The sequence below is a fragment of the Undibacterium sp. TC4M20W genome (assembly GCF_049340245.1).
In the GTDB taxonomy this organism is placed as follows: domain Bacteria; phylum Pseudomonadota; class Gammaproteobacteria; order Burkholderiales; family Burkholderiaceae_D; genus Undibacterium.
Genome location: NZ_JBMPPI010000042.1, coordinates 1 through 43,733, shown reverse-complemented (window position 1 = coordinate 43,733; position 43,733 = coordinate 1). Strand labels below are relative to the sequence as shown.

The window sequence follows — 43,733 nt, the reverse complement described above, 5'->3', positions numbered from 1 at the left end:
TGGTCATCTATCAGTTCTTTTGGCATCGCTCTCCACCCTGACAAAACAAGATAGAAAGTTAACACTACTCATGAAAAGTTAACAGCACTTTTTTTCAGTCGTTTTAATTTCGCAACAGCCTCTAAGTAATCTGACGGGGGCAGGCGCAGGGATAATGAGCCGGAGCCGCAAGCTGGCGCATTTGTTACCTTGGGTAAAAACACTGGCAATGCCAGGGCTGCTCGTATAATTTGGCGGGTCCTGTCATTGCTTGTGTTTGCCGGTATGAATCAATCCCAATTGCGTTTTATTTTCATCGCTGCCGCGCTCATGGTGGCGGTATTTGCCTGGCTGTTCTGGCATCAGGATGGGCCTGTGGCCGGTGCTAATGCTAATGCGAGTGCCAGCGCAAGTGCTGATGCAATCGCCAGCGCCGCAGCTTCTGCCCCTGCGCAGTCAGCAGCCAGTGCACCGCTTGTGACAAAACTGCCAGGCGTCAGGGATGAACCCGGCATGCTGCCCGCCCCCACAGCCGAAAAGTTTGATATAGCCGTACTCGAAGACCGTGCCCTGCTCTCGCAATACCTGAACCCGGCCCAGCGCCAGCAAGCTCTGGCCCAGCTGAAAAACCAGCATTGCGAGAGTCAAAAAATAAGCGTGTATTTCAAGAAGGATGTTGCCGAAAAGCTGCTGGTCAGCGATTGCTATTACCTGGTATCGCCCGGCCAAGACGGTAACCCAGGCTGGTACGACACCGACTACGGCATCATGCTGGCCGTCGATAAGACCGGCGTCGTGGAATTGAAAGACATCACACAGTTCAAGTTCATGTATGAAAGCAGCAAGCTCAGTGCCGTCACCAGCCTCAACAAAAATGGTCGTCTGCAACTGTGGCTGGATGGGCTCATCTGTGAGAACGATGGCGCAGATGATAATGATGATGAGGGGGATGCTGCTGCCAGCAATGCCGCAAGTACTCCAGCCAGCGCAGCAAGTCAGCATAAGAGTTCACTGGCAGGCTGCTGGTCCACTACCGTCGTAGAAGTTAATGGTGACAAGCTCGAAATGTTCAGGCACTGAGCAAGTGCTTCACCGTCCAGCGATCATTACACGTCTGCGTGTCAAAAGTGCCTTTATCAGCACAGACAATGAAATATACCAGCCTAGAAAAAACGGATTAAGGAGCAGCGTGCCCACTACGACATGCCACCCGCCCTGCTTCTGAAAACCATGCTTCTTGAGGGCAACTTGAATCTTGTAGGCCCTCGTCGTCAGGAAAATGAAATTAAACGAAGCAAAGAGCATGAAAAACAAGCTCACTAGCGGATTGACTGGCCTACCTGTCACTACCGAATACCAAAAAATACCGAGGGTAAGCAAATAAATCACAAGGCAGACACCAAGCTGTTTGATATACTTGTCCAGGCCAATTTCGCCCCAAATCTGCGCATGTGCAGCGGTGAACGTTACTGCTTCACTTTTCCTGCTATCCCTGTATTCAGTCTTGATGTCGAATACCGGCCCCATAGTTTCCATAATTATCCTGATGTTGTCATGTTTGGGAAAACACCCTGCTCAGGGCGCATTGCATTGCACCGCGTAGTGTATCCGAGCGGCTGCCAGATTGTCACTGGGCTTTTCTTCTTTTTAAGGACAGGAGACAGAAATTGCATACGTCCCGGTTCCATACATGAATGCAGATGCGAAGGGCAAGTTGGCTCGGGTTCCCTTTGATTTTAAGCATATAATTCTTCACTGACCAATATCAGGTACAAGCAGAACCATGTTTGAAAAAATTTTATCCAGACTGTGGAAGAAAAACATTACGCCAGCCAAGAAAGAAAGTGATGCTGCCCCCAGGGACTTAAGCCCCCAGCAGCCGGACAATACGTCTTTCGCACCTCGATGGATGGATGCGACAGACCCGGGAAATCCATTTGGCATTGCAGGCTGCGACTGCTTTGCCTACACACAATCACTGAGATCGACCACCAGTCAGCAAAACGTAGAATCCTACTTCAATCTGCGGGGTGATTTTGGTAACAGGCTGATAGGACTCCTTCCTGACAACTGCATGGAAATACCATGCTCGCTTGAATACGCGTATGCCGGGGAAATTGCTGATGGTGCCTGATTCAAGTCACAGGCTATGGAAGAAAAATGGGATATTTACCTTTACCAATCCAGGATTTATTTCTGCCGTAGCTGGACTGGCGTCCTGGCGTATGTAGGTGAAATCGAATTTAATGATGGTAAAGTACGTATCCATAAAATTTATGCTCCCCGTGAAATTGCTGAAGACGACACTGAATACGCTATCAGGCAAGTTGACTATCTCAACAAAGACCATCTCTTCAAATCAGTCGAACCACATCCATTACCCAAAAATTTTCCTTTGGATTTGGACAAAATCGCAGCCTTTTCATTTAGCCAGTATGGAAGCAAATGCTGCTTCGCGACTTATGAAGACACGATCAATTTTAAATGCCCGCCACGAAAACCAGTCTGACTCAGAGGCAAAGGCGGCAAAAATTCTCCTTAACACAAGGGTAGCGCAGCCTTGTACTACAATGACATTCATCATCTTTTCTTAGCATCCCATGCCTGACACCCCCATCAACGCCCTCTTCGTCTGCAGCCGCAACCAGTGGCGCAGCCCGACTGCCGAGCAGGTCTGGCGCAAGCACCCCATGGTGCGCGCCCGCTCTGGCGGCACCAGCCCGAATGCCCGCCACCCGGTCTCTGCCGCTGACATAGAATGGGCAGAAGTCATTTTTGTGATGGAAGAAAAGCACAAGTCCCGCCTGATGGCCAGCTACCGCAACCTCATAGGACACAAGCCTGTGCATGTGCTGGATATTCCTGACGAATACAAGTACATGGATGCAGAACTGGTGGAACAATTACAACAAGCTATAGGCGACATCCTGGGTTTAAACTGATTTTTAAAATATTTAAAAAAACCTGAACCCTTTTAAGCACCTGAACACTCTTGGTCTATGTCATTCATTACAAAGAGGAGTTCACCATGTTTCATTTCAAACGTAATCTGCCCCATTGGGAACGCGCCCTGCGCATCATCAGCGGCCTGTTGCTGTTCTGGCTCGCATACAGTGGTCAAGTTGGCGGCATGCTGAACTGGGTTATCATCGCCAGCGCTGTTACCATGATCATGACCGCCTTTGTCGGTTTTTGCCCCGCCTGCGCAATACTGGCGAACTACAACAGTAGGAAATAGAGTGCCTTCCACTTGCGCGACGATCATGACTGTGTTGCAAATGCTCGTGATAGCTTGCTATCACTGTGCTTTGCGCCTTGTCCTGATCGCCGGGCAAGCGTCTTTCACTTCTATCTCCTACTGTTATAGTCCGCCAGGGCGCAAATACCTGGATAACTGAGATGAGCCTGTCCCGCCCTCAATTACTGGAAGCCGCCCGGCAAGGTGATGGTAAAGCCATTGCCACATTGCTGGAAGTCTGCCAGCCCGATCTCAAGCGCTTTGCCCGCCGCACCTGCTCAAATGCCGAGGATGCCGAAGACGCGGTGCAAATGGCCTTGTGGTCGCTGTACCGCAAGGTAGGCGCGCTGCGCTGTGCGGCGACCTTTGCCACCTGGATGTTCCGCATCGTTGAACGTGAGTGTTACCGCCTGTTCCGCGTCAAGAAATACCATGAAGCCCTGGATGAGCTCAATGAACACGACATGCCCATGGCCAATATGGTACCGACTGACTTGCGCATGGACCTGGTACGCGCGATGGAAAGGCTGTCACCCCCTTACCGCGAAGTGCTGATACTGCGTGACGTGCATGAACTGACCGCCCCCGAAGTCGCCGCCCAACTGGGCCTGAGCCTCGAAGCCGTCAAAAGCCGCCTGCACCGCGCCCGTGCACAGGTGCGCGAGCAATTGCTGAACAGCGGTTACTGGCTCAAGGATGGTGCACCAGAGGTTGCCAACGCTGCCGGAGTTACCGGAGTTGCTGAACCTGATGGAGGTAATCATGTTTTGTAGCACATCTGTGAGGGTGCATTTGCTGCGCGGTCTTGGTGCGTTGGCCCTGGTGGTCGCCGCTTTCTCGCTTGAACCTTTTGGCATGATCTGGTCAGGCCTGGCCCTGATTGCTGCATTCTTACTGATGCGCGGCTGCCCCATGTGCTGGATGATGGGTTTGATTGAGACGATTTATGAGAGGCGGAAGAAGAGCTAACCGTAGGTTGGATTTCCTGTAGGTTGGGCTTCTCGTAGGTTGGGCTATGGGGTATCAGCCCAACACTGGGCCTCAACAAACATATACATTATTTAACCCCCTACTCTATTTCTGTGCTTCTATAGATGCGATAAAGGTCGTAGAACCATCGCCCTCCCAGTCTGAACTGGTTTGCACATAATTGGTGAGCTCCTGAAGATATTCGAATCTGAAGAACGCAGAAATATCTTCAAGGACTCTCCTATCTATTCCACGCGATATTTTGTGCGCAAGAAGTCTGGCAATCAACTGCTGATAAGATCGTCCTAAAATTTCAAATTCAGATTCCAACGGCCCGTCTTCCACATGCCAGCGCACATAAATTTTCTGCGCTCTCAGGTAAGCAGTAATGGAATCGCCATTTGTCTGCCACAGTATCAGGAATTCATCTGCACACGGAAATGCGTCGGGATACTTAACGAAAGCACTGAACAGAGTATCAGGTGATTGACATATATGTTTAATTTCATCGGGCAAAATCTCGTCCCAAATAGCAAAAATATCCAAAGGAATATTTTCCTTCCTGATTGCGTCAAATAGTTCTTGTTGCCTTTGGACGACTTGCATTGAGTGATCCTTTATAAACTCAAAATCATCGAATTGAAATTGCCAGTGCAGCGCATGGCATGTTATCCGATGAGCTAACCATGTGCAATTGCCTCAGTCCAACTGTCAGCATTTCAATAGCCTTAACGTCTGTTGAGGCCGAGTGTTGGGCTGGTGAAGCGTAGACAAACCTACGAAGTCTGCATTCTTACTGATGCGCGGGTGTCCCATGTGCTGGCTGATGGGTTTGATTGAGACGATTTATGAGCGGAGGAAGAAGAGCTAACCGTAAGTTGGATTTCCTGTAGGTTGGGCTTCTCGTAGGTTGGGCTACGGGGTATCAGCCCAACACTCGGCCTCAACAGACGTATACGTTATTTAAATGTCGAGTGTTGGGCTGGTAAAGCCTAGCCCAACCTACACATTGAGTGCAAGTGTTACAGTGAATGAGCAGGAAAGTATTCAGAAGCAATCACACATCTACTAATTTCAATTTCTCTTTAAGCTGTTCACAAGAAAATAGCTGTTCAACAGGATTTTCAAAGATCGCATGCCATTTACGGCAAAAATCATAAGCCAGTTCATAATAAGATTGTGGAATTGTATCTCGGCCAAAATCAAAAAATATGCTTGCTTTTGGCTTTGTGCCTAATTTTTCTTGAATTTTTTGTAGATAAACTATACAACTATCATCCCATATCTCTTCCTTGTAGATCAAATCCATGAAAGCGTGAGCATCTCCTTCTGGAAATGGCAAAAAGAACTCTACCTCATCTTTTGAATTCGACTGGGCCTCCCAGCCCCCACGTTCAAGAATGAAGTCACGCAAATTTGCATAGGAAAATGCCTCTGCTATATATAGATGTCCATTCGAACTCATGACGGGGCCTCGTTTTTTTGTGATAGCTAATAATTGCAATATAAGTTGAGCGTAACAATAACTTGTCTTGGTACACAGAATATACGAATTAGAACCTCCCTTCCAACCTAATTCTGGCACTTGTGATAACTCCCTGAATCATGGATACTTGACTCACTCCTACCCCACAGTGAGGCTATCCATGACCCCAGATCAGGCAAGCTCCGGCACGACTGCGCAGTTGAAACCTACGCTGGGTAGTTTACAGTTGTGGGGCATTGCGGTGGGGCTGGTCATCTCTGGTGAATATTTTGGCTGGAGTTATGGCTGGGCTTCTGCCGGGACCTTGGGTTTTACGGTGACGGCGCTGTTCATTGCGGCGATGTACACCAGCTTTATCTTCAGCTTCACTGAAATGACTACGGCGATACCGCATGCGGGTGGGCCGTTTGCGTATAGCAGGCGGGCTTTTGGCCCTCTCGGTGGCTTCTTTGCCGGGGCTGCGACTCTCATCGAATTTGTATTTGCACCGCCGGCCATTGCGCTGGCAATAGGTGCCTACCTGAATGTGCAATTTCCTGAAATCAATCCCAAGACGGCGGCGGTGGGGGCTTATCTGGTGTTCATGACACTGAATATTCTGGGCATACAGATCGCCGCAAATTTTGAGCTGGCCGTCACGCTGCTGGCGATCTTTGAATTGCTGGTGTTCATGGGCGTGGTGTCTCCGGGTTTTAGCATGAGCAATTTCACCAAGGGTGGCTGGGCCGGACAAGATCATTTCAGCATCGCATCGCTGCCCGGCATGTTTGCGGCTATTCCGTTTGCGATCTGGTTTTTTCTGGCGATAGAGGGTGTGGCGATGGCGGCAGAAGAATCGCGCAACCCGCAACGCTCGATACCCATTGCCTACATAGGTGGCATCATCACCCTGGTGGTGCTGGCGATAGGTGTCATGGTGTTTGCCGGTGGCGTGGGTGACTGGACCAAGCTGTCGAATATCAATGACCCATTGCCGCAAGCGATGAAGCTGATAGTCGGCAATAACAGCAACTGGCTGCATATGCTGGTGTGGCTGGGCCTGTTTGGTTTGATCGCATCTTTCCACGGCATCATACTTGGTTATTCAAGGCAGATTTTTGCACTGGCGCGTGAGAATTATCTGCCGCATTTTTTTGCCAAAATCCACCCGCGTTTCAAGACACCGCATCGCGCAATTCTGGCAGGTGGTGCCATTGGAATCGCTGCAATTTATAGTGATGAACTGATCAAGATAGGTGGTCAAAGCCTGACGGCGAATATACTGACCATGAGTGTGTTTGGCGCGCTGTTGATGTATATCGTCAGCATGCTGGCCCTGTTCAAACTGCGTCGCACAGAGCCGGATATCGTGCGGCCATTCCGTGCGCCGTTTTATCCATACTCACCAGCGTTTGCGCTGATCAGTGCCTGCATCTGCATGGCAACCATGATCTATTACAATCTGCTGATATTCGGGATTTTTTGCCTGTTCATGCTGCTGGCTTATATCTATCATGCGATGACAGTGGGCAAGCGTTTACCCTTACAGGATGAAGCAGACAGTAATCCCATGACCACGGAAACCGCAACAAGATGAGCATAAGGCCTGCCCAATTCAGCCATATCGTCGGCACGCGCACTTACCAGTTCCGCGACCTTAAAGACTTGCTGGCCAAGGCCACACCGCTACGTTCTGGCGATTTGCTGGCAGGTGTCGCCGCAAGCACTGCGGAAGAACGCGTGGTGGCGCAAATGTGTCTGGCAGAACTGCCGCTGAAAACCTTTCTCAATGAAGCACTGGTACCTTACGAGAACGATGAAGTCACCCGCCTCATCATCGATGAACATGATGCCACTGCCTTTGCCAGCATCAATCACTTGAGCGTGGGAGATTTTCGTAACTGGTTATTGTCTGATGCAGCAGATACTGCAACGCTGACGGCGCTGGCACCTGGCATAACACCAGAAATGGCGGCCGCCGTCAGCAAGCTCATGCGCGTGCAGGATTTGATTTTGGTGGCCAAGAAATGTCGCGTGGTCACCTCATTTCGCAATACCCTGGGTCTGGAAAATCGCATCGCCACGCGCCTGCAACCTAACCACCCTACGGACGATACGACAGGCATCGCCGCCAGCATACTCGACGGCTTATTGTATGGCAGCGGTGATGCTGTAATAGGCATCAACCCCGCAAGTGACAATGTGCCACAAGTCATCAAGCTGCTGCACATGCTGGACGCCATCATAGAACAATATGCGATACCTACTCAATCTTGCGCGCTCACACATGTGACCAATACCATGGCGGCAATCGAACGTGGTGCGCCGGTCGATCTGGTGTTCCAGTCCATCGCAGGCACAGAGGCAGCCAATAGCAGCTTTGGCATCAACCTCGCCTTGCTGGCTGAAGCACGCAGTGCCGCCCTGTCACTGGGGCGAGGCACTGTGGGCCAGAATGTCATGTACTTTGAAACCGGCCAGGGCAGTGCCTTGTCAGCCAATGCCCATCATGGCATGGACCAGCAAACCTGCGAGGCACGTGCCTATGCAGTCGCACGCAAATTCCAACCGCTGCTGGTAAATTCTGTCGTCGGCTTCATCGGGCCTGAATATCTTTACGATGGTAAGCAAATCATACGCGCAGGTCTCGAAGACCATTTCTGCGCCAAGCTGCTGGGCCTGCCCATGGGTTGCGATGTCTGCTACACCAATCATGCCGAGGCAGACCAGGACGACATGGATATCCTGCTGACTTCCCTCGCCACCGCAGGCTGCAATTTCATCATGGGCGTGCCGGGGTCGGACGACATCATGCTCAATTACCAGAGCACGTCTTTTCACGATGCACTGTATTTGCGGCGTGTGCTGGGCTTGCGTGCAGCACCTGAATTTGAAGCCTGGCTCAAGCAGATGGAGATATACAAGCACGACAATAAGCGCGACAATAAGCACGATGAGCAATTACAATTACATGATGCCCTGCCGCAGGGTTTTGCACCTGCACTCAAAAGACTGACATGAGCACCAAGCCTCCTGTCCATGCCAACCCATGGCAAGCCCTGCGCCAGTTCACCCAGGCGCGCATTGCCCTGGGCCGTGCTGGCGTCAGCGTACCGACCGGTGCGCAACTGGCCTTCCAGCTCGCCCATGCACAGGCTCGTGATGCCGTGCATCAGGCGCTGGATGTCGCTGCACTGGCGCAGGCTTTGCAAGCTGCTGGATATGCGAGCATGCATGTCAACAGCGCGGCGCATGACCGTCATACCTATCTCCAGCGGCCAGACCTGGGCCGCCGATTGAATGAAGCAGGACGCCAGCATCTGGGCCAATTGTCATCCCCGGTTAGCGATCTCGCCATCGTCATTGCCGATGGTTTATCAGCCCCTGCCGTCGCACAAAATGCCCTGCCCTTGCTGGCAAGTTTGCAGGCCAGACTCACGCCCGACAACTGGAGCCTGACACCCATCGTCATCGCCACCCAGGCCAGGGTTGCGATAGGAGATGAAACAGGTGCGCTGCTGAATGCGCGTGCGGTACTCGTCTTGATAGGAGAAAGACCTGGCCTGAGTTCTCCCGACAGTATGGGAGCCTACCTGAGCTGGGCACCGCAACCAGGTTTGACTGATGCTGCGCGCAACTGCATCTCCAACATACGGCCCGATGGACTTAGCTACGATACAGCAGCGTACAAGCTGCATTATTTGCTGACTGAGGCACGCAAGCGCGGCTTGACAGGTGTGGCGTTGAAGGATGAAACAGACACGCCAGTTCAGCTTGGCAGCCAAAGCGTGTCGAATTTTTTGCTGGAAAAGTAGGGTGCGCCATGCGCATCGTTTCTCGCTTATTTAGCTTATATAATTTGTATGTGAAAATTAAGCGGTGCGCACGGCGCACCCTACCCGCTGTTTAACATCCATTGCAACTGCCGTAATGTAGGGCGCATTATAATGCGCCGCATGTGATTTCCGCATCCACAGGTAATTGACATTGCCGTACACTACCCGCACATACGGTGCATTGAAATGCACCCTACATCAAGGCTACGCTTGAGTTTAGTAGGGTGCGTTACAACGCACCACTCAAGCGACCGGATAAGCTAATTGGCTTTGCATATGTGAGGGCAAGAATGCCCCATATCTCATACCACTAGCAAGCCCGGTTTTTTAAAACCTTGCTTTGACATACAGCGACGGCCCATTCAGGCGCAGGTTCAATTGTGCACTGTCATCACGGCCAAGGTCACGTGTGAGGCTGATTCTGGATATGCCGTAGTCTGCCACGATACCGATATTCTCTACCGGGAACCACTCTGCACCTATCGTCGCCGTATAGATATGGCCATTGATGCTGCCGCCATTTTTCTTCACGCCAGAAGCCTCAACGAACATGCGTGTTGCTGGTGTGAACGCATGGCGCCAGCCCAGCTCCAGCAAGGGTGCAAAAGTGCTACGCTCAAAACTATCTGCGCCACCATTGCTTATGCCAGCTACCGAGCCTGTCACCGTGCCGCCCACAGTCGCCCGGTAATAGGCTGCCCCAAGTCCCAAACCCACCACATCAGATCCCTGCCCCATCCACCAACGGTAAGCCACCTGGCCTATCTCCAGCCGCGCATCCGCCGCCAGTGCAGCAGTGCCGTTCAATGGCTGACCATTCAGGGTCGTGCTGCCGTTGAGACTGGAGGAATAAGATTTATCGTAGCGATAATAATCAAAAGAAATACCCTGGCTGTGGCCCAGCAAAAAATCTGCCTTGATCCTGGGTATGGTCACTCTTTCACCATCATAAGACGGGGTTTCGTAACGGCCCGATGTGGTGTTGACGCCAAGTTGAAAGCTGGTATCGGCATTAATGGCGCCAAACGACACGCTGGCACGGTCAAGCGCAGGCGATACCGTGGTATCTGCCGCAGATGCTGTAGATACGGCTGCTGCCATGCAACTCATGAGCAGCATTGCGCGGGCAGGTTTTGCAAGCTGCGTACGCAAATTAAATTGTTTGAATTGTGAAATAAATTCTAGTGTAAATCCAGCCATGGAATGCTCCTGATGATCAATTGTTCTTCAAAAATTGTGCGTGCACTTTTATATTTTTTTGTGCATCGCGAATAAGAGAAGGATAACAATCCGGCACAGCAAATTAAATGGCGGAATTCTCAAAATTGGGTCGGCGGTGTCCTACATGCAAGATAATGTCAGGTATAGAAACCGATTGTTGATACGTGGGACTACCACACTTCGCTGACACGACTATCAATGACGATGCACAGTCGTATCTACGCTCAATCAGGGATATTTTCAGGAACGTTTACCAGAACTCATGTCATCAACGGGATGATATGCATTCTTTAAAATTCACCAGACCCACACAGTCTCAGTGCAGGCCCGGCAAAAAATCACTCAGGCAAAAACCGCATTCAGACTAGCAATGATCGCCGTCTGGCTGCCATCCGCCAGGGGAACCGTTACAGTGCTGCCTTTGAAAGCGACCACGCTTTGTCCGGACGAGGCCGATTGCGTGAAAGGAGTGCGGGAACTGGCGTGGGCCATGCTGCCGTAGGGGCCATAAGTGGTGCCGCTTTTTCCGGTCAGGGTCAGTTGCAGGACGCACTGCCAGCCAAACCATGTACCTGTATAGCCAGAGACGGACACTATCGGATCGTTATACGGGATGTTGGCAACCTGGCTGGTTCCACTATTGCCACCGTGCTGCAAAGTGGTGAAGATGCCGGTTTCCTTGTTCTGAGTACCGATGTTGTAAGGGCCGGTGCCGGTATTGACGGACTGTATGGCGTTGAGCACATCGCCGGAGCGCACTGTTACTTGCGTGATATTCGGGTTGCCCGCTGCTGCGATAATCGCGGTGTCGTCAAAGGCATTGCCAACAGGCGGATTAGCGAGCTGATCAAGGATCATGAATTGTGCCTGCTCGAACTGGAAGTTGCCAGAGTTCAGGCGCCACATGAACACATCCTGATAATTGTACTGCTTGCCACCGCTGTTAAAGCCTGTGGAAACAGCATTCCATACCTGTTGTGCGCTGGCGTTAGGTGCTGAATTACCTGGTTCAAACTGCGCGCCATAACCGATCACGGACGGCGAAATACCGGCATTGATGAAGCTGGATAAAGGAGTGCCGTCGTAGAATTGCGGCGAGACAAAATCGAAGGCGCTGTTAACCGTGGGATAGTCGATGGAATCAGTCGGCCAAGCAGGTGTAAATGACAGGAAATATTTGACAGGTTGCTCATCAAACACCTGGCGTATCTTGGAAAACAGTATATTGAACTGGTCCTGGGTCATGTCGTCAGAGACATCGCCTTCCCAGTCTATATCAAGGCCATTCATGCCATTGCCTTGCAGATAGCTGACAAGATTATTGGCAAATTGTGTTGCCTGCGTTTGCGGATCACCTGTCTTGGAAAAAATCGCAGCCAGGGTATTGGCGCCTGAATACACCATCGTCGCCAAAAACTTGATGCCGGGGTTGACCTGGCGCGCATCATGCAGCACAGAATTCAGATAATCCTGATTGCTGAGCCCGCCTTCATGCGTTGAACTGCCAATTTCTATGGTGTCACCATTTACGGCCGGGGTGACGGCAAAAAAAGCGATGCCGAGAAAGTTGGCGCTGTTATAGGTTTTATTGCTGATGAGTGTTTGAAAGCAACTGTTTGTGCTGTTGTAGTTGGTGCCGGGTGGTTCATCTTCGTTCAGATAGATCCACGCATTGATGCCATTTGCCAGGTCTGCCATGTTGATACTCCTTTGGATTGATGTGATAGTTTGCCTATCCTCAATATGCAGCCATCAGCATGATGGCCGTAAAGGCCATAAAGTCGGCGCGAAACCTCATGCCATCTGCATATCTTCATAAAGAAATCGGACTGGGTGGGCTTTGCAATCGCGCTAAAAAGCGGATTGACGTTAACTTTTCCGGTATCAATTCCTATACCAGGAGCAGCATCGGAGATTGCTGAAAAGTTAACATTTTTATTATATCAAAAAAACAATTTATTACCAGTTTTTTTGCTTTTTAAATATGATCTATAGGCCCCAAGCCTTTTGATGAGAACAACTGAGTTGCTGCGTCAAAGGCGGGCTCCAGTCCACCACAATAGTCAAGTGCGCCAAAAGTATGGGCGAGGTCTTTCAACCAGACAAAAAAGTCTGAGGCCAACACCAGGCCTGCGTCCTTGCAGTCTTTGGTGGATAAAAGTATGACTACATCAAAAGCATTTTCGCCATAGATAATCTGCATGCTTGGATTTTTCAGCATTTGCTGATCAATCTTCATTTCATGAAGATTTAAGAAAAAGCTGCTGTAGTTTTCGCCTTTGAATATCTGCGCCCAAAAGCTTTGACTAAAGACGTTTTGAAATTCAAGTTCTCCAAGACCATTTTGCTCAAAGTTTCGCACATTAGAAATATCGATAGCGAGCCTGGACATCAAAGATGCAAGCTGATTTACAGGAACTGATTCCAGCAAAAATTCTAGTAGCCCATTCAATCTGTAGCCTTTACAAGTTTTATCCGTGTGGTTCTTGTAGCGCGATCTTCAGAAACGCAGTCGCGATATCGCCTCAAGTATAAACTACGCGCATGCTCAATTAGCGTGCGAAAGCCGCAGAATATACTGGTAGCCCATTCCTCAAAAAATCCCCAGTCCGTTTCTGGCGAGACTGTCCAGGTCTGAACATCAATACTGCCTGCTCTTGTCCAACACCATATAGACACCTTAAAGAGGAAGAGCATGATAGAACTGAACAATAAAGTCGCCATCATCACCGGGGCAAGCTCAGGCATAGGGCGGGCTGCGGCCTTGCTGTTTGCCAGCGCAGGGGCAAGCGTGATTGTTGCTGCGCGGCGGCAGCCTGAGCTGGATAGTCTGGTAACACAGATACGGCAGGCGGGTGGCCGTGCTGCAGGCATCGCGGGCGATGTCAGGCAGGAAGCCTATGCGCAAACCCTGGTTGAATTTGCCGTACAAGAATTTAGCGGCCTCGACATTGCCTTCAATAATGCAGGCACCATGGGTGAAATGGGGGCAACACCACAAGTGTCTGCCGCAGGCTGGCAAGACACGCTGGACACCAATCTGAACAGTGCATTTTTTGGCGCGAAATATCAGATACCTGCAATGCTCAAACGCGGTGGCGGCAGCCTGATTTTTACATCTAGCTTTGTCTGTCATACAGTGGGTTTTCCTGGTGTAGCCGCCTATGCCGCCAGCAAGGCGGGGTTGAATGGCTTGACGCAAGCACTGGCAACAGAATTTGGTGCGCAAGGCATACGCGTGAATGCGATCTTGCCTGGCGGCACAGAGACACCGATGGCACATCAAATGAATCACACGCCAGAGGCCATGGCCCAGGTCGCCCTACTGCATGCCTTAAAGCGTCTGGCACAGCCGGAAGAAATTGCGCAGGCAGCATTATTCCTGGCATCGGATGCATCGTCATTCATGACTGGTACCGCGATGCTGGTGGATGGCGGGGTGTCGGTGAACAGGACTTGAGGCGGGTTCCTTACGTGTACTGACATTCCACTGGTAGGGTGCGCCGTGCGCACCGTTTTTTAATTTTACTGATACCTGTAACGGTGCGCGCGGCGCACCCTACGCACCCTACTCACCTTGCTTGCATTTGCATATATACAAGTTCCTGTTTTTTTGCGATGATGCTGACTCTTTTGGCAAGGCATTGCCCCACTCCCGCTCAGCAACAAGGTTTTTACATGGCTACCGAAGTCGAGATTCAGAATTTGTACATCGCTTATTTCAACCGCCCTGCCGACAAGGCTGGCCTCGCTTACTGGAAGGATGTCAGCCTGAGTCTCTTGCAGATCGCGCAGAGTTTTTCTGAACAAAAGGAATATGCGAGTGCCTTTGCCGGGTTCACGGCAGAACAAACCATTAATGCCCTGTACAACAACCTGTTCAACCACAAGGCTGACACTGATGGCTTGGCGTACTGGAGTGGCCAGATCAAATCCGGCAAGGTCAGCATAGGGGCAGCAGCGATTGCGATTTTGAACGGTGCCACAGGTGCAGACCAGATGGCGGTGCAATCCAAGAATGCAGCGGCAATTGCATTCACCAAAAAACTGGTCGCTGATCCTTTGGCAGATTATGCCTATAACCTCGGTGGCGCGGCATTCAACACAGCAAAGAACTGGCTGGCCCCTGTGGTTGATATCTCCAGCGGTATTGATGCCATCAACAGCCTGGTCAGCATCACTGAAAAATTAACGTCGAACGCAGCCTACGGTAACGACAAACTGGCAAACGCAGTCCTCGCACCTGTGCTGGCGAGCCAGAACAATACAGGTAGCAAGACTGGGGACTTTTATTTCAGCGCAGACGATAGCCAGTTGCTGGCATCGAATACCAGGCTGACAGGCAACGGCGCAGCAGTGGCGCTCAATGTCAACAGCTTTTTTACGCCAGTCTCGCACAGCGGTGCAGTTGTTAGCGCCGTGCAGACACTGAACCTGCAAGCGGGTGCGGACACCAGCAATGCGGGCAATGATTTCCTCAACAGTTTCACGGTGATCAATGCCAACCGCATCAGTGGCGGTGACAATATCGTGCTTGGCAATCTGTCTGGCCAGACTGTGAACCTGAATAACCAGAGCGGTACATCGACAGTCACGCTGGGCGGCATCAACCAGAGTGTCACCCAGGCTGCAGCGCAGGCTAACTCTATCGTCAAAAGCAGCAGTGCCAACCTCAAAGGGGCGAGCTTCAATTTCAGCAATACCGGTACGGGCGACCATACACTGGAACTGTCTGACAGCAGTGGTTTCAAACTGGATCGTGTCAACATGATAGGCCTCAACAAGATCATCGTGCGCGGAACCGACGACACCAGCCTGGACGTCACCCCGTCGCGCGATCTGGCCATCAACCTGTCCAGCAGCAAAAATGTCACTATCGCTGCGAAGGGCGGACAAAATGTGAGTATCACCGGCGTCAAGGCATATGGGCTGACGCTGTACGGCAACAGCAAATTTACGATAGAAAACAGTCAGTTTTCCAGCATCGACCTTTCCGACAAAGGTGGCACACTGACGGTCAAGGAGATTAACACCGAAGACCACACTATCTACAGCTCCGTGCCTACCAAACTTGACGTGAGCAATGGCGGCGGTGGCACGATCAAATTCTCTGGTGCCGGTAGTTTTGACATCACGGGCGCGGGCAGCAAGCCCAAGGCGTATTTTTATGAATTTGGCGCAACTGGTGACATCAGCCTGACCACGGCCGGTACCAATTCTGTGGGCTTTTACGAGTTCCTGGGAACCGGGGCAGTCACCGTCAATCTTGGTGGCACTGGCATGCTGTTCCTGGGTGCTTACTCAACGCACAGCTCAACGACAGTAAATGTCTATCAACCGGGTTCCAGCATATTTATAACGGGCAACGGTGCACTGGTGAATGTGCTGGAGACAGAAGGCAAGACTGGTAATTTTAACTTGACGACCAGCAGTTCCACGCCAACCAATATCAAGCTTGCCAGGACGGGCGGCGGAAATGACAAGATGGAGATTAAATATTCGACAGTAGAAACCATCAAGACTGCGCTGTGCACCATTAGCAATTTCAATGTCACTGGCAACGATAAATTCGCCACAGGTACAGCGGCGACATCACTGAGTAAAATCAGTATCAACAGTTCTGACTTTGCCAGCCTCGCCAGCAATATTGCCAGCAGCGCGGCCGCAGCCGGACAGGCACTATCGGCAACTGCAGGGCAGGCATACCTGATCACAATCGGCAGTGGCGAGGCCGCAGGTACTTATCTGTATGAACACACTTCTACAATCGCCAATACTGTTGCGGGCACAGATGTCATTGTCAAACTGCTTGGTGCCAGCCAGTTTGGTGCAGCAGATATTGTCGATTACGCGTATTGACAGATAGTAGAGATGCAGGGACATGCTTGTCCCTACACTCTTTTGCCAGGTGCCTGCACGTACACTTGACGCCCCCGCCTACTACTGGCACACTACAGCTTCCATCAACCACCACAGGAGACAACATCATGAGAACCACGGATATTGCCCTCTTGTCGGCTGCCTGATCTGCTCACATCGCTGCCTTTATCGCCGCACACATCTTTTCTTGGCGTCTTAAAAAATTTATCGCTAGTGTGCTGATGCGTGCCTAAAATCGCGTCTGCTTGTGCGTCTGCTTGTGCGTCTGATCGCGCGCCGACTTCCATTTTCTTTTTTCGTTCCTGCTCGCCCCGGCTTTTTTCTTATTTGCCGTGCCTGCGGGATGGTTCAGTGCATCCAAAAACGATGCACGCCCATGAATATGGACAGACACACTTATCATGATCAATTTTGATTTCGCATCCCTGCGCCTGATCGGCCTGACACCGGCTATCGCCAACCAGTTGCACGCACTGGCAGCAGATAATGACGACGATGCCAGCCTGCAAATGGCACGTATTACCGAAGTACACCGCGACAGCCTGGTCGTTCACAATGGCAGCCAGAGCATGCAGGTGCGTGCCCTGCCGCGCCTCTTGCATGAGCTGGCGGCAGATGACAGCAACCTGGCCGTTGGGGACTGGGGCCTGTTGAGCAATAGCGGCGATATCGGCGCTGACTATAGATTCATCGCCCGCATGCCGCCACTCACGCATCTGGCACGCCGCAATAATGAAGGGCGTTTGCAAGCACTGGCCAGCAATGTCGATACCGCCCTGCTCGTCATGGGCCTGGACAGCGACTTCAAGCTGCGCAGGCTGGAACGTTACCTGGCACTGGTGCAGGCCGCCGGGGTCGCCCCCGTCATTGTGCTGACCAAGGCCGATGTGCACGAAGATGCGCAGGCGCGCCTGGCCGAGGTAGAACAACGCCTGTCTGCCAGTGTGCCTGTGCTTGCCGTCAACGGCCAGAGCGGCGCGACTGCAGACTTGCTGGCACCGTGGATGGTGGCAGGCCAGACTCTGATCTTGCTCGGTTCATCCGGCGCAGGAAAATCGACGCTGACCAATACCCTGGCAAGCAGCGCACAAGATACCGGTGCGGTGCGCACCAGCGATGGCCGTGGCCAGCACACCACCACCGCACGCTCGCTGCACCTGTGCCCCAGCGGTGCCTGCATCATCGACACCCCCGGCCTGCGCACTCTACAACTCAATCTCGACGAGCAGGAACTCAGCGCCAGCTTTGCCGATATCGGCGCACTGGCCGCAGAGTGCCAGTTCCGCGACTGCAGCCACCAGAGTGAGCCCGGCTGCGCCGTGCGCGATGCCATTGATGCAGACAGGCTCAGCAACTTCCAGAAACTGCAACGCGAAACCCGCCGCCACCAGCAAACCCCGCTGGAACGGATAGCAGCCAGATCAAAATGGAAGGTCTTGATGCGCTCAGTGAAGGAGAAAGACAGGATGAAGCGGAGCTAAGTTTGCGATAGGCCTGAGATGCGATTGGAATACGATTGGGATGCGTTTTGGATACGTTTTGGATACGTGCTGTCCATGATGCAAGAGTGACGCAAAGTGTTGTGACGCAAGCTGGAGACCACTGACTGGCACTCCAGCAGCGTTATTGCAGCCTGCAAATCCTGTAAATTGTGAGATGCGGTCTGCAACGCTTGAATGGCTTTGCCATCCCGGCATCGCATCTTAAATAAAATTTGCAACCAAGTTAGTTGCAATATAAAAATAAGTAATTTATAGTGTGAGCATTACAAGCTCAAACCAAGCGCATCATGACTACGCACAACATCACCACCGTCACACTCTACCGCCCTACAGGCCCTGAAGAGCTGGCACTGGTGCGCGACAGCGGCAACAAAAAATGGCCGCCCCGCCTGCCTGAGCAACCTATCTTTTACCCGGTGACCAATGTGGAATACGCAATACAGATTGCCAGGGACTGGAATGTGCCAGCAAGCGGCTCTGGCTATGTCACGCGCTTTGAGGTCAGCAAGAGCTTCATGGACAACTACCCCGTCCAGACCGTTGGTGGTGCCATACATACCGAGTGGTGGATACCGGCAGAAGATGTGGAACTCATGAATGCCAATATCGTTGGCGAGATTGAGCTCATCCATAGTTTTACTGCCTGAGGCAAGACTCAAACTTGATAAAATGCAGGGCGAACATGGCACGCCCTGCATTTTATTTTTAAGCTTATTCGCTTTCCCTGAGAAATTCCTCATACCGCAATTGTTCACGCACCATCCGGCGTACGCTGCGCACGACGCTCATACTGCCTATCACGCAGATAGCCATCACAACTAATATCAACCTGTAATCAAGCCCCATGTGATAGCGGCCGATAGAGAACAGATACGCCATCATTGCATAATAAAATGTTGGCAAAGACCAGTAAATGATGCCAGAACCCACCCACAGCAATTTGCTCTTTTTGGCGACTTCTACCAGATGCTTGAGGATGTTCAGATGCCAGATAAAAGCCGGGAAAGCAATAAAATATAAAGGCGCATGGGCTTTATCGAAGATGGTATAAAAACTGATGAGCCATGGTTTGATTGGGAGCCAGTGCAAACACATTACGATCAAATACAGTGCCCCTGGCAACAACATCAGCAAGCAACTTAATGCCAGGTTTCGCATAAGCTCAGACACATCCCTCAATGGCTGATATTCACGCGTCCTGCCCAAAACCAGCCGGGTAAACAAGAAACCAGCAAGTGCTGAAGATAACAAGACATGGAGAGTCAGGAAACTACCATAGCGTAAATATGGAGATAACAAGGACTTGTCTGCAAAAAACATGTAAAAAACGAGGCGCAAAAATAAGGCAGTTACCACCGTCAGGATAATCGAAGGCGCAATCCAATTTCGCCTGGAATCAGAAAACGCCCCTGCTTGCGCAAAGATAATAATTTGCAGCAAAACAACCACAAGCAAAGATGGCAAAGACAGGAAAGCAAAAATGGGGAACAGGTCCGTCATGAACCTGGACAAAGGCATGGAAACGCCTAGCGCGACAATATTCATTGATTTATCTGTGTATTGGAATTAAACGCATCTTACACTGACTCATGCTGCATTTGCCTGAGAACATAAGGCTAGAGAACGTTGACTAAAGTGCCGTCATCCCGCACGGCAGGCGGTATGCATACAGAGGTATATGTCAAGACGCAAAGCATCGTCATGAGCAAGCCGCATGCTATAGTCGCATCGCCATCAAGCTTCCTTACTTATGCCACATGCAAATACGTACAAAACTGCGGACAATATCTTGAGCAATACAAAAACCTGCAATACGACCAGTTTAATTTCTTCATGCGGCAAGCAGTGCACAGGCCAGCTGAGCCGCCTGTTTTTCACAGTATTCTGTTTCTCGTTCACCAGCCCGGCCTTTGCTTTTTCACCCACATCCAATCTCGAAGAACTGATCTATGCAGCCATTGGCAGTGCGATAGTCAGCCTGATTGCCATGGTCGTGGTGCTGGTCAAATTGAAGATCAGTTTATTGCCGCGTTTGCTCGCCATGCTGGCGACGCCTGTGCTGGTTTTCCCGCTGTGCATGGCGGGCAGCATGGGCATGGGTTACATTGCGCATGAAATCAAGCAGTACCAGCAAGAACAGGATGCGGCGCACATCGCCAGTGTAGAAGAAGACGTCTGGCAGCATAATTTCTTGCGCATCAATGCCTGTGAGGGTAATCATGAATTGCTGCAATCAGAACTGGCCTCGGGCAGGCATCAGATAGAAAACAAGTTACGCGCCTTGAATGAATGTGTGCTGCCGCAGGCCGATGCGCAGGCATTGCGCATCCTGTTGCAGGATGCGGTGATCAATGACAAGGAGGGGCGTGCCTATTGCACTTACCTGTCACCGGTCTTGCAGAGCATGAATACCGTTTTGCTGGATGTATTTGTCGAGCAAAAGCTGTCGCTCGCCTGCACTTCGCCCAAATATGCTTATGTCCCCGATACAAGCAAAGTCGCGCCAGCATGGTGGGATATTCTGAACGATGAGCAAATCACAGACACAGACCACCTGTTGACTGTTTTGCGCTATTTGCAGGCGCATGGCGTGGATATGAAAATCGTCGCGAATGACCGTTCGCTGCTGACTATCGCCATGGAAAGTGGCAAGGTCGATCTTGTCCTGTTTGCCCTGGATGCAGGTGTCGATCCTTACGCCATCCCTGAGAACGATAGCATGCTGTCGCCACAGCAAATCTGGACCCTGCAAAGATTTGGCTATGCCGATGCGGGGCCAATAGCGTACAGCGAAGCAGACCAGAAACGCATACAGTCACACCTGCGTGAAATGAATAGCAAGGAGGCGGCATCACTGGCACAGAAGCTGCCGCTTAAAGGCGGCCTGGCAGCGGCCAAAGATGGCGGTGCCGGGTTACTGGCCTACCTGATCAAAAGCAGCAACAATATGCGCGAGCTTAACCGCGCTGGCCGCGATCTCATCGACGTATATGCCCAGACATCACCGGCGGTATTGGACGTGCTTGACCGTCTTAACGATCAACAGTTGCGCGATTTTATCTGCCCGGATGCCAGCAACAGGGGCGACGACATTGACAATAGCAATGGCCATGCACTGTATGCACGTGCAGTCAGCGCCGAGAATCAGGCGCTGGTCAATTTCTTCAAACGACGCAAGATGCCTGAGACTTGCCCGGGCATGCCCAGGCAAGAGCAGTAACACAGACCCAGCACTTGAGTTGACTTGATGGCAAACCCGTGCTGACCTGCTATCAAGTCAATGCAGGTGCCGGTTTGATATTTGGCAGCGGCACGTTCTTGCCATCGACAGTCAGGCTGAATGTCGCCCCATTGTGCACCAGCCGCACTTTCAGCACGCCCTTCTTTTTATAGACAACGGTACCATTGAGGCTGAGCTCACCATCCTTGAGTTCAAGGATATTGCCGCTTTCATTTGCAATGCCTGCCACGCCATCGATGGTCGAGACTTTGGTATCGCCGTCTATCTTGACGCTGCTGCTATTGGTATCGGGTGCTGCAACGGCGGGGATATTTGCCGACAAGGCTGCCAGCATACTGAGCAAGACGAATGTGGATTTCATTTTTGATCGTGTCATCACAAAGAAATAAAGAAGCACTACCCTAAGACATATCAATTGCTTTGTCAAACAGGCAATGCAAGCCAAGCTCATATGCATGTCCGCTGCCCTGCCTTGAAGCCGTCACTTATCTATCTTAATGAGTATCTTCATGACTACCTCATGAGCACCGGCACTGGCATGAGTGTAGGCAACAATGCAGGCACGGATGTAGGCACTAAAGTAGCAATAAAGCAGAACGAAAAAAAACCTGCCAGTGGCAGGTTCTTTTAAAGTCACCCAAGCCGGAATAAACGCCCTTACTATCTGTAAAGTGAATCTATATCCCAGGATGACATGTTATGTATGCAGTGCTTATCCCTGCTCCCTGGCTTATCTGCCAGGTGATACAGTTCTTTGCAACGTGAAGACATTCTAAACACCCCAGCCGCGCAAGTCTGTACGCTGACACACACAGTTTCATTTCCACCGGGTTTTACCAAATGTAATTAAAGCTGCATCTGACCTGTAACTGCTTATACTCGCGGCTTATAGAATAATTAAGCTTATTTGACATGACATTTTGCCGCGCTAATTTATCTTGCTATTTACCCTGCTATTTACCCCAGCTTCCGTTGTTGGCAAGCTTGCTCAGCATCGCCCTGGTGACGCCGGCATTGCAGGCCATGCCTGTTGAAGTGCATACCCGCATCGCTACGCCCGCCATCACAAGCAAAAAAATAGCGCTGACACTGGATGCATGCTCGGGCAAGTTTGATGCTGAGTTGCTCGATTTTTTGATACGCAAGCGCATACCCACCACCATCTTTGTGACCAAAAAATGGCTGGACAAAAACCCACAAGGCGTTGCCATCATCAAGGCTAATCTTGATTTGTTTGACGTTGAAGACCACGGTGAAAAACACATCCCCGCCATCATAGGCCCAGGCAAAAAAGTCTATGGCATGGCCGGTGAACCCGACATCGCCAGCCTGCAACGTGAAGTCACCGAAGGTGCCAAAGCCATCACCAGCGCCATGGGCACGACACCGCAATGGTACCGCGGTGCCAGTGCCAAATATGACCCGCAAGCCATGGACGAAATCAAGCGCATGGGTTACAAGATCGCCGGTTTCTCCCTGAACGCCGACCAGGGCGCGACCCTGCGCAAGCACGCCATCATCAAACAATTCAAACGCCTGCAGGCAGGTGACGTCATCATAGCCCACATGAACAAGCCAGCCTCTGACTCTGCGGAAGGTTTGGCAGTGGCACTGGAAGAGACATTGAAACAGGGCTTTGTGTTTGTACGACTGGATCAGGTAGAGCTGCAGAGGGTGGATTTGCAGAAGCAGCAGAACGCGAAGCGTAGTCTGGCTTTAGCGAATTGAAGTGGTTTCAGCCTTCGTCTTCTGAGGCAGAGAATCAGAGGCTTTTGTAGGGTGCGTTTCAACGCACCGATTCTACGCAAATTAAAACGGACATCGACCAACTTTTCCGCTTTAGAGATTGCGAAATAAATGGTGCGTTGAAACGCACCCTGCGAGGCTGAAATACTTTAAGATTTTTCTTATCCGCAGAGCGCGTTAACGCACTCTACAAAACTACATAGGAAGCGCGACACCCAGATAGCTCACAATACCATCACTGTCAAATGCAAGCACGACCTGAAGCTTATCTTCTCGCATAAAATATCGACTATCAGACTGATGAAATTTATCAGGCATCCCGAGCAATTCATGTACCTGCAGTTGCGACATGCCATTTTTTATCCCAAAAGGCAGCACACCTAAAAATGCCGAATAGAGCCTGGTCTTCTGAATAAAGAATTGAACATCGACCAAAATCTGCTCTTCAAAAAGTAAGTCTATTCCTTGCTGTTTCGATCCTATATAACGACAATAAGGTGGATCATCATACATATCCAGAAGATGATTATCTCCGATGGCTTGCAGGACATCTGGATCATTGTGATTTTTCCCCAGTAAAGAAAGTAATTTTGATGATGGTATATTCATGGATATATTTTTTCAAATTGCACTCTCACAGAGCTATAGCCAGCCCACCTTCAACTTCGAGCAATCCTCGCACTTGTATTTATGCGATTTGTACAATTACGCTGCGTTCGTCGCATCTAGAGAAACTGCAGGCGCCAAAGAATTCCACGCCGCCTGCGTCAGGTGCTCACGGTATTTTTTGGGTGAGGTATTTACCCGGCCTGACAACCAGGCGCGGCAATAGTTTTCTGCCTGGCCTATCAGCAGCGATGGCAGCAAATCATCTGGTATGTGCTTGATCAAATCACGCCTGCCGGGTGCGGCCCACCAGGCGTGCATGTTTTTATTGCGGGCGCGATTACGGCTTGCCAGTTCATCGGCCTGCGGCCCTTTGGCAATTGCTGCGCGTGCCTGGTACTGGAAGCGTGCCAGCTCTGGCTGCTCAGTCACCCAATCGACGTAGGCGCAGACGATGGCGGCCACGCCTTCTTGCGCGGTCTGGGCTTTGCCCAGGTAGTCTGCCAGCAGGCGTGCCTGGTCTTCGAGCGCGCTGAAGAACAGTGCTGCCACCAGGCCTTCTTTGCTGCCAAAGTGGTGATAGATATTGCCGACACTGGTGTCGCAATGCTGCTTGATGATTTCTATCGTGGTCAGGTCCAGGCCGTGTTCATTAAAACAGGCGAGTGCGCCCAGCAGGATATCGCGCTTTAACTGCGCACGCCTGCCGGGGTAATTGCGTTCGAGTACGTCTGCTGTTGCCAAGTCTATGCTGCCTGAAAATGAGTAAGAAGGTAAATGAGCGTGACCGTTTAATGTCGATGATACCGCAGCTCGCCCGGGAGTAAACCGCTTGACACCGAAAAATGTTCTAGAATATTATTCTTAAACAGAATTTAATTCTATTTTAGAATATTATTCTAATTAAAGGTTTTTCTTATACACTTCAGGAGACAATCAATGAGCCAGGCATTAGAGATGTTCAAACTCAGCGGCCCCGAGCAATTCAGTAAAATGGTTTGCCAGATGGCCCCTTACTTCAGCACCATCAACCCGACGCTGAATGCGCTGCGCCCCGGTTATGCGGAGGCGCACATCCCGTTTAAGCGCGAGATCACCAATCATCTGGGCACCATTCATGCGATTGCCCTGTGCAATGCGGCTGAGCTTGTAGCTGGCACAATGACCGATGTCACTGTCCCCGCAGGTGCGCGCTGGATACCCAAAGGCATGACAGTGGAATACCTGGCCAAGGCCAAAACCGATGTCACCGCAGTAGCAGATGGCAGCGGCCTGGACTGGAGCACGGCGGGCGACAAGATCGTGACCGTGGATGTGCTTGATGGCGGCGGCGTTAAAGTTTTTACGGCGCGCATCACCATGAATGTGAAGCTGGCGGAGTAAACAGACTGCGACATTAATGTTAGCCGCCGCCGTAACGTAGTGCGCATTATAATGCGCCCTACGTTTATCCCTATGCCAAGGTTGCCGTGATCAAGTTGCAGGCAAGCTGCAGAGTGCGCTGCTACCTACCCTGCGCACTCTCAACTGGTGGTCAATTCAATAAAACCCGATCTTCACCGATAATCTATACGTGTAATGTCTTTGACAGACCCACGATACAGGTGGGCACGGGTATGCATATCGAATATGCCTTCTATCAAAACACGTTTGCGATTGAAGGCTGACTTCAGTTGTTTTTCCTTTTTTTGATAACGCATGAAATCATTTTCCGTTTCCATCTGCCCTTCTTGTATAGACAGCCATACAGATTCGGCAGGCGAGCTGTCTTTGCTCAATTGCAGCGCAATGGTTTCGTCAGCAATCAAGAGGTATCCTGTGACACTGATTTTCTTGCCATGAAAACGCTCAGGCGCGGTGATCAGATTAATGATGGAAACCGCATAGCGTTCGCATTGACTATCTGCAGCACGGCTATGGCAATAGAATTGATCAATATCCGCATCGCTTGCACTTGCACTTGCAGCAGAAAATGCAAACATCAACATCAACATCAGTTTCAGACCTGGAATTTTCAAAGCGATTCCTCTTTCACATATGAACTGGAGCTTGATTCGCTCAAGAATTCCGCAGGCAAGTATCCGGCACATAGGCTTACTCTGCTAAACTACATTATGGCACTACCATCTGCACAAGATGATATCTTTGACCAACGCCTGGCCCTTCTCCCGCTATCGGACATTCCTCATGGACTTCATACTGGAATTCTTTTTCGAAATCCTGTTTCAAGTGATCCTCTATGGCACGGGTCGCGTGCTGATTCCTGCCCTGACTTTGGGTATCATGCGCGGTGAAGGATTCAAGAGCAAAACACCGGCGGGCAAATCCTATTACTGGCGCGGCAGCAAGGGCCTGGTCCTGAGCACCAATGTGACCATCTTTATTGGCCTCTTGTTCTGGGTAGGCGTTGCTATTGCAGCGGTGGTCTATTTCAATCGCTGATCAAGTCAGGCTTACGCCCTGATCCAGCCCTTGGCAATAGGCCAGGCCAGCAGATAGCGGTAAAGCTTTTCCACCGCCTGCATGAACGGCTTACCCCATCTTGCCCAAACGGGCAACAGCAACAAATAGGCAAACAGCGACACCGCAAGAGCACCCAACATATCCAGCGGAAAATGCACACCCAGAAAAATCCTTGACCAAGCAACCGCAACACCCACAACAGCCGTTACCATGCCCCACAGCAGCTCACCCGTCAGCAGCAGGCTGCAAGCCATGCTGGCGAAGACGATGCCGTGGTCGCTGGGGAAAGAGGGGTCAGCAGCATGCGGTATCCAGGTATGCCCCAGTCCTATCATGAAGGGACGAGGATGTGGCCAGAACAAGGCCAGCAACTGGCCAGTCGCCAGGGCAATGCAGCAAACCAGGCAGGCCCTGAGTGCCAGTTGGCGGCGTTGTGGCTGCCATAACCAGATAACCACCAGCGCCAGCGGGATCAGGTAGATCAGGGCATCTGCTATAAAACTGGCCAGACCTATCAGGCCTGCACCAGTCCCGGAGCCTGCGTTCAGTTGCAAAAACAGGCTGCGGTTCACTACTTCTATCGGATTCATCAACTTGTCCTGTGCAAGGTATGGGGATTGATTTGCAGGCGGTGCGCCGCGCATGCTTGCAGTGCTGCTTGCAAATGGGTGCATCGTACAAACATCTTATACCAGAATCTTCCACACACTTTCCAGCATCGCATAGCCCTGCGCATCGTATTGCCTGAGCTCGGCACGGTGATACGGAAAAAAATCATTCTCTCCAAAATACGCTTCACTGAGTTCTGCAAAATACTCACGATGATTGCTGATGGCATAGGCCTCTTGCAGCTCAGGCCTGTGGTCGCGGGTGACCTTGCGGTATAGGCCAGCAGCCTTGGCACTGTCGTAGGCGCGCTGGATAATGGCATCAAGCTCGGGGTGCTGAAAATGGTAGGCGTGCGCCATTTCATGCAGCAGCGCATAGGGCTGGCTGTTGACCATGGTGGTGAATTCTTTCCAGTTACAGATTTCTATATTGCCGGCAAATTCAACGGGGTAGCCATGCTCTTGCAGCCATTGTGCAGAAGGATGGTATTGCGCACCAAAGGCGCGGTAAGTGCCACTGGAAACATAGATGCTGACCTTGCGCAAACCGGCCTGAGCCTGTGCGGGCAACTTATTGAGTTTGTTCAGTTGATCATTCAATGCGCTGATGAAGGCAGACCTAGATGCAGCGTCTGCCGTTTGCAAGCCCTGGTCAAACATCAGTGTCCAGCCATCTGTCTGGCTTTTCTGGTAGGTGGGGGCAGCACGCACACGGGGAGTATTCAACAAGAGTAAAGCTGGGCTGAACAATAGCGCCCGGCGGCGGCTGTTGATGTGGGTGCTGGGCATGAAATCTGTCTGTTGTATGTTGAGTATGAATAAATCAGCAGGATTAAAACATGCCCTCCCGCGATGGCGCAAGCCCATGCGCCATCGCGACCAGCAGGAACAGATCAGCGGCGGTGCGGTGCCCAGTAGCCTTCCCTGAAATGCCAGGAATGGCCTACCTGCTCCCAGTGATGCCCGACCCAGTAATGACCAGAGCGTGGTGCTGACCAGTAGCCGCGGTGCCACACATGGCGGCCACCTTCCCAGAACCAGGCGCCGCCTATCCAGATATATCCGGGGCTGGGGGCTACGCCTATGACTTCAGAATACGGTGCAGGCGGTGCAGCTTCCACCACGACCACACCAGGTGCATAGGCAGGCTGGGCATACACCGGCTGAACCACGGGTACAGGCTGCACCACAGGCACAGGCTGCGCATGATAGTAAGGGCGAGGTGCCACGACACAGCCTGTCATGGCGGTGGCAGCTGCCAGGGCTGCCAGAGTAAGAGGGATTGCTTTCATTTTTATAACTCCAGTTTGATAGGCGCATGGTGACGCACCAAGCACACAGGCATGCTCCAGGCTGCCTTGTGTAGAGTTAACGGCTATCTTAAAAACCATGTTGACCGGGTTTTGTAATGATTTGTAGCAGCCAGATTGCAAGCCCGTAGCACTGGTAAGCAAATGAAACTGCCATGTGTATCAAAAGCACTTGCCCGGCACCGTTTTGTATTGCACACTTGATATGGTTCCCTACCCTGCCCTGCAAACCCACCTATCTGGAGACATCATGCGCATCAACAAAAACTTCGCCATTGCCGCTGCTTTTTTTGCAGGCCTGATTGCCTCACCCCTGATGCAGCATATGGTCAGCGATGCCCATGCCGATGCACCTGGCCTGACTGCCAGCATCATAGACTTGCTGGCGATCAAGCATGATGACTTGCCCAAGACTGGTAATCCAGATTTGAATGCCCGCCCACTGGTGGTCACGGACAATGCCACGGTCGGCATACAATCCGGCAATGTTGCGAAGCACATACACCCACAGACTGACGAAATCCAGTACATCATCGAAGGCAGCGGCAGCATGTGGCTGGGTAAAGAACGCAAAGATTTCAAACCCGGCAGCCTCATCGTCATCCCCAAAGGTACAGCCCACGCTGGCAGCATCGTCAGCAACGGCCCGGTCAAAGCCATCGCCATCAAGATCCCGCCTCAGGGCAAGACGGATACGGTGTTTGTGGATTGATGTTTGATCGCGGTGATTTGGTGACAGCAGTTTGTTGACAGCAGCGTGCCACAATTCGTAAGGTGCGCCATGCGCACCGTTTTTATCATGTGCCAATTCGTGACAGTAAACTTGCTCAGTGAAAATCAAAAAGAAATACACTCGCGTCATCCTGGAAGAACTAAAGCTGGGTCGTGAGCACATTGAAAATCTCGATTTGCTCGAAGAGCTGGTATTTGACTGCCTGTCACTCAGCAAAGCCGGGTTACAAGAGCGCTGGCTTGGTATAGGAAAAATTTTATATGCCAATGCAATACGTCTGGAACTTGATGAAGACATTGATCAGTTGACCAGTTTCGCGAGATCTGTTGCTGGCGAGATCATATCTCCCAAAGCACACCGGGATTGGTGGGGCAATGGTTCAAGCTGGGAAAGTCAAAACTATCACAACTTCCCGCCATTTATCAAAAAAGGCAGTGGTGTCAGGATGTCGCCGGACGGCATACTTAGCCCGGAAGAATCACAGCATTATATGGCTGGTATGTTTTTGTGGGTTGTGCGTACCGACAAGGATATGCATGCAGATGCACAGGCAATACTGGATGCGGCCCCAATGAAGCTGCTCCTGCTGGAGCGTTTGTAAAATGACATTCGCTGGCAATCGACATTGCCTAAGATTGGCGTTTGCATGGTGCGCACGGCGTACTGACAGTAAAATGCCATCATTTGTAGAGTGCGTCATGCGCACCGTTTTTTTTACCGCATCGATTATGTGATCAAGTTAAGTTGACACTTGAACGGTGCGCACGGCGCACCCTACTGCTGTATTTGCCTATTTTATTGATCCCTGCCCTACTCGCTTTAAATGAAACTTACCATGCGCTCATCCGATGTTGAAAACAAAGTTACCTCGGGCAAGTCAATGCCAGCATTTTTGTTATTTGGCCTGACATGTTGCCTGCCCAGCCTTGCCATGGCGAGCGACTATAGCGGGATCCTGGGTTTACTTATCGTAATGCTTTCATTTCCCGTCGCAGCTATCAGTCTGGTGGTGAGTCTGGTGCTGGTCACCAAGGGCAAGTTCAGAAAACCTGGATTTTTCAAAAAGTATGCAGCCAGCTTTATTCTTGTTGCCGCCATACTCGTCTTGACCACCTATGTGGGAAATGATAAAAAATCACAGCTTTATGCACTGCAGGGTGAATCTTTACTGCTGCTCATCATCCTGCTACCGGGGTTCATACAATATCTGCGGCGGCATCTGTATGATGACAATACGCAAGAAGAGTGAAGTGCATTTGTAGCAGCGTGCATTTTGTAGTAGCGTACATTTACAGGAGCGGGCTGTGCTTAACCACAACAAAGCGAGAATCAAGAGAGGAACCATGATAACGCCAAGTGGGCCAAATGAAGGAGCATGGAAGAAATTGGGTCCAGAGGAGAAGACCTCCCATCACGCATTTGCGATCATGTTTTGGGTGGTTTTTTGTGCGTGATGGTGTGTAGTTACATGGGATACATTTGACGCTTAATTTGAAGTTCTAATGCCATGCATTGCATAAAAATGTTATTTTTCCAAAATCGTAACTCCAGGTATCTGCACCAAAAAAGCCTTCAACTCATTTATTGGAAGTCCTACATCCTGCGCTAGAAACTCTGCATTGGAAACAATGGCGGTACACTCGGGATCTGTGTCGGTAAACACATTCAATGTAACTCGCAGTTTCTTTGGCCAAGTTCCCCGTAAGAAAAATCGCGTGCATCAACAGGAGAATGAAGTGAAAAATGTGGCCATGCAGGTAAGCTGATGGTCCGCATGTCTGTATTAAGAAAGCGGCAATCATTCATATTCGCGTCTACAAAATCGCAATTCACAATTGAAGATTTGTCAGAGTTATCCCAGTCTCCAAAATCACAGCCTGCAAAATCTCCGCAGAATTTCACCTTGTTAAAATGAGCCTTCTCAAAATGAAAATTCTCAAGCCGCGGGCCTTGTTCAAAAAACCCTTCTGTCATTTCCACGCCTGAAAAAAATATATTTCTTGCAATTGCATTTGAAACGATTTTGCAGTTCAACAATCGCAAATTCGGGCCCAGAAAATAATCTACATTTGGTTCAAGTGTAATCACTTGGTCCAGCACTGACTTATCTTTCATTAATTTCCTTACTTAAAACCGGTCATTCAAAAATTCAAGCAAAGCCGCTCACTTATAGGGTAACCCATCAGCACTCCAATACATCCACTCACCGGCTTCAACTCCATCCAGATACTCGCCTTCAGCGGCAATGTGGCCATTGTCATGATAATCGCGCCACAGCCCATTTTCCTGACCATCAGTATATGAACCCTCTGAGGACAAGTTTCCATTTGGATGGTATGCGCGAAACAATCCATGTCTTATCCAGCGCGTACCGTCGGCAGACATATATCTTGAATACCTGAAATGAATTCCACCATTCTCATAGGGGATTTCGGCGATATTTAATTCTGTATGCATCAATTTTAGCCAAAAATACAACGAGATTAATAAATAAACAAGACCAGAGATATTCGACATTCTGGCAATATCAGCTGGCTTATGCAAGCTTAATCAGGCAAGCTTAAAATCCAGACCGTTTGTGCTATCCTTACAAATAGACAATATACAACAGCTACAAACACCAACAATAAGCCATCAGCTCCGATGATGCACCTGCCACTGCCAAGGCTTTATGGATAATTCACCTGACAAAAAGCCCATCTACGTCACGCAACCTCATTTGCCTCCGCTTGAGGAATTTATTCCTTATCTGGAGCAAATTTGGGGCAATAAGATACTGACCAATGGCGGGCCTTTCCATCAACAGCTGGAAGCTGCGCTGTGCGAATACCTCGGTGTTGAGCACCTGGCGCTGTTCACCAATGGTACGCTGGCGCTGGTCACGGCCTTGCAGGCCTTGCGCATTACTGGCGAGGTGATAACTACCCCTTATTCATTTGTGGCAACCGCGCATTCGCTGCTGTGGAATGGTATCAAGCCAGTGTTTGCGGATATAGACCCGCATAGCCTGAATCTTGACCCGACAAAAATCGAGGCGGCCATCACCCCGCAGACCACGGCCATCATGCCTGTGCATTGCTATGGTCACCCTTGCGATGTCGAGGCGATACAGTCGATTGCTGACCGTTACAATTTGAAGATTATCTACGATGCGGCCCATGCTTTTGCGGTCAAGGACAGGGGCGCGAGCATCATGCGTCATGGTGATCTGTCAGTATTGAGTTTTCATGCGACCAAGGTATTCAATACCTTTGAGGGTGGTGCCATCATATGCCCTGACGCCAAGACCAAGAACCATATAGATCATTTGAAGAACTTTGGTTTTGTCGATGAAACCACGGTCACGGCACCCGGCATTAACGGCAAAATGAGTGAGTTTAATGCCGCACTGGGCTTGCTGCAGTTAAAGCATATAGACCAGGCACTGGCGCGACGCCGCGAGATTGATGCGCTCTACCGTGAATTGCTGAAGGATGTGCCAGGCCTGCGCTGTGTGCAGGGCGGTGGCAATGAGGTGGCGAACTGTGCTTACTTCCCTATCCTGATCAACGAGGCTTATCCTGTCAGCCGCGATGCGTTGTATGAATCATTGCGGGCGCAAAAGATCATGGTGCGGCGTTATTTTTACCCACTGATTTCTGACTTCCCCATGTATCGTGGCTTGCCATCGGCACAAAAAGATAACCTGCCAGTCGCCCGCGTGGCGGCACAGCAGGTATTATGCCTGCCGATTTATCCTGAGCTCAGCGATGCGCAGGTCAGCATGATCGTTGAGCACATCGCCAGTCAATAATGGAAGCGGCTCCTACTGTTGCAGATGCCGGCCCCGATACCGGCTCAGGGACTGGCCTCAAGGTTGCCATCATGCAGCCTTATTTTTTTCCCTATATAGGCTACTTCCAGCTCGTCAATGCGGTGGATTTGTTCATCGTGTATGACAATATCAAATATACCAAAAAAGGCTGGATCAACCGTAACCGCTTTTTGCAAAACGACCAGGACTGCATGTTTTCGCTGCCGCTGAAAAGTGATTCGGATATGCTGGATATTGTTGAGCGCGAACTGGCCGCCGACTTCAACCCGCGCAAACTCTTGCAGCAGCTCAGCGGCGCTTATCGCCGTGCGCCTTATTTTGCACAAACCCTGCCTTTGCTGGAGGCGGTATTACTGCATGATGACAAGAATCTGTTCCGCTTTCTGGAGCATGCCTTGCGCAAGACTTGCGCGCATCTGGGTATAGCAACTGAGTTCAAGGTGTCATCGACCATCCCCATCGCCCATGAGCTCAAGGGCAAGCATAAAGTCATGGCCATGTGCCAGGCTGTTGGTGCGCATACCTATGTCAATGCGATAGGCGGTATGGACTTGTACGAACCGCAAGAGTTCAGCCAGCATGGGCTGGAGCTTAAATTCATACGCTCGAAACCGTTTGAATATGCACAGGCTGGCGCGGACTTTGTACCCTGGCTATCGATCATTGATGTGATGATGTTCAACCCGCCTGAAACCATACAAAGCACTCTGGACCAGGGTTTTGACTTGATTTGAGCCGGCCTCGCGTAAAATGCGCTTATGAAGCATGAATAACTGCATGAATAATTGCATGAATAACTGCATGAATGACAGCGTGAGTGACAGCATGAAGGAAGCATCCATGTTCAAATGGAAAAAACTGGGCAAGATATTTGATCCGGCGCTCATCAAAGACCGGCCATGGATATCGGCCTTTGCACAAGCACCCAGCACCTTGATCTTTGAAGACAGAATCAGAGTGTATTTTGCCTGCCGCCCGCCGGTGGATAACCAGGGCAATTATGTCAGCTTGTCGGCCTATGCCGACTTCAGGCGGGATGACCCTAGCCAGCTGATCAGTGTATGCGAAGCGCCTTTGCTACCCCTGGGTGGCCCTGGTAGCTTTGATGAGTTTGGGGCTTACTTCACTTCAGTAATACGTAAGGATGAAGACATACTGGCCTATTATGTCGGTTATTCGCGCTGTGAGTCTGTACCATTTACGATCAATATCGGTGCCGCCATCAGCCATGACGGTGGCGATAGCTTTGCCCGGCTTGGCCCTGGCCCGGTCTTGCCCTGTACGCTGGATGAACCATTTTTTTTGACGGTACCAAGAATCCGCCGCTTCAATGGCCGCTGGTATCTGTTCTATAGTGCCGGGCAACGCTGGTTGCAGACGCCCAGCCGCGCAGAGCCGGTGTATCAGATCAGGATGGCGACCTCGGATGACGGCATCAACTGGGTCAAGCATGGCCGCAACCTGGTCGAATGCAGGATAGGCGAAAATGAATGCCAGGCCTGCCCCGATGTCTTTGAATATGGTGGCAGATACCACATGCTCTTCAGCTACCGTGCCAGTACCAATTACCATGGCAAGGAAGGCGGTTACCGCATGGGCTATGCCAGTTCTGATGATTTGTTCAACTGGGTGCGCGATGATGACAAGGCGGGGCTGGAGATTTCTGAAGAAGGCTGGGATTCAGAAATGGTATCCTTCCCCCATGTATTTGCCGTTGATGGCGCAGTTTATCTGCTCTACCTGGGTAACCAGATGGGCAGGCATGGGTTTGGCCTGGCCAGGCTGGAAAGCTGAACTGATAAAATCCTTGCCGCTTGCTGCTTGATTTCAGCAAGGGCAACTTAATAAATGAGATGAATAAGATGACAGTGAATCCTCTGCTCGACAAAGAAAAAGGCTTGCTGGAAGCCTATGCCGCCAACTACATTACCTCCGACGATTCCAGCCAGCAAAGGCTGATGCGTGAACTGGAGATCCGTGTCTTCAAACAATTCATGAAGCGCGGCAAGGCGCTGGAGCTGGGTTGCGAGATCGGCTATATGTCCGAGCTATTGAGCCCGCTGGTAGATACGCTGGATATTGTCGATGCTTCACAAGAATTCCTGGATAGGACCAAGTCTCGCAATCTGCCGAACGCGAATTATTTTTGCTCGCTATTTGAGCATTATGAAGCGCCCCATCAATATGATGCCGTCATCGCTTCCCATGTTCTCGAACATTTATTGGATGTGCAGGAAGTCTTGAAGATGGTGCACAAGTCACTGAGCAAAGACGGCCTGCTGTTTGTTGCGGTACCGAATGCGCGTGCCTTGTCGCGCCAGTTGGCCAGGCACATGGGCCTGCTTGACAGCCTGTATGAACTGACACCGAATGATTTGCGTGGCGGCCACCGCCGCGTGTATGACCGCGTCACCCTCAATCGTGAACTGGAAACTGCCGGTTTTGAGATCGTCGCCCAGGGCGGCATTTTCTTCAAATACCTGGCGGATTTCCAGATGGATAAAATGATCGATTCCGGCATACTCGGTGAGCCACAACTCGAGGGTTTGTTCAGCCTTGGTAATGAATATCCCGACATGTGCGCAGACGTGTATGCCGTCGTGCGCAAGAAAACCACGGCTGACGCTGAATGAAGAGCAGCACCATGAGATGGAAAAAACTGGGCAAGATATTTGACCCTACCCAACACCAGTTGCCGAATGACTGCGTGGCATTTGCCCAGTCACCGCAGGCGCTGGTGTTTGATGATTTCATCCGTATTTATTTTTCTACCCGCGCGCTCGAACAAAAAACCGGCAAATACCTGAGCCATATTGCCTTTGTTGATATGGACAAGGAATTAAAAACCACCTTGCGGGTATCACAGCAAACCGTGATACCGCTAGGGGACTTGGGTAGTTTTGATGAGCATGGTATTTTCCCCATGAATGTGCTGCGCCACGAAGGCCGTATCTATGGCTATACCTGTGGCTGGAGCAGGCGTGTGTCAGTGTCTGTGGAAACGGCGGTTGGTCTCGCAAGCAGCGATGATGATGGCCTGACTTTCCAGCGCATGGGGCCAGGCCCGGTATTGTCAGCATCCTTGCATGAACCCTGCCTGGTGGGTGATGGCTTTGTCAAAGTCATCGGCAATACTTTTCATATGTGGTATATCTTTGGCACAGGCTGGACACAGTTTGCTGCTGATGCCGCACCAGACCGCATTTACAAGATAGGCCATGCCACATCTGCCGATGGCATAAGCTGGCAAAAAGAAGAAGCGCGCCAGATCATTGCTGACCAGATAGGCGAGCATGAATGCCAGGCCCTGCCGACGGTGGTAGAAATTGATGGCCGTTACCATATGTTTTTTTGCTACCGCCATGCCTATGACTTCAGGACCAATACTGAGCGCGGCTACCGCATAGGTCATGCCTGGTCAGATGATTTGCTGAACTGGACCAGGGATGACCGGCAAGCCAGGCTGGAAGGCACACCCGGCGAATGGGATGCCGACATGCAGTGCTACCCGCATGCCTTCAATAGCGATGGCCATACCTACCTGCTGTATAACGGCAGTGAATTCGGGCGTTATGGCTTTGGTGCAGCCGTGCTGGAAACTTAAGTCACGACAAGCCCCACAAATTCCACAAAATGAATCCCGCCATCCAGTTTTCGCATAACCAGGCCAGCCAGCAGGCGATAGCAGCACATCTGCAGCAATGTGATGCTGCCTTTATGCCGACTTTGAGCAGCCGCCTGAACATAGACGACTATGCCAGCAAAATCACCAAGCTTGCACAGCGGTTTGAGGCCAACGCCAGCGCCGAACATGAGCTGGCGGGTCTGGTCGCCATGTATTGTAATGACGTGCAACATCGCCGCGCCTTCATCACCAATGTCAGTGTACTGCCCACCTGGCAGCAGCAGGGTATCGCCCTGGCCTTGTTAAAGCAGGCGCTGCAATTTGCACAAGCCCGTGGCTGCCTGCAGGTGGAACTTGAAGTCAACACCAACAATCCTGCCGCCATTGCGCTGTATGAAAAAATCGGCTTTGTGCAGCATGCAGAAGCGAATATGAATACAGCAGACAATATCGTGATGCGCCATATTTTTTCATGAAACCCGCCCTACTATCCCCTGCCCATCATGAATAAAACCATACTGATTTTCCCTGCCGGCATGCCGCAGGCTGTTGCCTTCATGCAGTCACGCAAAAACGATAATGACAGGCTGATCGGTGCCTCATCCCTGGCACTGGACCCGGCACGTCAGACCTATGGTGACAGCGACTGGCTGCACCTGCCCTTTGTGAATCATGCAGATTTTGACCAGGCTTTATCAAACGCGATACAAGAGCAAGGCATCACCAGCATCTATACGCCGCATGCGGTAGTCTGGGATTACCTGAACCGTTTGCTGCCAACCCTGGCCCCCGCAGTGAGTTTATTGAATACCACACCCGCCAATACCGAGCTGGATGCCTTTCGCGTTGCGACACAATGGGCGAGAGCTGTGCTTGAGCAACCGATAGCCGTGGCTGCGCAGACAAGCATCAAACCTGACCTGCCCTTGTTAAGCATCGCCGCCCTGTACCGGCATGTGCAGGATATTCCCGGCATGTGCGACCATGAAAAACTGCGCGCCCTGTATGAAATTGCCCGTAGTTGCCCGGCTGGTGATGTGGTTGAAATTGGTAGCTGGTGGGGTAAGTCAGCCTTCATCCTCGGCCACTTGGCGCAAAGCTATGGTCTGGGCAATGTGCTGTGCATAGACCCGTGGTCAGAAACCGGCATCGTCTCAGAAGGTGCAGACAGCCTGGTTGAAGCAGCCTTCACCCATTTCAGCGCAGAAGAAGCCTTTGGCGTATTCCTGGTCAACCTGCTGCCTTATAGCCAGGGCAGGCTTAATTATCTGCGCATGCCATCACTTGATGGTGCCAGCTATTATGCCAGCCACGGCAGTGTCAATAACACCGTGTTTGGCAACACAAGCTACAGCGGCCAGATCGCCTTGCTGCACATTGATGGCAACCACAGCGAAGACAGCGCCAGAGCAGACGTGGCTGCCTGGTGCCCGCTGGTGGCACCTGGTGGCTGGATAGTCATTGATGATTACTCATGGCCTTTTGGCGATGGCCCGCGCCGTGCTGCCGACGCTTATCTCGCCAGCCATCAGGCAGAAATAGCTACGGCGTTTTTTATGGGTGGAGCACTGTTCATCCAGAAAAAAGTGCAGCACCCATGAACACCAGCGACGCGCAATGTATTACTGCGCGTCGTTCAAATCCTTTTCAAGCACCTCAAACGACTGTGCCGGCAAACCCTGGCACCAGTTTTGCCACATGATGCGCAAGGCGCGCTGCAAGCCGCGGGCGATCAGTTCAGGGCGGCCCGGTACTGATTGCTGTATGCGTGTGCGCATGCTCATGCGCAGGCTGGCCAGGCTGTCCAAATCAGTGGCCGCAGCCACGGCCTTGCGCACAAATTCATCAGCATCGCCAGCGATGTAATTATCCAGGCCCAGATGCCCCATGATGGATGTACTGGTGCGGCTGGGTATGGTCTGGCCATGCAGGGTCACGGTGGGCACGCCCATCCAGACCGCATACATGGTGGTGGTGCCACCTGAATACGGGAAGGTATCGAGGCAGATATCCACCTGCTGATGCAGCATCAGGTATTTGCGCAAGTCACAATGCGGTTCAAACGTCAGGCGATCTGCACTGATGCCTGCATCAGCAAACCAGCCAAGGATAGCCGGATGTTCACCATCGGCAGGCATGGAACCCAGCAACATGCGTGAGTTGGGTACAGACTGCAAGACCCTGGCCCAGATAGCGACGACTTCTGCATTGATCTTGCCAACACGGTTAAAACTGCCAAAGGTGATATAGCCTTTCGCCAGCGCAGGCAAGGCCACTAAATCAGGCGGGTTCACCGTCGATTTGAACGGCGCATTGGCAGGCAGACGAACTATCTTCTCGACAAACTGAGACTCGAACTGCCCGGGTGGCAGGATAAATCGGTCAGACAGGAAATAATCAACAGAGCGGAAGCCGGTAGTGCCGGGGTAACCCATCCAGCTCACCTGTACTGGCGCTGGTTTATACGCAAAGGCCTGCAACCTGTGCATGCTGGTGTGGCTGGAAAGATCGATGAGAATATCAACGCCATCCTGCGTGATCTGGGTGACCAGGTCAGCGTCAGACAACCCAGCCACCTTGCGCCAGTGCCTGAAGCGGGAGCGGATGCGGTAAGTGATCTCGTCATCCACGCTATTGTTATAGTAAATGAATACCGCAATATCACTGGCATTCGTCAGGTGTTCAAGCACAGGTTCTATGAAAGATGCGACAGCGTGATTGCATAAATCTGCCGAGACAAAGCCTACCCTCAGTTGCTTTTGCGGGTCACGCTGGTTTTGATGTCTGGGCCAGGCATCGCGCAAGCCGGCTTCATAGATATCGCCTATGCGGCAATGTTCAGCAAACAGGGCTTGCGGATCAGTCGCCTGATTTTCAACCATGTTGAATAATTTCCAGCTGGCCAGCTCCAGGCGCTGGTCGATCAGGCCGGGATCAACCTCCAGGGCCTGTTTAAGTGCCTGTTCTGCATCCGCCATCTTGCCCTGGGATTTGAGGATGGACGCCAGTATGCAATAAAAATCGCCAGTTTGCGGCACATGCTCAATAGCGCTGCGGCAGCTCGCTTCTGCCTCTTCAGGCTTGTGCTGCCCCATCAGCAACAGGGCGAGATTGATATGCGCATACGCATGCTGCGGGTTGATCGCAAGCACGGCCCTGAAACTGCGCTCGGCACTGGCCGTCAGCCCCTGCCCTATCTGTATGCCGCCGAGATTAAAGTGCGCCTCGACAAAATCAGGTTTGATTTTGATCGCTGCCTGGTAGCAGCTTACCGCTTCTGCCATATGCCTTAGCTGCATCTGCTTTTCTGCTAACTGGAAATGCCAGTTGGCATCATCCGTCACACTGGCGATCAGGCGCTGGTAGTGGCTGTCGGCCTGTACCAGCCGGTCTTGCGCACCCAGTGTTTCGAGCAGGATGGCGCGTGCTTCTGCATGGGTGGGCTGTACTTCCAGCAAGCGCCACAACCAGGTTTCAGCTTCTGCCCCCTTGGCCTGGGCCAGCAACGCATTACTTAACATCCACAATAATTGCGGTGATACCGGGGCATTGGTAATGGCTTGTTTCAGCAATGCCTCAGCCTCGGCATAGCGCGCCTGCGTCAGCAGTATGCCACCCAGGTTGGCATAGGTATTGACGGAGTCGGGATTGATCTCGAGCACACGCTGGAAGCATGACTCAGCCTCATCCAGCCTGTTCTGCCCCTGCAATAAAGTCCCCAGGTTGAAATGCGCAAAAGAAAAAACCGGGTTGATCTGTATGGCCTGGCGATAACTGGCCTCTGCCTCGGGCAAACGGTTTTGCGCCGTCAGGTTGGCGGCCAGGTTGAACTGCGCCACCGCATTACCGGGCTCACGCACGATCAATTGCTGGTAAGTGGCTTCAGCCTCTGCGCTGCGACCTTGCCCATCAAGGGCCAGACCCAGATTAATCGCCGCATCACCAAAGCCGGGCGCCATTTCAAGGGCACGGCGATAAGCCGCTTCTGCTACCGCCAGTTGCCCACGCTCATAGGCAATATCGCCCAGCTTGTTGTGCACCTGCGCATCTTGCGGGTCAAGTACAAGCGCCTGCTGGCAATAATCCTCTGCCTCATCGAGTTTGCCAGCAGCAAACAAATAATTAGCCTGCTCCAGCAAGCTACCCACTGCTGACAACTGCCCTGCGACAGGCGCCGGCTTCGCCGGGCTCTCAATTGGCCCGCCAGCCGCCTGTTCAGACGGAGTCACTGGCTGTGCCACAGGCTGAACTTCAGCCTCATTGCCTGCACCCAGGCGCTTTTTAAACCAGGAAAACATCCAGATATCCTTTGCTCAGTACTGTTTGCCGCATTATCTCAGGCGATGAGACAGTCTCAGCGGCAAAACACAAATATTAACGCAGGATAACATTGCTAAGCCTGATTCTAAAACCTGATTCTAAAGCTTGAATCTAAAGCTTGAATCTAAAGCTTAATTCCAATGCCCGCTACATGAAACAGCCTGAGTTACTCCAGTCACACCCCCAGTACATTGAAGTATTTCTCACCCGACAACCAAATCATTGCATAATTGCTACCGCGCAATTGCTTGCGACTGCCAGCAAACCCGGCAAAAAAAATGAACCACAAGTTCACACTCAATACGGAGACACCATGAATAAAAAAATAGCCAGTGCACACGCATTGAGCCTGTTGGCAACGATTTTGGCAGCGACATTGGGAGGATGTGGTGGCGGCTCAGGTGGCAGCGGCAGTGCCAGCACTGCGCCAGATACCAGCAGTCAAACCCAGGTCAGTGTCAGCCTGGTGCCTATCATCTTGCCAGGGCCGGTTCCGGTAGACTCACCGCCACCGCCCACTGGTGGCAGCTATGCGATGTCACTGGCGATTCCACCACGTCACCAGTGGAATGCCAACTACGGCTATTGTGGCGAAACCGCCTTCATCAGCGCCGGTTTGTATTATGGCCAGTATGTATCGCAATACACCGCACGCGCTGCCGCGACACCGGGTTTAAGCCAAAACGATGTCAACAGCCAGTTGCTCGTCTCGGTCAATGACCTGACCGCAGCAGCCAACATGCACCTGAATGCCGTTGAGTGGAACGGGCTGTCAAACGCCACCACGACCAGCCAGTACCTGGCCTGGATCAAGGGCTATGTGCTGGCGGGTTATCCGGTCATCATGGGTATCTATGTGAACCAGTATCAGCCTGGCGGTAACCCTGCGGCGGGTTTTTCCAGCTACGACCATATCGTGCCAGTGAATGGCATCGCGTCCAGCCACCCGCTCGTACCGGGCTTGAACCAGACTTATTACGCCGATGATATTTTGCAGTTCAGCGATAACAGCGGCACCAATAATGCCAGCTACCCCAATCAATTCACTGCCCCACCAGTAGCCGCAGCTTATCTGTTCCAGTATGGCTTCGACAAATTCCAGGTTACACGCACCCAGGCCAACGCCCAGGCTGCGCCACCATACTCGCTGGCCCTGCATAGCAGCAGCAACAACATCAATTCAGCCGTTGCCATTACCGGTGTCATCGATATAAACAGAGAAACCGTACCGGTGCGTCTGGCAACCGACCTGAATTACGAAAACCCGGCAATGAGCAATGGCGCCAATACCTCGCCCATGGCAGCCCCACTAACCCTGACAGCAACCGTATATGGCCTCAGCGTTGGGGTGAAATACAATGTGTATCAATACAATACGCTGGCAGCCATCCCCAATTCATCCTTCAATGCCAATGCTGCCGCTGCTACGCAAACCTTCAGCTTCACTGCCACCGACTCCACCTATGTGCTACCGCCGGTAAAAATCATGTCGAACCAGACTGCAGCTTTCCGGGCTGTGCCTGCAACTGCACGTTGAAGGATAATCCTGAAACCACAAGCTGTATGCATGAATCAATTTCCAAGATGCGGGAACGATGTTCCCCGTTACGACTCCAAAGCATAATTAATCAACCTGAGTGCTCACCGATGATAAATAAAAACCTGCTGGTCTTACTATTTACCGCCCTGATCCCATTTTCTGCAAGCACTGCGCAAGACATGAACCAGACTCAGCCTCAAACCATGTCAATAAAAATCGACAAGACCTTGACCCCGGAAATAGGCGGAATAAAACAGCTTGTCGAGATTAAAACCGATGATGCCAACAAGCCCGTCCTGCTATTTTTATCGGGCGGGCCCGGAAGCTCGATGATCAACAATGCGGATGCTTTCACAAATATCTTGAAAGACAGATTTACCATAGTTCAATGGGACCAGCGAGATGCCGGTAAAACCCTGAAACTCAATCCCTCACCCGTACAGCCCTCGGTCGATCTCATGGAGAAGGATACCTATGAAGTCATACAATTCATCAGAAAAGAATTAAAGCAGGAAAAAATATATTTGCTCGGCAGCTCCTGGGGCAATGTACTGGGTTTTTACATCGTCAAAAACCACCCTGAATTATTGCATGCCTATTTTGCGTCCAATCCCGTCATCAGTCAGCTCGCAAGTGAAAAAGAATTGCTGACTGCCCTGAAGAAGCATTTCAAGGACAATGCAATCGCCAGCCAGGAACTGGCCAGCGTCAATATCCCCTTTAAAATCGATGAAGACCTGCTCTACCTGAGAAAATGGTTGCTGTACAAAGAAGGCAAAGAGTTCGCAACAAGTGCTGAATTCCAGAATGGTTTTCTGCAATGGGCAAAAACCTGGTCGCCGGTGTGGAATGCCGTCATGGATGTAGATTTACCAAAGACCTTGAAAAAAGTTGATTGCCCAGTGTATTTTTTGGTGGGTAAAAACGACATACAAACATCCACCCAGATTACCCAAGACTATTTCGCGCAATTGAAGGCACCAAAGAAAGCGCTGTTTTTATTTGAACATTCCGGGCATCAAATCCATAAAGAGGAAGCAGAAAAATTTCAGCGGACTATCATCAGCACTTTGCCTGCGGTGGTCACGGGAAAATAGGAGATGCTTTTATGCTGGGGCTGATTGTTAGCTCCGGCAATCTGGCTGTTGCAATCACATATCAGCTGTAAACCATCATCAACGCCCGAGCTTGGGAATGTAGGAAGTCACGCCTTCCTTTTATCGGCCCTCAATGTCAAACAACGGCGTATCCAAACGATAACAGAGCAGGCCATGACAAAAGAAAGCAAAACATTCATCGTTATCCCAAGAACAAAACTTAACGTGGCCTTTGAAAAGTAAAACGTCAACAGGCCAGTAAAACTTGCGCCAACGGCCGCAAACGAAGAAATTAGTCCAGGATTCGGTGGCGACGTTCCATCCTTCAAATGCACGGTACTTCGAATAAGTATTGCCGTGAGCATCACCCAAAGTGGTATCAGTAGCCATAAACACTCATTGCCAAAAGTGTGACTAAGAAGCTGTTGCGAAATTAAATTAAAGGTTTAAGAAAGTTCCAGCAAATGAGAGAACAAGCCAACGAAAGAAATGCTTCGTGTGTCATAGCTAGTTTCTCATAACGCATTTTTAGACGACGGT

The 43,733-nt window shown here is 51.2% G+C and carries 48 protein-coding genes; 30 read left to right on the top strand and 18 right to left on the bottom strand.

Going from position 1 to position 43,733, the window contains the following annotated elements; all coding sequences use genetic code 11:
* Nucleotides 1-264 precede the first annotated feature (264 nt).
* Nucleotides 265-1,059: a hypothetical protein gene (locus ACO0LL_RS28415; RefSeq protein WP_422954189.1), complete on the top strand. Its 795-nt coding sequence runs from the start codon at nt 265-267 to the stop codon at nt 1,057-1,059.
* Nucleotides 1,060-1,068: 9 nt separating this feature from the next.
* Here ACO0LL_RS28415 and ACO0LL_RS28410 read toward each other — a convergent pair whose 3' ends face one another.
* Nucleotides 1,069-1,515, bottom strand: a complete 447-nt coding sequence (locus ACO0LL_RS28410; protein WP_422954188.1) for a hypothetical protein — start codon at nt 1,513-1,515, stop codon at nt 1,069-1,071.
* Nucleotides 1,516-1,762: 247 nt separating this feature from the next.
* Between ACO0LL_RS28410 and ACO0LL_RS28405 the strand changes: the two genes are divergently transcribed.
* The 6 genes from ACO0LL_RS28405 to ACO0LL_RS28380 all read left to right on the top strand — a co-directional run bounded on the left by ACO0LL_RS28405 (nt 1,763) and on the right by ACO0LL_RS28380 (nt 4,186).
* Complete coding sequence (locus ACO0LL_RS28405) at nt 1,763-2,113, top strand: hypothetical protein (RefSeq protein ID WP_422954187.1); 351 nt, start codon at nt 1,763-1,765, stop codon at nt 2,111-2,113.
* 15 nt (nt 2,114-2,128) lie between these two features.
* The gene (locus ACO0LL_RS28400; protein ID WP_422954186.1) at nt 2,129-2,488 is read left to right on the top strand and encodes a hypothetical protein; all 360 of its coding nucleotides are present in this window, start codon (nt 2,129-2,131) and stop codon (nt 2,486-2,488) included.
* Between the two features lie 91 nt (nt 2,489-2,579).
* A complete protein-coding gene (locus ACO0LL_RS28395) occupies nt 2,580-2,921 on the top strand; it encodes a low molecular weight protein tyrosine phosphatase family protein (RefSeq protein WP_422954185.1) in 342 nt (113 codons plus the stop codon).
* Between the two features lie 86 nt (nt 2,922-3,007).
* Nucleotides 3,008-3,217 carry a YgaP family membrane protein gene (locus tag ACO0LL_RS28390; RefSeq protein WP_422954184.1) on the top strand — a complete coding sequence of 70 codons (210 nt, stop codon included), beginning with the start codon at nt 3,008-3,010 and terminating at the stop codon, nt 3,215-3,217.
* 161 nt (nt 3,218-3,378) lie between these two features.
* The gene (locus tag ACO0LL_RS28385; RefSeq protein WP_422954183.1) at nt 3,379-3,990 is read left to right on the top strand and encodes an RNA polymerase sigma factor; all 612 of its coding nucleotides are present in this window, start codon (nt 3,379-3,381) and stop codon (nt 3,988-3,990) included.
* The gene (locus ACO0LL_RS28380) at nt 3,980-4,186 is read left to right on the top strand and encodes a hypothetical protein (RefSeq protein WP_422954182.1); all 207 of its coding nucleotides are present in this window, start codon (nt 3,980-3,982) and stop codon (nt 4,184-4,186) included. Before ACO0LL_RS28385 ends, ACO0LL_RS28380 begins: the two co-directional genes overlap by 11 nt.
* A gap of 105 nt (nt 4,187-4,291) precedes the next feature.
* On the opposite strand, the gene ACO0LL_RS28375 is transcribed toward ACO0LL_RS28380, so the two are convergent.
* Both ACO0LL_RS28375 and ACO0LL_RS28370 read right to left on the bottom strand, forming a co-directional pair.
* Nucleotides 4,292-4,792, bottom strand: coding sequence for a hypothetical protein (locus ACO0LL_RS28375; protein WP_422954181.1), 501 nt, complete (start codon nt 4,790-4,792; stop codon nt 4,292-4,294).
* Nucleotides 4,793-5,243: 451 nt separating this feature from the next.
* Nucleotides 5,244-5,651, bottom strand: coding sequence for a hypothetical protein (locus tag ACO0LL_RS28370; RefSeq protein ID WP_422954180.1), 408 nt, complete (start codon nt 5,649-5,651; stop codon nt 5,244-5,246).
* A gap of 181 nt (nt 5,652-5,832) precedes the next feature.
* Between ACO0LL_RS28370 and eat the strand changes: the two genes are divergently transcribed.
* Genes eat through eutC form a run of 3 tightly spaced genes read left to right on the top strand, consistent with a single transcriptional unit; the run spans nt 5,833 to nt 9,466 of the window.
* Nucleotides 5,833-7,248: an ethanolamine permease gene (gene eat, locus ACO0LL_RS28365; RefSeq protein ID WP_422954179.1), complete on the top strand. Its 1,416-nt coding sequence runs from the start codon at nt 5,833-5,835 to the stop codon at nt 7,246-7,248.
* On the top strand, nt 7,245-8,672 hold the full coding sequence (locus ACO0LL_RS28360) for an ethanolamine ammonia-lyase subunit EutB (RefSeq protein ID WP_422954178.1): 1,428 nt from the start codon (nt 7,245-7,247) through the stop codon (nt 8,670-8,672). The genes eat and ACO0LL_RS28360 overlap by 4 nt, the downstream gene beginning before the upstream one ends.
* Nucleotides 8,669-9,466 (top strand): ethanolamine ammonia-lyase subunit EutC, encoded by a 798-nt coding sequence (gene eutC / locus ACO0LL_RS28355; RefSeq protein ID WP_422954177.1) that lies wholly within the window; start codon nt 8,669-8,671, stop codon nt 9,464-9,466. The genes ACO0LL_RS28360 and eutC overlap by 4 nt, the downstream gene beginning before the upstream one ends.
* Before the next feature lie 348 nt (nt 9,467-9,814).
* Here eutC and ACO0LL_RS28350 read toward each other — a convergent pair whose 3' ends face one another.
* The 3 genes from ACO0LL_RS28350 to ACO0LL_RS28340 all read right to left on the bottom strand — a co-directional run bounded on the left by ACO0LL_RS28350 (nt 9,815) and on the right by ACO0LL_RS28340 (nt 13,160).
* On the bottom strand, nt 9,815-10,687 hold the full coding sequence (locus ACO0LL_RS28350) for a hypothetical protein (protein WP_422954176.1): 873 nt from the start codon (nt 10,685-10,687) through the stop codon (nt 9,815-9,817).
* Between the two features lie 363 nt (nt 10,688-11,050).
* Entirely contained in the window at nt 11,051-12,406 is a 1,356-nt protein-coding gene (locus ACO0LL_RS28345; RefSeq protein WP_422954175.1) for a glycosyl hydrolase family 18 protein, read from the bottom strand.
* A gap of 280 nt (nt 12,407-12,686) precedes the next feature.
* Nucleotides 12,687-13,160, bottom strand: a complete 474-nt coding sequence (locus ACO0LL_RS28340; RefSeq protein ID WP_422954174.1) for a hypothetical protein — start codon at nt 13,158-13,160, stop codon at nt 12,687-12,689.
* 243 nt (nt 13,161-13,403) lie between these two features.
* Here ACO0LL_RS28340 and ACO0LL_RS28335 point away from each other — a divergent pair, with 243 nt between their 5' ends.
* The 4 genes from ACO0LL_RS28335 (at nt 13,404) to ACO0LL_RS28320 (ending at nt 18,737) form a co-directional block, all read left to right on the top strand.
* Entirely contained in the window at nt 13,404-14,168 is a 765-nt protein-coding gene (locus ACO0LL_RS28335) for an SDR family oxidoreductase (protein WP_422954173.1), read from the top strand.
* A gap of 218 nt (nt 14,169-14,386) precedes the next feature.
* Nucleotides 14,387-16,567: a DUF4214 domain-containing protein gene (locus ACO0LL_RS28330; RefSeq protein WP_422954172.1), complete on the top strand. Its 2,181-nt coding sequence runs from the start codon at nt 14,387-14,389 to the stop codon at nt 16,565-16,567.
* Nucleotides 16,568-16,989: 422 nt separating this feature from the next.
* Nucleotides 16,990-18,069, top strand: a complete 1,080-nt coding sequence (gene rsgA, locus ACO0LL_RS28325) for a ribosome small subunit-dependent GTPase A (protein ID WP_422954171.1) — start codon at nt 16,990-16,992, stop codon at nt 18,067-18,069.
* A 308-nt stretch (nt 18,070-18,377) separates the two neighbouring features.
* The gene (locus ACO0LL_RS28320) at nt 18,378-18,737 is read left to right on the top strand and encodes a hypothetical protein (protein ID WP_162042638.1); all 360 of its coding nucleotides are present in this window, start codon (nt 18,378-18,380) and stop codon (nt 18,735-18,737) included.
* Between the two features lie 64 nt (nt 18,738-18,801).
* Here the strand turns inward: ACO0LL_RS28320 and ACO0LL_RS28315 are convergent, their stop codons facing one another.
* Nucleotides 18,802-19,179: a hypothetical protein gene (locus tag ACO0LL_RS28315; protein WP_422954170.1), complete on the bottom strand. Its 378-nt coding sequence runs from the start codon at nt 19,177-19,179 to the stop codon at nt 18,802-18,804.
* Nucleotides 19,180-19,879: 700 nt separating this feature from the next.
* Here ACO0LL_RS28315 and ACO0LL_RS28310 point away from each other — a divergent pair.
* Nucleotides 19,880-21,310: a hypothetical protein gene (locus ACO0LL_RS28310; RefSeq protein ID WP_422954169.1), complete on the top strand. Its 1,431-nt coding sequence runs from the start codon at nt 19,880-19,882 to the stop codon at nt 21,308-21,310.
* 52 nt (nt 21,311-21,362) lie between these two features.
* On the opposite strand, the gene ACO0LL_RS28305 is transcribed toward ACO0LL_RS28310, so the two are convergent.
* Complete coding sequence (locus ACO0LL_RS28305) at nt 21,363-21,692, bottom strand: hypothetical protein (protein ID WP_422954168.1); 330 nt, start codon at nt 21,690-21,692, stop codon at nt 21,363-21,365.
* Between the two features lie 623 nt (nt 21,693-22,315).
* Between ACO0LL_RS28305 and ACO0LL_RS28300 the strand changes: the two genes are divergently transcribed.
* Nucleotides 22,316-23,059: a polysaccharide deacetylase family protein gene (locus ACO0LL_RS28300; protein ID WP_422954167.1), complete on the top strand. Its 744-nt coding sequence runs from the start codon at nt 22,316-22,318 to the stop codon at nt 23,057-23,059.
* Nucleotides 23,060-23,272: 213 nt separating this feature from the next.
* Here ACO0LL_RS28300 and ACO0LL_RS28295 read toward each other — a convergent pair whose 3' ends face one another.
* Together ACO0LL_RS28295 and ACO0LL_RS28290 are read right to left on the bottom strand one after the other, a co-directional pair.
* Complete coding sequence (locus ACO0LL_RS28295) at nt 23,273-23,686, bottom strand: hypothetical protein (RefSeq protein ID WP_422954166.1); 414 nt, start codon at nt 23,684-23,686, stop codon at nt 23,273-23,275.
* 96 nt (nt 23,687-23,782) lie between these two features.
* Nucleotides 23,783-24,427: a TetR/AcrR family transcriptional regulator gene (locus ACO0LL_RS28290; RefSeq protein ID WP_422954165.1), complete on the bottom strand. Its 645-nt coding sequence runs from the start codon at nt 24,425-24,427 to the stop codon at nt 23,783-23,785.
* A 195-nt stretch (nt 24,428-24,622) separates the two neighbouring features.
* Between ACO0LL_RS28290 and ACO0LL_RS28285 the strand changes: the two genes are divergently transcribed.
* On the top strand, nt 24,623-25,066 hold the full coding sequence (locus ACO0LL_RS28285) for a hotdog fold domain-containing protein (RefSeq protein ID WP_422954164.1): 444 nt from the start codon (nt 24,623-24,625) through the stop codon (nt 25,064-25,066).
* 173 nt (nt 25,067-25,239) lie between these two features.
* On the opposite strand, the gene ACO0LL_RS28280 is transcribed toward ACO0LL_RS28285, so the two are convergent.
* Nucleotides 25,240-25,701 carry a hypothetical protein gene (locus ACO0LL_RS28280; RefSeq protein WP_422954163.1) on the bottom strand — a complete coding sequence of 154 codons (462 nt, stop codon included), beginning with the start codon at nt 25,699-25,701 and terminating at the stop codon, nt 25,240-25,242.
* 169 nt (nt 25,702-25,870) lie between these two features.
* Between ACO0LL_RS28280 and ACO0LL_RS28275 the strand changes: the two genes are divergently transcribed.
* Nucleotides 25,871-26,125: a hypothetical protein gene (locus tag ACO0LL_RS28275; protein WP_422954162.1), complete on the top strand. Its 255-nt coding sequence runs from the start codon at nt 25,871-25,873 to the stop codon at nt 26,123-26,125.
* A gap of 11 nt (nt 26,126-26,136) precedes the next feature.
* Here the strand turns inward: ACO0LL_RS28275 and ACO0LL_RS28270 are convergent, their stop codons facing one another.
* The 3 genes from ACO0LL_RS28270 to ACO0LL_RS28260 all read right to left on the bottom strand — a co-directional run bounded on the left by ACO0LL_RS28270 (nt 26,137) and on the right by ACO0LL_RS28260 (nt 28,046).
* The gene (locus ACO0LL_RS28270) at nt 26,137-26,736 is read right to left on the bottom strand and encodes a phosphatase PAP2 family protein (protein WP_422954161.1); all 600 of its coding nucleotides are present in this window, start codon (nt 26,734-26,736) and stop codon (nt 26,137-26,139) included.
* Between the two features lie 96 nt (nt 26,737-26,832).
* A complete protein-coding gene (locus ACO0LL_RS28265) occupies nt 26,833-27,543 on the bottom strand; it encodes a hypothetical protein (RefSeq protein WP_422954160.1) in 711 nt (236 codons plus the stop codon).
* 104 nt (nt 27,544-27,647) lie between these two features.
* A complete protein-coding gene (locus ACO0LL_RS28260) occupies nt 27,648-28,046 on the bottom strand; it encodes a hypothetical protein (RefSeq protein WP_422954159.1) in 399 nt (132 codons plus the stop codon).
* A 268-nt stretch (nt 28,047-28,314) separates the two neighbouring features.
* Here ACO0LL_RS28260 and ACO0LL_RS28255 point away from each other — a divergent pair, with 268 nt between their 5' ends.
* The 3 genes from ACO0LL_RS28255 to ACO0LL_RS28245 all read left to right on the top strand — a co-directional run bounded on the left by ACO0LL_RS28255 (nt 28,315) and on the right by ACO0LL_RS28245 (nt 30,046).
* On the top strand, nt 28,315-28,776 hold the full coding sequence (locus ACO0LL_RS28255; RefSeq protein ID WP_422954158.1) for a cupin domain-containing protein: 462 nt from the start codon (nt 28,315-28,317) through the stop codon (nt 28,774-28,776).
* 118 nt (nt 28,777-28,894) lie between these two features.
* Nucleotides 28,895-29,398, top strand: coding sequence for a hypothetical protein (locus ACO0LL_RS28250; RefSeq protein WP_422954157.1), 504 nt, complete (start codon nt 28,895-28,897; stop codon nt 29,396-29,398).
* Between the two features lie 234 nt (nt 29,399-29,632).
* Nucleotides 29,633-30,046, top strand: coding sequence for a hypothetical protein (locus tag ACO0LL_RS28245; protein ID WP_422954156.1), 414 nt, complete (start codon nt 29,633-29,635; stop codon nt 30,044-30,046).
* A 416-nt stretch (nt 30,047-30,462) separates the two neighbouring features.
* On the opposite strand, the gene ACO0LL_RS28240 is transcribed toward ACO0LL_RS28245, so the two are convergent.
* Nucleotides 30,463-30,912, bottom strand: a complete 450-nt coding sequence (locus tag ACO0LL_RS28240) for a hypothetical protein (protein WP_422954155.1) — start codon at nt 30,910-30,912, stop codon at nt 30,463-30,465.
* Nucleotides 30,913-30,960: 48 nt separating this feature from the next.
* Nucleotides 30,961-31,314 carry a toxin-antitoxin system YwqK family antitoxin gene (locus ACO0LL_RS28235; protein ID WP_422954154.1) on the bottom strand — a complete coding sequence of 118 codons (354 nt, stop codon included), beginning with the start codon at nt 31,312-31,314 and terminating at the stop codon, nt 30,961-30,963.
* Between the two features lie 154 nt (nt 31,315-31,468).
* Here ACO0LL_RS28235 and ACO0LL_RS28230 point away from each other — a divergent pair, with 154 nt between their 5' ends.
* Genes ACO0LL_RS28230 through ACO0LL_RS28200 form a run of 7 tightly spaced genes read left to right on the top strand, consistent with a single transcriptional unit; the run spans nt 31,469 to nt 37,837 of the window.
* Nucleotides 31,469-32,590 carry a DegT/DnrJ/EryC1/StrS family aminotransferase gene (locus ACO0LL_RS28230; protein ID WP_422954153.1) on the top strand — a complete coding sequence of 374 codons (1,122 nt, stop codon included), beginning with the start codon at nt 31,469-31,471 and terminating at the stop codon, nt 32,588-32,590.
* Nucleotides 32,590-33,345 carry a WbqC family protein gene (locus tag ACO0LL_RS28225; RefSeq protein WP_422954152.1) on the top strand — a complete coding sequence of 252 codons (756 nt, stop codon included), beginning with the start codon at nt 32,590-32,592 and terminating at the stop codon, nt 33,343-33,345. Before ACO0LL_RS28230 ends, ACO0LL_RS28225 begins: the two co-directional genes overlap by 1 nt.
* Nucleotides 33,346-33,400: 55 nt before the next feature.
* Nucleotides 33,401-34,405 carry a hypothetical protein gene (locus tag ACO0LL_RS28220; protein WP_422954151.1) on the top strand — a complete coding sequence of 335 codons (1,005 nt, stop codon included), beginning with the start codon at nt 33,401-33,403 and terminating at the stop codon, nt 34,403-34,405.
* A 59-nt stretch (nt 34,406-34,464) separates the two neighbouring features.
* Nucleotides 34,465-35,244 carry a class I SAM-dependent methyltransferase gene (locus ACO0LL_RS28215; protein WP_422954150.1) on the top strand — a complete coding sequence of 260 codons (780 nt, stop codon included), beginning with the start codon at nt 34,465-34,467 and terminating at the stop codon, nt 35,242-35,244.
* Nucleotides 35,245-35,255: 11 nt separating this feature from the next.
* On the top strand, nt 35,256-36,215 hold the full coding sequence (locus tag ACO0LL_RS28210; RefSeq protein WP_422954149.1) for a hypothetical protein: 960 nt from the start codon (nt 35,256-35,258) through the stop codon (nt 36,213-36,215).
* A gap of 29 nt (nt 36,216-36,244) precedes the next feature.
* Entirely contained in the window at nt 36,245-36,712 is a 468-nt protein-coding gene (locus ACO0LL_RS28205) for a GNAT family N-acetyltransferase (protein WP_422954148.1), read from the top strand.
* Nucleotides 36,713-36,739: 27 nt separating this feature from the next.
* The gene (locus ACO0LL_RS28200; RefSeq protein ID WP_422954147.1) at nt 36,740-37,837 is read left to right on the top strand and encodes a class I SAM-dependent methyltransferase; all 1,098 of its coding nucleotides are present in this window, start codon (nt 36,740-36,742) and stop codon (nt 37,835-37,837) included.
* 21 nt (nt 37,838-37,858) lie between these two features.
* Here the strand turns inward: ACO0LL_RS28200 and ACO0LL_RS28195 are convergent, their stop codons facing one another.
* A complete protein-coding gene (locus ACO0LL_RS28195; protein WP_422954146.1) occupies nt 37,859-40,534 on the bottom strand; it encodes a tetratricopeptide repeat protein in 2,676 nt (891 codons plus the stop codon).
* 335 nt (nt 40,535-40,869) lie between these two features.
* Here ACO0LL_RS28195 and ACO0LL_RS28190 point away from each other — a divergent pair, with 335 nt between their 5' ends.
* On the top strand, nt 40,870-42,093 hold the full coding sequence (locus ACO0LL_RS28190; RefSeq protein ID WP_422954145.1) for a C39 family peptidase: 1,224 nt from the start codon (nt 40,870-40,872) through the stop codon (nt 42,091-42,093).
* Between the two features lie 110 nt (nt 42,094-42,203).
* Complete coding sequence (locus tag ACO0LL_RS28185; protein ID WP_422954144.1) at nt 42,204-43,193, top strand: alpha/beta fold hydrolase; 990 nt, start codon at nt 42,204-42,206, stop codon at nt 43,191-43,193.
* A 120-nt stretch (nt 43,194-43,313) separates the two neighbouring features.
* On the opposite strand, the gene ACO0LL_RS28180 is transcribed toward ACO0LL_RS28185, so the two are convergent.
* Nucleotides 43,314-43,583 carry a hypothetical protein gene (locus ACO0LL_RS28180; protein WP_422954143.1) on the bottom strand — a complete coding sequence of 90 codons (270 nt, stop codon included), beginning with the start codon at nt 43,581-43,583 and terminating at the stop codon, nt 43,314-43,316.
* Between the last annotated feature and the right edge of the window lie 150 nt (nt 43,584-43,733).

What these genes read in the sequence shown, in the direction of transcription:
- ACO0LL_RS28415 (WP_422954189.1), top strand. Translation starts at nt 265, where the DNA reads ATGAATCAATCCCAATTGCGTTTTATTTTCATCGCTGCCGCGCTCATG.
- ACO0LL_RS28410 (WP_422954188.1), bottom strand. Translation starts at nt 1,515, where the DNA reads ATGGAAACTATGGGGCCGGTATTCGACATCAAGACTGAATACAGGGAT.
- ACO0LL_RS28405 (WP_422954187.1), top strand. Translation starts at nt 1,763, where the DNA reads ATGTTTGAAAAAATTTTATCCAGACTGTGGAAGAAAAACATTACGCCA.
- ACO0LL_RS28400 (WP_422954186.1), top strand. Translation starts at nt 2,129, where the DNA reads ATGGAAGAAAAATGGGATATTTACCTTTACCAATCCAGGATTTATTTC.
- ACO0LL_RS28395 (WP_422954185.1), top strand. Translation starts at nt 2,580, where the DNA reads ATGCCTGACACCCCCATCAACGCCCTCTTCGTCTGCAGCCGCAACCAG.
- ACO0LL_RS28390 (WP_422954184.1), top strand. Translation starts at nt 3,008, where the DNA reads ATGTTTCATTTCAAACGTAATCTGCCCCATTGGGAACGCGCCCTGCGC.
- ACO0LL_RS28385 (WP_422954183.1), top strand. Translation starts at nt 3,379, where the DNA reads ATGAGCCTGTCCCGCCCTCAATTACTGGAAGCCGCCCGGCAAGGTGAT.
- ACO0LL_RS28380 (WP_422954182.1), top strand. Translation starts at nt 3,980, where the DNA reads ATGTTTTGTAGCACATCTGTGAGGGTGCATTTGCTGCGCGGTCTTGGT.
- ACO0LL_RS28375 (WP_422954181.1), bottom strand. Translation starts at nt 4,792, where the DNA reads ATGCAAGTCGTCCAAAGGCAACAAGAACTATTTGACGCAATCAGGAAG.
- ACO0LL_RS28370 (WP_422954180.1), bottom strand. Translation starts at nt 5,651, where the DNA reads ATGAGTTCGAATGGACATCTATATATAGCAGAGGCATTTTCCTATGCA.
- eat (WP_422954179.1), top strand. Translation starts at nt 5,833, where the DNA reads ATGACCCCAGATCAGGCAAGCTCCGGCACGACTGCGCAGTTGAAACCT.
- ACO0LL_RS28360 (WP_422954178.1), top strand. Translation starts at nt 7,245, where the DNA reads ATGAGCATAAGGCCTGCCCAATTCAGCCATATCGTCGGCACGCGCACT.
- eutC (WP_422954177.1), top strand. Translation starts at nt 8,669, where the DNA reads ATGAGCACCAAGCCTCCTGTCCATGCCAACCCATGGCAAGCCCTGCGC.
- ACO0LL_RS28350 (WP_422954176.1), bottom strand. Translation starts at nt 10,687, where the DNA reads ATGGCTGGATTTACACTAGAATTTATTTCACAATTCAAACAATTTAAT.
- ACO0LL_RS28345 (WP_422954175.1), bottom strand. Translation starts at nt 12,406, where the DNA reads ATGGCAGACCTGGCAAATGGCATCAATGCGTGGATCTATCTGAACGAA.
- ACO0LL_RS28335 (WP_422954173.1), top strand. Translation starts at nt 13,404, where the DNA reads ATGATAGAACTGAACAATAAAGTCGCCATCATCACCGGGGCAAGCTCA.
- ACO0LL_RS28330 (WP_422954172.1), top strand. Translation starts at nt 14,387, where the DNA reads ATGGCTACCGAAGTCGAGATTCAGAATTTGTACATCGCTTATTTCAAC.
- rsgA (WP_422954171.1), top strand. Translation starts at nt 16,990, where the DNA reads ATGATCAATTTTGATTTCGCATCCCTGCGCCTGATCGGCCTGACACCG.
- ACO0LL_RS28320 (WP_162042638.1), top strand. Translation starts at nt 18,378, where the DNA reads ATGACTACGCACAACATCACCACCGTCACACTCTACCGCCCTACAGGC.
- ACO0LL_RS28305 (WP_422954168.1), bottom strand. Translation starts at nt 21,692, where the DNA reads ATGAAATCCACATTCGTCTTGCTCAGTATGCTGGCAGCCTTGTCGGCA.
- ACO0LL_RS28295 (WP_422954166.1), bottom strand. Translation starts at nt 23,686, where the DNA reads ATGAATATACCATCATCAAAATTACTTTCTTTACTGGGGAAAAATCAC.
- ACO0LL_RS28285 (WP_422954164.1), top strand. Translation starts at nt 24,623, where the DNA reads ATGAGCCAGGCATTAGAGATGTTCAAACTCAGCGGCCCCGAGCAATTC.
- ACO0LL_RS28275 (WP_422954162.1), top strand. Translation starts at nt 25,871, where the DNA reads ATGGACTTCATACTGGAATTCTTTTTCGAAATCCTGTTTCAAGTGATC.
- ACO0LL_RS28270 (WP_422954161.1), bottom strand. Translation starts at nt 26,736, where the DNA reads ATGAATCCGATAGAAGTAGTGAACCGCAGCCTGTTTTTGCAACTGAAC.
- ACO0LL_RS28265 (WP_422954160.1), bottom strand. Translation starts at nt 27,543, where the DNA reads ATGCCCAGCACCCACATCAACAGCCGCCGCCGGGCGCTATTGTTCAGC.
- ACO0LL_RS28260 (WP_422954159.1), bottom strand. Translation starts at nt 28,046, where the DNA reads ATGAAAGCAATCCCTCTTACTCTGGCAGCCCTGGCAGCTGCCACCGCC.
- ACO0LL_RS28255 (WP_422954158.1), top strand. Translation starts at nt 28,315, where the DNA reads ATGCGCATCAACAAAAACTTCGCCATTGCCGCTGCTTTTTTTGCAGGC.
- ACO0LL_RS28245 (WP_422954156.1), top strand. Translation starts at nt 29,633, where the DNA reads ATGCGCTCATCCGATGTTGAAAACAAAGTTACCTCGGGCAAGTCAATG.
- ACO0LL_RS28240 (WP_422954155.1), bottom strand. Translation starts at nt 30,912, where the DNA reads ATGAAAGATAAGTCAGTGCTGGACCAAGTGATTACACTTGAACCAAAT.
- ACO0LL_RS28235 (WP_422954154.1), bottom strand. Translation starts at nt 31,314, where the DNA reads ATGTCGAATATCTCTGGTCTTGTTTATTTATTAATCTCGTTGTATTTT.
- ACO0LL_RS28230 (WP_422954153.1), top strand. Translation starts at nt 31,469, where the DNA reads ATGGATAATTCACCTGACAAAAAGCCCATCTACGTCACGCAACCTCAT.
- ACO0LL_RS28225 (WP_422954152.1), top strand. Translation starts at nt 32,590, where the DNA reads ATGGAAGCGGCTCCTACTGTTGCAGATGCCGGCCCCGATACCGGCTCA.
- ACO0LL_RS28220 (WP_422954151.1), top strand. Translation starts at nt 33,401, where the DNA reads ATGAATAACTGCATGAATGACAGCGTGAGTGACAGCATGAAGGAAGCA.
- ACO0LL_RS28215 (WP_422954150.1), top strand. Translation starts at nt 34,465, where the DNA reads ATGAATAAGATGACAGTGAATCCTCTGCTCGACAAAGAAAAAGGCTTG.
- ACO0LL_RS28210 (WP_422954149.1), top strand. Translation starts at nt 35,256, where the DNA reads ATGAGATGGAAAAAACTGGGCAAGATATTTGACCCTACCCAACACCAG.
- ACO0LL_RS28205 (WP_422954148.1), top strand. Translation starts at nt 36,245, where the DNA reads ATGAATCCCGCCATCCAGTTTTCGCATAACCAGGCCAGCCAGCAGGCG.
- ACO0LL_RS28200 (WP_422954147.1), top strand. Translation starts at nt 36,740, where the DNA reads ATGAATAAAACCATACTGATTTTCCCTGCCGGCATGCCGCAGGCTGTT.
- ACO0LL_RS28195 (WP_422954146.1), bottom strand. Translation starts at nt 40,534, where the DNA reads ATGTTTTCCTGGTTTAAAAAGCGCCTGGGTGCAGGCAATGAGGCTGAA.
- ACO0LL_RS28190 (WP_422954145.1), top strand. Translation starts at nt 40,870, where the DNA reads ATGAATAAAAAAATAGCCAGTGCACACGCATTGAGCCTGTTGGCAACG.
- ACO0LL_RS28185 (WP_422954144.1), top strand. Translation starts at nt 42,204, where the DNA reads ATGATAAATAAAAACCTGCTGGTCTTACTATTTACCGCCCTGATCCCA.
- ACO0LL_RS28180 (WP_422954143.1), bottom strand. Translation starts at nt 43,583, where the DNA reads ATGGCTACTGATACCACTTTGGGTGATGCTCACGGCAATACTTATTCG.